This window comes from Kolteria novifilia (genome assembly GCA_007748055.1).
Lineage (GTDB): Bacteria > Planctomycetota > Planctomycetia > Kolteriales > Kolteriaceae > Kolteria > Kolteria novifilia.
In genome coordinates this window covers 7,439,620-7,497,290 of sequence record CP036279.1, presented here as the reverse complement: position 1 = coordinate 7,497,290, position 57,671 = coordinate 7,439,620, and the positions used below count along the sequence as shown (strand labels likewise).

Annotated in this window: 44 protein-coding genes and 2 pseudogenes (1 of these 46 running past the window's edge); 24 read left to right on the top strand and 22 right to left on the bottom strand. The window is 62.7% G+C overall.

Translation table 11 applies throughout. The features are described from left to right. Positions 1–861: an NAD(P)-dependent methylenetetrahydromethanopterin dehydrogenase gene (locus Pan216_RS27485; protein ID WP_145263340.1), complete on the top strand. Its 861-nt coding sequence runs from the start codon at positions 1–3 to the stop codon at positions 859–861. Positions 862–1,051: 190 nt separating this feature from the next. Here Pan216_RS27485 and Pan216_RS28660 read toward each other — a convergent pair whose 3' ends face one another. Beyond that, positions 1,052–1,486: an acyl-CoA thioesterase gene (locus Pan216_RS28660; RefSeq protein WP_419193075.1), complete on the bottom strand. Its 435-nt coding sequence runs from the start codon at positions 1,484–1,486 to the stop codon at positions 1,052–1,054. A gap of 346 nt (positions 1,487–1,832) precedes the next feature. Between Pan216_RS28660 and Pan216_RS27475 the strand changes: the two genes are divergently transcribed. Further along, complete coding sequence (locus Pan216_RS27475) at positions 1,833–2,630, top strand: small multi-drug export protein (protein WP_145263336.1); 798 nt, start codon at positions 1,833–1,835, stop codon at positions 2,628–2,630. A 5-nt stretch (positions 2,631–2,635) separates the two neighbouring features. Here Pan216_RS27475 and Pan216_RS27470 read toward each other — a convergent pair whose 3' ends face one another. Together Pan216_RS27470 and Pan216_RS27465 are read right to left on the bottom strand one after the other, a co-directional pair. Then, positions 2,636–3,820, bottom strand: a complete 1,185-nt coding sequence (locus Pan216_RS27470) for a glycosyltransferase family 4 protein (protein ID WP_145263334.1) — start codon at positions 3,818–3,820, stop codon at positions 2,636–2,638. A 110-nt stretch (positions 3,821–3,930) separates the two neighbouring features. Further along, the gene (locus Pan216_RS27465) at positions 3,931–4,704 is read right to left on the bottom strand and encodes a PilZ domain-containing protein (protein WP_145263332.1); all 774 of its coding nucleotides are present in this window, start codon (positions 4,702–4,704) and stop codon (positions 3,931–3,933) included. 304 nt (positions 4,705–5,008) lie between these two features. Between Pan216_RS27465 and mdh the strand changes: the two genes are divergently transcribed. The 4 genes and pseudogenes from mdh (at position 5,009) to Pan216_RS27445 (ending at position 10,589) form a co-directional block, all read left to right on the top strand. Next, positions 5,009–5,932: a malate dehydrogenase gene (gene mdh, locus Pan216_RS27460; RefSeq protein ID WP_145263330.1), complete on the top strand. Its 924-nt coding sequence runs from the start codon at positions 5,009–5,011 to the stop codon at positions 5,930–5,932. A gap of 337 nt (positions 5,933–6,269) precedes the next feature. After that, positions 6,270–7,388, top strand: a pseudogene (locus Pan216_RS27455) (IS481 family transposase); the annotation flags it as partial. 417 nt (positions 7,389–7,805) lie between these two features. Then, positions 7,806–9,365: a hypothetical protein gene (locus tag Pan216_RS27450; RefSeq protein ID WP_145263328.1), complete on the top strand. Its 1,560-nt coding sequence runs from the start codon at positions 7,806–7,808 to the stop codon at positions 9,363–9,365. A 279-nt stretch (positions 9,366–9,644) separates the two neighbouring features. After that, the gene (locus tag Pan216_RS27445) at positions 9,645–10,589 is read left to right on the top strand and encodes an HDOD domain-containing protein (RefSeq protein WP_145263326.1); all 945 of its coding nucleotides are present in this window, start codon (positions 9,645–9,647) and stop codon (positions 10,587–10,589) included. 89 nt (positions 10,590–10,678) lie between these two features. On the opposite strand, the gene bioA is transcribed toward Pan216_RS27445, so the two are convergent. Both bioA and Pan216_RS27435 read right to left on the bottom strand, forming a co-directional pair. Beyond that, positions 10,679–12,067: an adenosylmethionine--8-amino-7-oxononanoate transaminase gene (gene bioA, locus Pan216_RS27440; protein ID WP_145263324.1), complete on the bottom strand. Its 1,389-nt coding sequence runs from the start codon at positions 12,065–12,067 to the stop codon at positions 10,679–10,681. 441 nt (positions 12,068–12,508) lie between these two features. Then, entirely contained in the window at positions 12,509–13,531 is a 1,023-nt protein-coding gene (locus tag Pan216_RS27435; protein ID WP_145263322.1) for a hypothetical protein, read from the bottom strand. A gap of 141 nt (positions 13,532–13,672) precedes the next feature. Here Pan216_RS27435 and Pan216_RS27430 point away from each other — a divergent pair, with 141 nt between their 5' ends. Then, positions 13,673–13,960 carry a hypothetical protein gene (locus tag Pan216_RS27430; protein WP_145263320.1) on the top strand — a complete coding sequence of 96 codons (288 nt, stop codon included), beginning with the start codon at positions 13,673–13,675 and terminating at the stop codon, positions 13,958–13,960. A 178-nt stretch (positions 13,961–14,138) separates the two neighbouring features. On the opposite strand, the gene Pan216_RS27425 is transcribed toward Pan216_RS27430, so the two are convergent. Beyond that, complete coding sequence (locus Pan216_RS27425) at positions 14,139–15,938, bottom strand: TIGR03960 family B12-binding radical SAM protein (RefSeq protein ID WP_419193074.1); 1,800 nt, start codon at positions 15,936–15,938, stop codon at positions 14,139–14,141. A gap of 350 nt (positions 15,939–16,288) precedes the next feature. Here Pan216_RS27425 and Pan216_RS27420 point away from each other — a divergent pair, with 350 nt between their 5' ends. Then, the gene (locus tag Pan216_RS27420; protein ID WP_419193073.1) at positions 16,289–17,731 is read left to right on the top strand and encodes a sulfatase; all 1,443 of its coding nucleotides are present in this window, start codon (positions 16,289–16,291) and stop codon (positions 17,729–17,731) included. 33 nt (positions 17,732–17,764) lie between these two features. Here Pan216_RS27420 and Pan216_RS27415 read toward each other — a convergent pair whose 3' ends face one another. Next, positions 17,765–19,201: a sigma-54-dependent transcriptional regulator gene (locus Pan216_RS27415; RefSeq protein ID WP_145263318.1), complete on the bottom strand. Its 1,437-nt coding sequence runs from the start codon at positions 19,199–19,201 to the stop codon at positions 17,765–17,767. Between the two features lie 307 nt (positions 19,202–19,508). Between Pan216_RS27415 and dnaE the strand changes: the two genes are divergently transcribed. Continuing rightward, complete coding sequence (dnaE, locus tag Pan216_RS27410; protein ID WP_145263316.1) at positions 19,509–23,045, top strand: DNA polymerase III subunit alpha; 3,537 nt, start codon at positions 19,509–19,511, stop codon at positions 23,043–23,045. A 510-nt stretch (positions 23,046–23,555) separates the two neighbouring features. Here dnaE and Pan216_RS27405 read toward each other — a convergent pair. Together Pan216_RS27405 and bcp are read right to left on the bottom strand one after the other, a co-directional pair. Then, positions 23,556–25,031, bottom strand: a complete 1,476-nt coding sequence (locus tag Pan216_RS27405) for a Gfo/Idh/MocA family protein (RefSeq protein WP_145263314.1) — start codon at positions 25,029–25,031, stop codon at positions 23,556–23,558. 342 nt (positions 25,032–25,373) lie between these two features. Beyond that, positions 25,374–25,853: a thioredoxin-dependent thiol peroxidase gene (gene bcp, locus Pan216_RS27400; RefSeq protein WP_145263312.1), complete on the bottom strand. Its 480-nt coding sequence runs from the start codon at positions 25,851–25,853 to the stop codon at positions 25,374–25,376. A 163-nt stretch (positions 25,854–26,016) separates the two neighbouring features. Here bcp and Pan216_RS27395 point away from each other — a divergent pair, with 163 nt between their 5' ends. Beyond that, positions 26,017–27,312: an SGNH/GDSL hydrolase family protein gene (locus Pan216_RS27395; RefSeq protein WP_145263310.1), complete on the top strand. Its 1,296-nt coding sequence runs from the start codon at positions 26,017–26,019 to the stop codon at positions 27,310–27,312. Between the two features lie 835 nt (positions 27,313–28,147). Here the strand turns inward: Pan216_RS27395 and Pan216_RS27390 are convergent. The 3 genes from Pan216_RS27390 to Pan216_RS27380 form a co-directional block, all read right to left on the bottom strand. Beyond that, a complete protein-coding gene (locus Pan216_RS27390; RefSeq protein ID WP_419193072.1) occupies positions 28,148–28,501 on the bottom strand; it encodes an EscU/YscU/HrcU family type III secretion system export apparatus switch protein in 354 nt (117 codons plus the stop codon). A 4-nt stretch (positions 28,502–28,505) separates the two neighbouring features. Continuing rightward, positions 28,506–30,671, bottom strand: a complete 2,166-nt coding sequence (gene fliK, locus Pan216_RS27385; protein WP_145263308.1) for a flagellar hook-length control protein FliK — start codon at positions 30,669–30,671, stop codon at positions 28,506–28,508. A 216-nt stretch (positions 30,672–30,887) separates the two neighbouring features. Then, entirely contained in the window at positions 30,888–31,544 is a 657-nt protein-coding gene (locus Pan216_RS27380; protein ID WP_145263307.1) for a YdjY domain-containing protein, read from the bottom strand. Positions 31,545–31,688: 144 nt separating this feature from the next. Here Pan216_RS27380 and Pan216_RS27375 point away from each other — a divergent pair, with 144 nt between their 5' ends. Further along, the gene (locus Pan216_RS27375) at positions 31,689–32,129 is read left to right on the top strand and encodes a YkgJ family cysteine cluster protein (protein ID WP_145263305.1); all 441 of its coding nucleotides are present in this window, start codon (positions 31,689–31,691) and stop codon (positions 32,127–32,129) included. Positions 32,130–32,287: 158 nt separating this feature from the next. On the opposite strand, the gene Pan216_RS27370 is transcribed toward Pan216_RS27375, so the two are convergent. Both Pan216_RS27370 and rnc read right to left on the bottom strand, forming a co-directional pair. Then, entirely contained in the window at positions 32,288–33,145 is an 858-nt protein-coding gene (locus Pan216_RS27370; protein WP_145263303.1) for a radical SAM family protein, read from the bottom strand. 304 nt (positions 33,146–33,449) lie between these two features. Continuing rightward, complete coding sequence (gene rnc, locus Pan216_RS27365) at positions 33,450–34,226, bottom strand: ribonuclease III (protein ID WP_145263301.1); 777 nt, start codon at positions 34,224–34,226, stop codon at positions 33,450–33,452. Between the two features lie 558 nt (positions 34,227–34,784). Between rnc and Pan216_RS27360 the strand changes: the two genes are divergently transcribed. After that, the gene (locus Pan216_RS27360) at positions 34,785–37,244 is read left to right on the top strand and encodes a hypothetical protein (RefSeq protein WP_145263299.1); all 2,460 of its coding nucleotides are present in this window, start codon (positions 34,785–34,787) and stop codon (positions 37,242–37,244) included. Positions 37,245–37,508: 264 nt separating this feature from the next. Here the strand turns inward: Pan216_RS27360 and Pan216_RS27355 are convergent, their stop codons facing one another. After that, positions 37,509–38,645, bottom strand: a complete 1,137-nt coding sequence (locus Pan216_RS27355) for a glycerate kinase (protein ID WP_145263296.1) — start codon at positions 38,643–38,645, stop codon at positions 37,509–37,511. A 140-nt stretch (positions 38,646–38,785) separates the two neighbouring features. Here Pan216_RS27355 and Pan216_RS27350 point away from each other — a divergent pair, with 140 nt between their 5' ends. The 9 genes and pseudogenes from Pan216_RS27350 to Pan216_RS27315 all read left to right on the top strand — a co-directional run bounded on the left by Pan216_RS27350 (position 38,786) and on the right by Pan216_RS27315 (position 48,429). Then, positions 38,786–40,042, top strand: coding sequence for an Lpg1974 family pore-forming outer membrane protein (locus Pan216_RS27350; RefSeq protein ID WP_145263294.1), 1,257 nt, complete (start codon positions 38,786–38,788; stop codon positions 40,040–40,042). Positions 40,043–40,109: 67 nt separating this feature from the next. Further along, a complete protein-coding gene (locus Pan216_RS27345; RefSeq protein ID WP_145263292.1) occupies positions 40,110–41,453 on the top strand; it encodes a DUF6666 family protein in 1,344 nt (447 codons plus the stop codon). Between the two features lie 195 nt (positions 41,454–41,648). Further along, positions 41,649–42,110: pseudogene (locus tag Pan216_RS28655) on the top strand (SulP family inorganic anion transporter); the annotation flags it as partial. 192 nt (positions 42,111–42,302) lie between these two features. Continuing rightward, positions 42,303–43,670, top strand: coding sequence for a SulP family inorganic anion transporter (locus tag Pan216_RS27340; protein ID WP_419193701.1), 1,368 nt, complete (start codon positions 42,303–42,305; stop codon positions 43,668–43,670). 25 nt (positions 43,671–43,695) lie between these two features. Continuing rightward, positions 43,696–44,301 carry a hypothetical protein gene (locus Pan216_RS27335; protein ID WP_145263289.1) on the top strand — a complete coding sequence of 202 codons (606 nt, stop codon included), beginning with the start codon at positions 43,696–43,698 and terminating at the stop codon, positions 44,299–44,301. Continuing rightward, complete coding sequence (gene miaA, locus Pan216_RS27330) at positions 44,298–45,260, top strand: tRNA (adenosine(37)-N6)-dimethylallyltransferase MiaA (protein ID WP_145263287.1); 963 nt, start codon at positions 44,298–44,300, stop codon at positions 45,258–45,260. The genes Pan216_RS27335 and miaA overlap by 4 nt, the downstream gene beginning before the upstream one ends. A gap of 39 nt (positions 45,261–45,299) precedes the next feature. Beyond that, on the top strand, positions 45,300–46,097 hold the full coding sequence (locus Pan216_RS27325) for a ComF family protein (protein WP_145263285.1): 798 nt from the start codon (positions 45,300–45,302) through the stop codon (positions 46,095–46,097). Between the two features lie 182 nt (positions 46,098–46,279). Beyond that, complete coding sequence (gene hemC / locus Pan216_RS27320; RefSeq protein WP_419193071.1) at positions 46,280–47,191, top strand: hydroxymethylbilane synthase; 912 nt, start codon at positions 46,280–46,282, stop codon at positions 47,189–47,191. Positions 47,192–47,481: 290 nt separating this feature from the next. Beyond that, positions 47,482–48,429 carry a DUF1559 domain-containing protein gene (locus tag Pan216_RS27315; RefSeq protein ID WP_145263281.1) on the top strand — a complete coding sequence of 316 codons (948 nt, stop codon included), beginning with the start codon at positions 47,482–47,484 and terminating at the stop codon, positions 48,427–48,429. Here Pan216_RS27315 and Pan216_RS27310 read toward each other — a convergent pair. The 3 genes from Pan216_RS27310 to Pan216_RS27300 all read right to left on the bottom strand — a co-directional run bounded on the left by Pan216_RS27310 (position 48,426) and on the right by Pan216_RS27300 (position 50,863). Beyond that, positions 48,426–48,869 (bottom strand): hypothetical protein, encoded by a 444-nt coding sequence (locus Pan216_RS27310; protein ID WP_145263279.1) that lies wholly within the window; start codon positions 48,867–48,869, stop codon positions 48,426–48,428. The two genes, Pan216_RS27315 and Pan216_RS27310, sit on opposite strands and share 4 nt — an antisense overlap. A 36-nt stretch (positions 48,870–48,905) precedes the next feature. Continuing rightward, positions 48,906–49,811, bottom strand: coding sequence for a DUF1559 domain-containing protein (locus tag Pan216_RS27305; RefSeq protein WP_145263277.1), 906 nt, complete (start codon positions 49,809–49,811; stop codon positions 48,906–48,908). Between the two features lie 89 nt (positions 49,812–49,900). After that, the gene (locus Pan216_RS27300; protein ID WP_419193070.1) at positions 49,901–50,863 is read right to left on the bottom strand and encodes a DUF1559 domain-containing protein; all 963 of its coding nucleotides are present in this window, start codon (positions 50,861–50,863) and stop codon (positions 49,901–49,903) included. Between the two features lie 402 nt (positions 50,864–51,265). Here Pan216_RS27300 and Pan216_RS27295 point away from each other — a divergent pair, with 402 nt between their 5' ends. Then, the gene (locus Pan216_RS27295) at positions 51,266–52,684 is read left to right on the top strand and encodes a Gfo/Idh/MocA family protein (protein WP_145263275.1); all 1,419 of its coding nucleotides are present in this window, start codon (positions 51,266–51,268) and stop codon (positions 52,682–52,684) included. A gap of 380 nt (positions 52,685–53,064) precedes the next feature. Here Pan216_RS27295 and Pan216_RS27290 read toward each other — a convergent pair whose 3' ends face one another. Then, entirely contained in the window at positions 53,065–53,898 is an 834-nt protein-coding gene (locus Pan216_RS27290; protein WP_145263273.1) for an ion transporter, read from the bottom strand. 240 nt (positions 53,899–54,138) lie between these two features. Between Pan216_RS27290 and Pan216_RS27285 the strand changes: the two genes are divergently transcribed. Both Pan216_RS27285 and Pan216_RS27280 read left to right on the top strand, forming a co-directional pair. Next, positions 54,139–55,209, top strand: a complete 1,071-nt coding sequence (locus tag Pan216_RS27285; RefSeq protein WP_473092394.1) for a DUF1559 domain-containing protein — start codon at positions 54,139–54,141, stop codon at positions 55,207–55,209. A gap of 118 nt (positions 55,210–55,327) precedes the next feature. Next, complete coding sequence (locus Pan216_RS27280) at positions 55,328–55,780, top strand: DUF6795 domain-containing protein (RefSeq protein ID WP_145263269.1); 453 nt, start codon at positions 55,328–55,330, stop codon at positions 55,778–55,780. Between the two features lie 159 nt (positions 55,781–55,939). Here the strand turns inward: Pan216_RS27280 and Pan216_RS27275 are convergent, their stop codons facing one another. From Pan216_RS27275 to Pan216_RS27265, 3 genes are all read right to left on the bottom strand, one after another. Beyond that, a complete protein-coding gene (locus tag Pan216_RS27275) occupies positions 55,940–56,767 on the bottom strand; it encodes an SIR2 family NAD-dependent protein deacylase (protein WP_419193069.1) in 828 nt (275 codons plus the stop codon). A gap of 13 nt (positions 56,768–56,780) precedes the next feature. Beyond that, a complete protein-coding gene (locus tag Pan216_RS27270) occupies positions 56,781–57,554 on the bottom strand; it encodes an MOSC domain-containing protein (RefSeq protein ID WP_145263267.1) in 774 nt (257 codons plus the stop codon). A gap of 68 nt (positions 57,555–57,622) precedes the next feature. After that, positions 57,623–57,671 carry the final stretch of a hypothetical protein gene (locus Pan216_RS27265; RefSeq protein WP_145263265.1) on the bottom strand. It continues 1,127 nt past the right edge of the window, so the window shows 49 of its 1,176 coding nt (coding positions 1,128–1,176); its start codon lies off the right edge, out of view — the gene reads right to left on this strand; its stop codon occupies positions 57,623–57,625.

Here is a 57,671-nt window from a genome sequence, read left to right as displayed (position 1 = left end):
ATGAAACCCAAAATCCTCCTCCAGCTCGATGCCGACAAACACCCCAGTGCCTTCGACGCCGTCGTCGCGATCGACGCGGGGGTCGATCATCTCCTCTCCCACGGCGCGGTCGAACCCGAAGAGGTCGAGAGCCTCGTACACGGCGCGATCTTCACGCGCGGGCCGTCCGACCTGAAATCGACCGCCATCTTCATCGGCGGCCACAGCGTCGCGCGTGGCGAGGAACTACTTGCCAACGTCACCAAGACCTTCTTCGGCCCAATGCGCACCAGCGTCATGCTCGACTCCAACGGCGCCAACACCACCGCGGCGGCTGCGGTCATCGCGGCAGGCAGGCATCTCGACTTCGAACATACCCGATCCCTCGTGCTGGGTGGCACCGGCCCCGTCGGGCAGCGCGTCGCGTTGCTCCTGGCGCGTCAGGGGGCCAAGGTCGAGCTCGCCTCGCGCAGTGTCGATCGCGCCGCCGACGCGTGTGCCGCGTTGGTCGCGAAACAACAGGGAGCGGCCGTCGAACCGCTCGCCTTCGGTCCCGGGGCGAAGCTCGAGGCGCAGTACGATCTGATCGTCGCGGCCGGCGCCGCGGGAGCCCAACTCATCTCGAAGGAGCAGCTGGGGGCTCAGAACTATCTCCACGTGGTCGTCGATCTCAACGCGGTGCCGCCGGCGGGGATCGAGGGGATCGATCCGATGGATGCCGGACGCGAAGAATCGTCGTTGGTCCACTACGGGGCGATCGGCGTCGGCGGCATCAAGATGAAGATCCACAAAGCCGCGATCGCCCGGCTCTTCGAGTCGAACGACCAAGTCTTCGACGCCGCGGAGATCCACGACTTGGGGCTCCGCCTCGAGGCGGAATAGATCAACATGGGCCACACTCTCAAGGGTGGCTCCGGTTGCTTGCCAACCGGAGTGGCGAAGCCACAAGAGGACCAGGAGAACTCCATCGCTTTCCGCTTGGTAGCCGTCGTTTTGACAGGCCTCTTGCACGCCGCGCGTGCCCAGATTGACGAGCAATCTGGGCCACCCATGAGTTGGCGGATCGCGGCTGCTACTTGTCCTCGATCAGGAGCGCCGACCGGAGCCGTTCGACGAACTCGGGGGGGATTGGCACCGAGGCGAGTTTGCCCTGGGTGACCTTGCAGTAGACCGCGGTCGAGGTCGCGCTGGCCATCAGTTTCCCCTTGAGCTTCACCTTGAAGCAGTAGGTGACCGCCTTTTCTTTCAATTCCTTGACCGCCACTTCGATCTGGACGACGTCGTCGAAATGAATCGGGCGATGGAAGTCGCAGTGAATGTTGACGCGGGGCCAACTCAGCTTCTCCTCGCCCCGCTTTTCCATGATGCCCATGTCGAGCGAACGCAGAAACGCGTGCTCGGCCTCCTCGGCGTAGCGCATAAAGGCCGTGAAGTGGGCGATGCCCGCCATGTCGGTATCCGAGAAGGCCACCCGTCGCTCGTAGACAAACGGGGTCGAATCGGTCATGGCGTCTATCCTCTTGGCTGGGAACGTGTTGCGATTGGCGGAGCGACGAGGCCCACACCGGGCGGGGAGCGGGCGCCCCGACGGTCGCGAGTCTCCCGGAGGAAGGACGATTCGCTCGCAATTCGGGGATCGGCGTTTGAATCGACCGCATCCTGCCGCATGATAGGATGTGGCCGTGGACCCGTGGTGGCAAGCGGCGTCCTGGCACCGCCCCGACATTCGTTGGCGCCGGTGTCGTCTCGTTCGGTGCAAGTCGTCTCGTTCGTGGCGAGTGAATGACACCCTTTCACTGCTCCGTGGGAATGCTCCACAGGCGACGTTTCTTTCGTGACATGGACTTGTCTTGATGACGCAGCATTCCGAAAGGAGACGGAAACGGCCCTCGCCGAGTCAGGAGCGGGCTGTCGGAAACGACGGCTTCGAGGAGAGTTTCCGCCGGGACTATCCCCTACTCTGGTTGATGACCCTGATCGGGCCGTTCGTCCTCACGGTGGTCTTGGTTCTCTTGCTCGCCATGGTTTGGGGGCCGCACCGCGTCGGCCAGCTTCTCGGGACATCGGTCGTCACCTTCTTCTTCCTGGGCAAGTTCGTCATCCTCGCCGGGATTGACCACTCGTCGGAAGTCCCCCAATTCCTCACGCCCTTCGAACTCTTCCTGATGGTCCTCTACATGGACCTGATGGTCGCGCTGGTGCTCGTCTTCCACACCGGATTCCTCTTCAAGATCCCCTACCTCGGTAGTCGCTTGCGCGATCTGGTCGACGATGGGCGATTCATCCTCCAGTCGAATCCCTGGATGCGGCAGGTCACCTTCCTCGGCATTATCGCGTTCGTCATGTTTCCGCTCTCGGCGACGGGGAGCGTCGGAGGGTCGATCTTCGGGCGTTTGCTCGGGATGGGACGATTGGCGACATTCGTCGGGATCAGCATCGGCAGCGTGCTCGGCTGCGCCCTGATGTACTACGGCGCCGGAGCGATCAATCGCTACGTGGGTCAAGACAACCCACTGCTGAAGATCTCGGGCTTCCTGGTCGTGATCGGCTTGGTGGTTCTGCTCAACTTGCGCTATCGGCGACTCAAGGAAGGGCACCAGCGCGCGATGAACGAACGCCTCCCCGAAGGCGCCCTCGACGAGTCGACCTGAGCCGGCTACCTCTTCGCTTGTCGCTCCGCGATGACCTCTTCGTAGACCGCGCGAATCTTGCGCGTCATCGTCTGATGCCGAAACTGATCGGCGAAGAGTTCCCGCCCCGTCCGTCCAAAGCGCTCGCGCTTGGCGGGATCGTCGAGCAATTCCTCGAGTCCCCGCGTCAGCCCCGCCACGTCACGCACCGGAACCAGGATCCCCGTCTGGTCGGCCAGGACGACTTCGCGCGCCCCGCCGACATCGTAGGAGACCACCGGCTTCCCCGCGAGCAGTCCCTGAGGCAGCACCCGCGCCAGCCCTTCTCGATAGCTCGCGTGTAGGACGACATCGACCGCGCCGAGCAAGTTGGGGATCTCCTCGGGAGCGACGAGTCCCGAGAAGTGGATGCGCTTGCCCAGTCCCATCGCCTCGGCGCGGGCCGCGATGCTCTCCCGCAGGATGCCATCGCCGATCAGTAGGAGATGAAGGTTCGGGTAGCGTTCGACGAGCGGCCGGGTCGCGTCGAGCAAGTCGTCGTGCCCTTTGAGTTCGAAGAGCCGCGCCACCTTCGCGACAACGTCCGCGTCCGCGGGAATCCCCAAGGACGCACGGACCTCGTCGCGATCTCGGGAGGGATTCAGGAAGGGGTCGACGTCCATGCCACTGTGGATGGTAACGAACTTCTCCCTCGGGGCGATGCCGACCTTGAGCGCTTCGTCGGTCATCGCGTCGGCGACGCAAATGAAGCGATCGGTTCGCTTGCCCGCCCAGCGCTCGGCCTCGATGTAGAGCCAGTTTTTCAGGGCCGATTGGTAGTCGCCGAAGGAGTGCCCGTGCATGGTGTGGACGATGCCGGCCTTGCCGTGGCAGTCGGCGGCGGCGCGCCCCAGGATACCTCCCTTGGCGCTGTGCGTGTGGACGACGTCGGGACGGATCTCGTCGAGGAGATGCTCGAGCGTACGGCACGCTCTCCAGTCGGTCCACGGACGGATCGGACGGATCAAGGTCGGCACCTGTCGGACGTCGATGCCATCGAGTTGTTCCCGGAATCGCTTGTTCTCGAGCAGGTTCCCCTCGGGGCCTTCGGAAGGGCCGGTGATGAGGGTCACCTCGTCGCCGAAGTCGCGGTGCAGGTCGACGATGTTGTGCAGCGTGTTCTCTTGGGCCCCGCCGACGATCATTCGGGTGATGACGTGCACGACGCGCATGCGAGTGAGTTCCAGGCAAGGATCGGGAGCGTGAAAAGGAGCTTCTTACGGAGATGCCCTGGAGTTGTCAGCGACGGCGACACGACGAGCCGGCCGCGAAACCAACGTCCTTAGAGGCTTTGACGCTGGCGGACGATCTCACGCTGGCAGTCCATCACGTACTTGGCGATCGCGTCGATGCCCTCGTCGGGATCGCTCGACTCGAGGTCGAACTCCAGGCCCACCAGCGTCTCGTTGCCGCGGCAACCGTGGTGGACTTGACGGGTGGTCGCGTTGGTCTCGATCACCTCGCTCTTATTGGGGAGGGTGATTCGCAGCGCGGCGCGGCGACCGGGTTCGAAGCGTTCTCCCAGGTGCTCGGCCAGCCAGATGCTAATGCCCCGCGCACTGATGTCGGAGACCTCGGCGCTCAGGAAGGTCGGCGACGTGTGAGGCATCCAGGTCGGTTGCCATTCGACCAGCGGTCGTTGCTTGAGCAGTGGCTCGATGCGAAAGTGACGACGCCGGTTGGCGCTGAGCAACTGTTCGGGAAGGGTCACCATCAGCACCGGCAACATCGCGCCGGCCCCGGCGCTGATGCGCTCCACGCGCTTCGCTTGCGTTTCGAACTTGAAGTAGGACTCGTTCCAGTTCGCGAACGCGATCATCTGACATGGGACGGTGAGCGGGAGCGTGTGCCCGTCGCGCGAGGGCATGTTGATGATGAGCATCCTGGCGTCGGCATCGATTTCTAGCAGCCTGCTCTCGCCGATCGGAACGAACTTGCCTTCGTCGATGCGCAGGTGCAGACCGAGCCTGACGTTCGCTTCGGCCATCTCGTTGAGTTGCCGTTGGACGCGCACGCGGGCTTTGTTCTGACTGCCGCTCTTCTTCCAAAGGGGCATTCAGAAACCTCGCTCTCGTTCGGGGCGAAGCGCGGCTCCCGGGGAGGTGGTCCTCGGGAGATCGTCGTGAGAGATCATCTGGGCCTCAGGATCCCTATTGGAAGTCGTCATGGACGTGTCAACCGCCAAGAAACTCGAACGCAACCTTGGTTTTCCTCCTCAACGAGCCCCAGTCTAGCATGGTTTCGACCCCGCCGTCATTCCGGAAATTGGCTCGGCTCTTTGCGCTCGAAGTGACGCGATTGCCCCCTACAATACCGATCCTTGGAACACCCGAGCAGTGCGTCAGTCAGGAGAGTCAGCGATGAAACGTCCAAAGATCACGATTGTCGGAGCCGGTAACGTCGGAGCGACGGCCGCTCACATCTGCGCCAGCAAGCAACTCGGCGATGTTGTCCTCATCGACATCGCCGAAGGGGTCCCCCAGGGGAAAGCCCTCGACATCTTCGAGTCGAGCCCGGTCGATCGATTCGACTGCCGCTTGGTCGGCTCGCAGAGCTACGACGAGGCCAAAGGCTCCGACGTCGTCGTCGTCACCGCCGGCATCCCCCGCAAGCCGGGCATGAGCCGCGACGACTTGATCGCGACCAACGCCAAGATCATGCAGTCGGTCATGACCGAAGTCAAAGCCAAGTGCCCCGACTCCTTCCTGATCATTGTCTCCAACCCGCTCGACGCCATGGTCTACTTGGCACACAAACAGAGTGGATTCCCGAAGAACCGCGTCATGGGGATGGCGGGCGTGCTCGATACCGCACGCTACCGTTCCTTCATCGCCGCGGAACTCGATGTCTCGGTCCTCGACGTCCAAGCCTTCGTTCTGGGTGGGCACGGCGACCAGATGGTTCCGCTGCCCCGCTACACGACCGTCGGCGGCATTCCCCTCCCCTCGCTGCTCAGCGCCGAGAAGATCGAGGCCATTGTCGACCGGACGCGCAAGGGCGGCGCCGAGATCACCAAGCTGCTCGGGACCAGCGCCTACTACGCTCCCGCGGCCAGCATCTGCGAGATGGTCGAGGCGATTGTCCGCGACCGCAAGCGGATCCTTCCCGCCGCCGCGCTGTGCGAAGGCGAGTACGGTATCGAGGGCATCTTCGTCGGCGTTCCCGTCAAGCTCGGCGGCAACGGTGTCGAGAAGGTCATGGAGATCGAGCTCAACGACGACGAGAAGGCCGCCTTCGCCACGAGCGTCGATCACGTGAAGTCCCTTTGCGACGGTTTGGGCTGACCCCCCTTCTTCGAAACCTTCCGACGCCAGGTGGCCTCGGTTGCTTGTCAATCGAGGTGGCGCAGCCACAAGAGTCCCATGGACGCGTCGTCGGGTCGACGGCTGCGTTGACTGGGGTCTCTTGTTCGCTCCGCGAACCCAGACTGACGAGCCGTCTGGGCCAGCCTTGAGCAGGCGATCCGCCTTGGGTTCGGTGCCGTCGCGCAGCGATACGAGACCCCCCTCTTTCCCCCCTTGGACAAGGGTGTACGGACTGTGGACATAGGTGGCGCTTGTTCGGAGAGATGGGTAACACCTTTTGGGTATCGTAAGCGACTTCTTCAGAAGGAGTCGAGCGATGCCTTGGAAGGTGGCGAGTGTGGAAACGATTCGTCGGGAGTTTGTGGAGTTGGCGTCGAAGGAGGGGGCGAACAGGTCGGAGCTTTGCCGTCGCTTCGGCATCTCGCGCAAGACTGGCTACAAGTGGCTGGCGAGGTACGAAGCTTCGGGCGGATCGGGGCTGGAGGACCGTTCGCGTCGTCCGGTTTCTTCTCCAGGGCGGACCAGCGAGGAGATGGAATCGGTGGTGCTGGCGGCTCACCGAGAGATGAATAGGTCATGGGGTGGTCGCAAGCTGCGTCAGCTCTTGCTTGACCGGGGAGTCTCGGGGGTACCCGCGGCGAGTACGATCACGGAGATTCTGAGGCGTCACGGGGAGTTGTCGCCTCGTGAGGAATCGACGTTGGGCCCCTATCAGCGGTTCGAGCGGGAGAGGCCCAACGAGCTATGGCAGATGGATTTCAAGGGTCACTTCGGACTTGCTGACGGGACGCGTTGTCATCCTCTGACGATGCTGGATGACCATTCCCGCTTCTCGCTGGTGATCGAAGCCTTCGGCAACGAGCGTGGCGAGACGGTTCGTGGTGCGTTGACGGCCGCGTTTCGCGTCTATGGCCTTCCCGAGGCGATGCTGATGGACAATGGTGCTCCGTGGGGCAACGACCGCGAGAGTCCTTGGACGCCGCTGACGGTGTGGCTATTGCGGTTGGGAGTGCAGGTGCTTCATGGCCGCCCGAGTCATCCTCAGACGCAGGGGAAGCTGGAGCGTTTTCACCAGAGTTTGAAGGCGGAAGTGCTGCAAGGAGGGCCGCTACGGGACCTTCAGCAATCGCAAGAGCGTTTTGATCGCTGGCGGTCGGTGTACAACTTCGAGCGTCCACACGAGTCGTTGGGGATGCGTCCACCGGGGGAGCGTTACGAGGCGAGTGCTCGTCGTTATCCGGAGGAGGTGCCTCCGTTGGAGTTCAGTCCGATCGACGAGATTCGCAAGGTTCAGCGTCGGGGCGAGTTCCATTTTCAGGGTCAGCAGTGGTACGTGAGCCAGGCGTTCTCTGGCGAGCACGTGGGACTCCGTCCGACGCTCGTCGATGGCGTGTGGGAAGTGTGGTTTGGACGAGTTTGGCTCGGTGAGCTGGACCAGTCGATCAGTGGTGAACGCCGACGGGTGGTCCGTCGGCGCCCGAGGGGATTGAACGAGGGATCCGGGGGTGGCACGGACTGCGGTCGCTGCGATCCCTCCGTCCGTTCCACCCCCGAAACCGAAGAAGAGGACGTGTTACCCATGTCCCCGGACACCTGTTACCCTTGACTCCGGCCCGTACAAAGGGGGAGAAGGAGGGGGTCTCTCCCCACTCTCTTCGCAAGGCCCATCAACTCCTTCCCTCTGACGAACTCACTCCGACCACACTCTCCCTTGCGGGCTTGCCTTGACCCATCCGAGACCGCGCGGTAGGGGCTCGTGTTCCATGACGGGACGGCGGCGCCGGGGCCTCATTCCACCCCAACCCCGCATGGCATGACACCCGAATCATTGCCGACGAGAGAGTGATCGACCATGGATGAAGCCGCGACGAAGCCAGTCTCTCGGACCATCCTCCAGGCAAGCGCGGTCGGACTGCTGGCGATCTTGTGCTATCTCCCCTCGCTACGCTGTCCGATCGACTTCGAGGATGACGGCGCACGCCTGCCCAACATGGCGGCCGAGGAGACGTTGGCCCAGCGATGGGAGCGAACCTGGTTCGGGTCGCTTGAGGAGGCTCGCTTCATCGGCCCCTTTCGGCCGGTTTACCATGCCTACTACGAATTCCAAAGTTACCTCTTCGGAACCCGGATCGAGGCCTGGCGACTGACTCGCTTGGCGATCCTCGGTCTCTCCGCGGGACTCTTCTATGTCTTGCTACGCGACCTTGGGATTCCGGGATGGCCCGCCGGCATCATGGTGCTGATCAGCGTGACGGCGCCGTTGCGATCCTCGATCTGGTACCGCCTCGCCTTTGGCGAAGGTCAGGCGATGGTGTTGGTCTTGATCGCCCTGCTCGCCGCTCGTGCGGCCTCTCGCAGTCGTTACGGTTGGTGCTGGGATGGCGTCGGTATCCTTTGTGTGTTGGCCGCGATCCTGACCAAGAACGTCTTCGTGGCCGTGGTCCCGGCGCAGATGCTCCTACGGGTTTGGGCTGACGGCGAATCGCTTTGGGCAGGCATCAAGCGGCGCTGGCCCGTCGCGCTGCTGATCTCCTCGACCGTCGCCCTGCCCATTGGACACGTGATCTACTTCAAGACCCAAGTCGACGGGGCAAGTGACTACGAAGTAATCGCTCCCGGCCTTACCCAATTGCTCGACATGGTTCGTGGGGTTGGGCTCGCAGCCGGTTGGGATTTCCTCGCGGTCAGTTTCGTGATCACTCTTCTGGCGGTGCTCTGTTCGAAGCGAGCGCGATCCTTGCTCTTCGACGAGCATCGCCGGGTCGTCCTGGCGGGAGCGCTGCTGCTGTCGGCTGGAGTGATTGTCTACCTCCCCGCGCTCATGGGACGTTCGCCCGCGGGACGCTACACGATTCCCGCCGTCTGGGGGTGGGACTTGATCGGCGCCGCCCTACTGAGTGCCACCGCGGGCATCGGAGTCGTTTCGCTGCGCCGCTTGGCGGGAGCCACCCTGGGAATCGGACTGGCGGTGATGGTGGGGCTCAACGTCTACCAGCAAGTCGAGTTCACGTGCCGATGCCAAACCCTCTGGGAGACCGCGCGGTGGTTGAGGGATCATGCCCCGACCGAATGCCAGGTCGGACTCGGGGATCGGTCGATGTCCGCGGCGGAGGCCCAGCACCTACAGGGAGCGCTTGAGGGCCTTGGCAGGAGCGACGTCACCATCCTTCCGTCCGAGACGACGTTGGAGACGGCGTTGGATCAACACGTCGACGTGATGCTCCATCGCGTCGGTGCCGAAGTCCCCGAGGGCCCGGTGCTGACCAAGGTGATCGATCACTCGCGGCTCATCAAAGAGGTCTTTCCCGCCCGCATGGCGCGGCGCCGTCGTTGGGGAGGGATCGCGATCGAGAGCCAAGCGGTTTCCTCGCGAACCGCCGCGGCGAACGGCGGCGAAGACGCCCCTCGCTAGCCGAACTCGAACTCCACCCAAGAGTGCCAATCTCCCTTCAGCGGGCACTATCTCCGTCCAACGAATTGGTTCCGGTTGAGTGAATATTGTTCACTTTGCCGTCACGTTCGCGTTTTTCGTTACATACTTCTCGCAGGGACGAAGTGTGTCGATGGGCGATCTGATGCGCGGAATGTGACGAGCGTTTCGAAGTCATTGGAGGCGAAATCGACCAGCGAATCAGGCTCCGACACCCCTTTGGGGGTGCGGGGCCCTTGGGTCGAAAGGGAAAGATTGGCGATGAACTCCGGCGACGTTTCTTACGATCACGTCGAACGGACGCCCTACCAGGTGGGCCAAAAGTCCGTGAACTATCGGTCGAACATTCTGTCTGACCTCGAGATGATCGAAGAACTCCCGTCCCTCCCTCAATCCGTGTTCGTCATTGAAGAAGTTGCGATGGATCCCGACAGCAGCGCCGCCGATCTCGCGGAGGTGGTGGGTCACGATCCCGCGTTCGCGGCGCGACTGCTCAAAGTCGCCAACTCCAGTTACTATCTGGGGGCCTCCGACCAGGAGATTGCCTCCATTCAAGCCGCCGTCGCTCGCCTCGGCTTCGTCGAAGTGCGTCGCATGTGTCTGAGTGTGGGGATCATGCGTTCGTTCATTCGGCCATCAAAGGCCGTCAATCACCGTGCCTTCTGGGAGCACTCCCTCACCGCGGCGGCTGGGGCTCGCGCGATCGCCGCGGAGTGTTCGGCCAAAGCCAGTGTCGACGCCGACACCGCGTTCGTCGCGGGGTTGCTTCACGAGGTGGGCAGCCTCGTCCTCGATCAGTTCTTCCCGCATGAATACGCCGAAGTCCATCAACAACTGAGCGGCAAGCGAACCGGCATTCACCAGCTTGAGCGATCGCTCCTCGAGACGGACCATGCGGAAGTGGGAGCCTACCTGCTGCAGCGCTGGAACCTGCCGATGGAGCTGGTCCAAACGGTCCGCTACCATCACCGCCCGGCGGATGCTCCCGCCGAGTTCCAGTCGCTTGCCCAGGTTGTTCATCTCGCCGACTTTATCGCGACTCGCTTCGGAGTCGCCGGTCCGGGCGAGGGGAACTTGTGGCAGCTCGATACCGACGCATGGGACCGGTTGGGCTTCGATCTCGATAAAATTCGTCGCCTTCGGCAGCAAATCGTCGAGGAAGGCGAACGTTCTCATGCCTTCGTGCGGGCATCGCTCACCGCCTGAGGTGCCTCGCTCAATTCGCCAAGCGCGTCCCCTTCCACTTCGCGGAAGGGGATAGTGATCATGTTCGCCCTATTCATGCTCGAACCGAATCAAGCCTCGCCGAGTCCGACCTCCTTCGTCGCCGCCTCGATCGCTTGGATCGTGACGTCCACCAAGCGGGCGACCAGATCGACTGGCATCGCCAAGGGAGGCATCAAGACGACGACGTTCCCCAAGGGACGAATGATGACGCCCCTTTTTCTCGCCTCGAGCGTCACCCGATGCCCCATCCGGAGGCCGTATGGGAACGGCTCCTTCGTCTCCTTGTCCCGAACCAGTTCGATCCCGACCATGGTCCCCTTCTGACGGATCTCGCCGACGTAGTCGTCGTCATTCAAAGGGGTTAGGTCGCGACGGAGACGCTCCGCGATCGCTCCCACGTTCTCCAGAATCCGTCGGGAATCGTAGAGTCGCAGCGACGCCAGCGCTGCCGCACACCCGAGGGCGTTTCCGGTGTAGGTGTGGCCGTGGAAGAACGTCCGCAATTCCGACGGGTCGCCGAGAAACGCCTCATGAACCTCTTCGGTGGCGACGGTCGTCGCGACAGGTAGGTAGCCGCCGGTGAGGCCCTTCGCCAGGCAAACGAGATCGGGCACCACTTCTTCCTGCTCACAGGCCAAGAACGTTCCGGTCCGGCCACAACCAACCGCGACTTCATCCGCGATGAGCAACGCCCCATACTTGGCGGTCAGCTCGCGGGCCTTCTTCAGGTACCCCTCGGCGTGAACTTGGATCCCCGCCGCCCCTTGAACCAACGGCTCAATGATCATCGCGGCGACGCGGTCGCCCGATTCGCAGAACGTTCGCTCCAGCTCGTCGAAGCAGAACTCGAGGTAGGACTGAGGGTTATGGCCCTCCGGCGTTCGGTAGGCGACGGGCGAGGGGACTTGAAAGGTGGGAAAAAGCAACCTCTTGTACACCCCGTGAAAAAGCTCGACCCCACCGACGCTGACCGATCCGATCGTGTCGCCGTGATAGGCATTTCCGAGCGTGACGAAGCGATCGCGGCTCGTGTCGCCCCCCGGACGTTGCTGCTGGTACTGGTAGGCGATCTTGATCGCGGCCTCGACCGCCGTCGCTCCGCTATCGGAGTAAAAAACCCGGGTCAGGCCTTTCGGGAGCCGGCCGACGAGATCCTTGGCGAGCTCGATGGAGGGAACCCCTCCTAAGCCAAGCAGGGTGGAATGGGAGAACTGGTCAAGCTGGTCGCGGATCGCTTGGTCGATTTCGGGGACTCGGTGCCCGTGGACGTTGCACCAAAGGGAGGAGACGCCGTCGAGGTAGCGATGCCCATCGGTGTCGATGAGCTCGAAGCCCTCCGCGGCGGTGATGATCGGAACCTCTTCCTGGCAATGGGCTTGCATCGGCGTGAAGGGGTGCCAAACGTGATCGTTGTCCCATTGGCGATAGCGTGCGGTCAGCTCGTCGCGGCTCGGCATGAGGCCCAAATCCATCTACTCGAAGGGGTCCTTGGACCACCTTGGTCCGGGAGACACCCTCCATGACTATGGGAGCGATCCGATTGAAGGCACCGTGGGCGGAAGGTCAGACGTAAGTCTTGAATATGTAGTCGGTTATGTGGTAGCAAGAAATGACACAAGCCGACTCCGCAGCCGGCTTGCATCAGGTGGAGCGAGGTCTCGCCGTGCGTTCACATCGTGTTGGGCTCGATAGCGGTGCCGCTCCAACGCGTTTGGCTATCGGATGTTAGGTCACACACGGGCTTCGCGAGAGCCATTCGAGGAAGGAACCAGCGTTCGTCACACGCCGGACCAGTTCGTTCATCAGATTCCGGGACGAAAACCGGTCACGTTTTTGATCAGATTTGATGAAAACGGACGAGTTTTGGTTCAAATCGGCCCGATTCGTGGCCAAATCGGTTAGGAATCGCTCCGATTCGGATCGTTTTCGCCCCCAAAGACCAGCCCCTCGGAGGTCGCCTTCGCGTAGACGGGAATCAGGAAGGTCGCGGCGTGGTCGATCCCCGGGGTCTCGGCGTGGGTCTCGAATACCCAGTAGCGTGGCTCCTTGCCGGAGAGGTTTGTCTCGTAGTCACCCGCCGGGAGTTTGAAGATCACCTCCTTCTCGGTCTCGAGCGTCGACCATTGGTCGCCAAGGTCCTCGGTCTGGGTCTCGGCGTAGAGCTGATAGCAAACCACTTGCGTTTGCGTCTTCCCCTTGCGTCGGGTGGTCTCCTGCTTTTCCTCGATGCAGCGGATCGTGAAGGTGCGTTTGCGGATGTTCGAGATCGGCCGGGTACTGCCGACGACAAGGGGCATCTCCTCGCCGAGAAAGTACGGGAACGTGCGAAAGCTGACATAGCTGGTCCCGTACTTCAGCCATCGCAGCACGTAGTAGACCCCGCCGCCGATCATCGCGACGAGCCCCAGATCGAGCAGGCCGATGCCGATCTTCACCGGCCAGGGGCCATCGTCGGAGAGAAACGCCCACCAGTTGAATGGCGCGAGAAAGATCATCAGAAACAGCGACATGCAGAAGGAGCCGAACGCCTTTTTGAGCGTATCGCCCTTGGCCCCTTGACGGTCCCACGCGAAGTCGGCGAGCCAGTTCTCCTCGGGGTGCAGCAGCAACATCTGCCGATGGCGCCGCTGGGCGATCATCGACCGGATCGATAGGCCGATCACCCACAGCCCCGCCAACGCGAAGACGCCGCCGACGGCACCGATGACCCAATCGGGGGCGTTCTTTTTTCCCTCGACCCCGATCACGTCGCACGCGAGCAGGATAATTCCGGTGCCCGCGCCGGCGAAGACGAGGCCGAAGAGGACGCCGCACCATCCCCCGACGCCGCCGGTCGAGCGGGCGGTGCGCATGACGCGTTGACGCCTCGTGTCGGGGTTGGGGGCCTCGCCCTCTTGGTTGAACAGATCGAAATTGGCCATGAACCTCAGTCTCTTCCCGGGAACGGCAATCCATCGGTCACGAGGAGCCTACCACATCGCCCGCCAGTTGGCACGACCGGCGTGTTGGTGACATGATACTGGCACACATTCCGCAACGACGGGTTCTGGATCTTGGGCGCCATGCCCACGCTTGTCGTGGGCATGCAGAGTGCCTTCACGCTTGTCGTGGGCATGCAGCGTGCCTTCACGCTTGTCGTGGGCATGCAGCGTGCCTTCACGCTCGTCGTGGGCATGCAGCGTGCCTTCACGCTCGTCGTGGGCATGCAGCGTGCCTTCACGCTCGTCGTGGGCATGCAGCGTGCCTTCACGCTCGTCGTGGTCCTCGACACTTCATTCGGTCGCCGCATCTCGATCTTGGGCCGTGGGGTGGGTCTTGACCCACCAGACGAACAGACGAAGAACGTGTAACCACGGAGAACGCGGAGGTCGCGGAGCGGCTATGCTCCCCCTTGCCCAAGGGGGAGAAAGAGGGGGTTCGGCCTTCGCCGCTGGTTGGGGGCTTCTCCCTCCCGGGGATGGTTCCTCTCCCCGGTTCGGGTTTCGCTCGGACATCAAAGAGGAGGGTGGCGCTTCCTCCCGTCGCCCCCTACTCGGCACTCGCGAGGATGTTGAGCTGCACGACGCTGCGGTGGTGGTCCTTCTCGAGCCAGTCACGGCCCTTCTTCACGTTGACGTGATCCCAGGGAAGGATCTCGGTCGTGGGCCGCTCGCGTTGGCTGTAAAACGCCATGTCGACGCCCAGGTCCTCGAAGACCTGCCACCAAAGGGCGGGATTGAAGTGCTCGTCCCAGGCGTCGAGCCGAGCACCCCGGCGCCATGCCTCCTCGAGGACCGGAGCGATTCGGCGATCACCGCGGGTCATGATCCCCTCGAGCAGACTCGTGTCGATCGTGTGGCACTTCACTTTCACGCTGCGGAGCGAGACCCGATCGCGCAGGTAGCGATGGGCCCACTGGAAGTACTCGCGGTCCCGCATGCCGTTCCACTGGTAAGGCGTGTGGGGCTTGGGGACGAAGTTCGAGACGCTCGCGGTGACGGGAATGTAGCGGCCGATCGCCTCCTTGCCGATGGTCGAGATCCGCTCGGCGACGTCGACGATGCCGTCGAGATCGACGGTCCGCTCGCCGGGAAGGCCGCACATGAAGTAGAGCTTGACGCGGCGCCAGCCCTCCTCGAACGCCTTGCGGCAGCCTTCGTAGAGGTTGTCGTTGTTGATCGGTTTGCGGATCTGATCACGCATGTCGTCCCGCGCGACCTCGGGGGCCAGCGTGAGTCCCCCCTTGCGGACGCCGGAGACGAGTTTGGGCAAATTGCGGAACTGGTCGTTCACGCGCAAGCTCGGGACCGAAATGCTCACCCGTTTCGAGCTGAACTCCTCGGCGAGACGGTTGACCAGTTCCTCGAAGTGGGGGTAGTCGCTGGAGCTGAGGCTCAGGATCGAGATCTCTTCGTAGCCGGTCTTCTCGTAAGCTTCCTTGGCGGCCTCGACGATGGCATCGACCGAGCGGACGCGAAGGGGGCGCTTGATCACGGTCGATTGACAGAAGCGACATTGCCAGGGGCAGCCACGCATGATTTCGATCGCGAAGCGGTCGTGGGCGCATTCGACGTTGGGCATGACCGGTTCGGTGGGGATCGGGATGTCGTCGAAGTTCTGGGTGATGACGCAAGCCCGGATGTGCTGGGGGACATCGGGACGCGTCCGATTCATGGCCGCGATCGTCCCATCGGCGTGGTACTCCGGTTGGTAGAACCGCGGCGCGTAGGCCCAGTCGAAGCTCGCGACCAAGCGGGCGATTCGTTCCTCGCGGTCGATTCCCGCGACTCTCTTGAGTTCGCTCCACTTCTCCATGACCTCGAGCAGCGATTCCTCGCCGTCGCCGATGATGAAAAGATCGACGAAGGGGGCGAGGACCTCGGGGTTCTGGGCGCCGGGGCCGCCGGCGATGATCAGCGGGTCCTCGTCGCCGCGATCGACCGAGTGGAGCGGGATCTTGCTTAGATCGAGCATCGTCAGGATGTTGGAGTAGCAGATCTCGTACTGCAGGCTGAAGCCGATCATGTCGAACTCGCCCAGCGGCGTGAAGGTTTCCAAGCCGTAGAGCGGCAGATCGCGTTTGCGCAGCTCCGCCTCGAAGTCGGGATTGGGGCAGAAGGCCCGTTCGCAGGCGAAACGCTCGTCGGAATTGACGAGGTTGTAGAGGATCTGCATCCCGTGATGGCTCATCCCGAGCGTGTAGGTGTCGGGAAAGGCGAGGCAGAAGGTCGCTTCCAGCGTGGCGTGGTCTTTTGCCACGGCGTTGAATTCACCGCCGATGTACTGCCCCGGCGTCTGCACGTTGAGCAGGACATCTCGCATGATGATCTCGCGTAGGGATTCGGCCACGAGTTCGCTCTCCTTCGATCGGCATTGGGACGTGTCGATTGCGGAATGGCTACAGCTTGCGACAACCGACACCGTGGGCGTGACGTGGGTGTCGGGTCTTTGGGCACCTCAAACGATGCCCTATCCACTTATTATGCGGAAGTCGCGGTCGCGGCCCACCCCCCACTTGGGGACCGGCTCCGAGGTGCTCGGAGGTTGGGATGGCTTGGCGCGATCAGTCCTCCCTTCCGGCCCGACTCTCCCGGTTCGCCCAATTTCTGGTTCTGGGAATGAGGGGGCTGGCACGCGACGCGCCGGGGACTTTAGAATCGCCCCTGGGTTGACCAAAGACGCAGTTGATGGGGGCACCAATGGGACGACAACGGATAGTTCGCGGGTTGGGAACGTGGGCGTTGGTCGGGATGGCTCTTCTGCTGGGAGCACACCAGCGGGGGTTCGCGGCGGAGCAAGCGAGTTCGAAGCACCCCAACGTGCTCTTTCTCGCGGTCGACGATCTGAACGACTGGATTTCGGCACTCGGCGGTCACCCCGCGTCGCGAACCCCGAACATCGACCGGCTGATCGCTCGAGGCGTCCTCTTCACCAACGCTCACTGCGCGGCGCCGGCGTGCAACCCTTCCCGCGTGGCGCTGTTGACGGGACTCAAGCCGTCGACGACGGGCGTCTACACCAACAACAGCATCTGGCGCAAGGTCCTTCCAGACGCCGTCACGTTGCCGCAGTACTTCATGGCGCACGGCTACTGGGCCGAGGGGATCGGCAAGATCTTCCACGGCCGCTTCAAGGATCCCGAGAGCTGGAACCGCTACACGAGCGTCGGCTCCTTCCCCAAGCCGGCAACCACACCCGCCAATGGGATCAAGGGGACGGCTCACTTCGACTGGGGACCGGTCAGCGAGTCCGATGCCGAGATGGGCGACACCAAGTCGGTCGAGACGGCGATCACGTTTCTGGAGAGTCAGCCGAAGGAGCCGTACTTCCTCGCGGTGGGGATCTATCGGCCGCACCTGCCCTGGTACGTCCCGCAAGAGTACTTCGACAAGCACCCGGTCGAGGGGATCGTTTTACCCGAGGTGAAGGCGGACGACTTGAAGGATATCCCCGCGGCGGGCGTCAAGATGGCCAGGCCGCAGGGCGATCATCGCAAGGTGACCAAGAGCGAGAACTGGCACAAAGCGGTCCAGGGGTATCTGGCGAGCATCGCCTACACCGACGCGATGGTCGGTCGCCTCGTGGATGCCCTCGACGCGAGCCCGAAGGGTAAGGAGACGATCATCGTCCTGTGGAGCGACCACGGCTGGCATCTTGGGGAGAAGGAGCACTGGCGAAAATTCGCGCTCTGGGAACGGGCGACGCGGGTGCCGCTCGCGTTCGTGGTGCCGGGGGTGACGAAGCCGGGCGAGCGTTGTTCGCGGCCGGTCAATCTCGTCGATGTCTACCCGACGCTCTTGGAGGTTTGCGGGTTGCCGCCAAAGAAGGGGCTCGACGGGCACAGTCTGGTGCCGTTGCTCGAGAACCCGGAGGCGTCGTGGGATCACTATTCGCTGACGACCCATGGGCGCAAGAACCATGCGGTGCGTTCCGAGCGGTATCGCTACATCCGCTATGCCGATGGGAGCGAGGAGTTCTACGACCACCAGTCGGACCCCAACGAGTGGACCAACCGGGCCTCCGAGAAGTCGCTACGGCCGATCATCGAGGAGCATGCTCTTGAGTTGCCCGCGAAGGACGCGAAGGATGCTCCCTCGGTCAAGGGGAGGAAGAAGGCGAAAGAGAAGAAGCAGAAGGCGTAGGACGAGCCGGGAATCGTCGCGGAGCATCGCTCGTCAGTTGACATAGTCGCGGGCGGTGATGGCGTAGCGTTTGAGCTTGCGGTAGACCGTCGCTTGTCCCAGGCCGAGGGTTCGGGCCGCCTCGCTCACGTTGCCGTTGGAGTGGATCAAGGCGTTGATGATCGCTTGCTTCTCGATCTCGTCCATCGAGGCACGAGACGGGAGGGTCCAGGGTCCGCCGGAGGCGTGGTTGGACGTGCTCGCTTGTTCGAGGCTCCGCGAGTTCGCGACACTTGGGCTGGGGCTGGCGGCGATCTCGGGCGGGATCGCTCCGACGCCGATCGTCGGACCCGGCGAGAGAATCACGATTCGCTCGATGAGGTGTTCGAGCTGGCGGACATTCCCGGGCCAGTCATACTCGGTCAGGACTTCGAGGGCCTCGTCGGTGAAGCCGGTCACGGGGCGTTTGTTGCGGGAGGCCGCCCGCGAGAGGAAGACGGTCGCCAGCAGTGGGATGTCGGCGCGTCGATCGCGCAGAGGCGGAACGTGGACCGGGATGACATTGAGGCGGTAGTAAAGGTCCTCCCGCAGGCGTCCTTCGCGGACGAGTTGCTCCGGCTCGCGGTTGGTCGCGGCGAGGATGCGGACGTCGACGGAGATGATCTTGCTCGAACCAACGCGCTGAATGGTCCGTTCTTGAAGGAAACGGAGCAGTTTCGCCTGCAATTCGATGTCTAGTTCGCCGATTTCGTCGAGAAATAGCGTTCCTTTGTGCGCGACTTCGGCACATCCGCGCTGCACCTGGTCGGCGCCGGTGAATGCCCCCTTTTCGTGGCCGAAGATGGTGCTTTCCATCAGTTCACGAGGCATCGCCGCCATGTTGACGGGAACGAACGGGCCCTTCGGGCGACGGCTGCGTTCGTGAATCGCACGGGCGACGAGCTCCTTACCCGTGCCGCTTTCGCCGAGGATCAGGACGGTGGCGTCGGTGGGCGAAACGGTGTCGATGAGCTCGGCCACCCGTTTCATGCCTTCGCTTTCGCCCCACAGGGTCCGTTGTCCCCCGCCCCGCTCGACGAGCTCTGCCTCGAGATCCTTGATGCGACGGCGCATCTCGTGTTTCTCGATCGCGTGATGGATGATGACCTCGAGGCGATGGAAGTCGGGCGGCTTGGTCAGGTACTCGAAGGCCCCTTGCTTGATGGCGGCGACCGCGGTGTCGATCGTCCCATGGGCGGTCAGCATCGCGACTTGCAGCGCCGGGTTTTGGCGCAGCAGCGAGCCGAGCAGTTCCACACCGTCGTGTTCCCCGTAAACCACGTCGAGCAGGAGCAGCGCCGGCGACTCGGTCGCGAGCAGGTCCAAGAGGATCGATTTGTTCTCTGCGCTGAGGACACGAAACCCCATCGACGTGAGTTTCACCTCGAGCAGGCGCGAAATGTTGACGTCGTCGTCGGCGACGATCACCAGTGGTCGATTTCCATCAGGCATGCAAGGCTCGATCAACAAAAGAGATAGGGCACAGCCTCACGAGCCGACCGTCTCGCGGTCCCCGAGGGCGACGGGACAACAGCGACAACGTGGCCCGAGCGGCGTGGCCTCGCTTGGAGCGGTTCGGTACACTAATCGGCTTGGAGGGGTTCAACGAAACGGCACTCCCTCCTCACGCAATCCACGTTTCCTTTTCACGACGAAGCCGGTCACCATCTGCTCGTCGTGCCCGCGTTCCCACGGTCTGACCGCACGGTATCGAAATGGGAACGGGACGGCACGAGGAGACTTTCCCGAGGCGCTTAGGATGAGTTCAGGCTCCTTCGTCCATTTACATTGCCACAGTCACTTCAGCCTGCTTGACGGCGCGGCCAAGGTCAACGACCTGGTCGGACAGGCCAAGTCGCAGGGAATGAACGCCTTGGCCCTGACCGATCACGGCAACCTCTACGGGGCGATCGAGTTCTACGACGCGTGCCGGGAGGCCGAGATCAATCCCATCCTCGGTTACGAAGCCTATGTCTCCCCGGCTCACCGGACCGATCGTCAAGCTCGCGGTGGCCAAGGGGGCGAGGCCAGTTTCCACCTGACGATGCTCGCGACCAATCGCGTCGGCTTCCAAAATCTGATCAAACTCTCCTCGCAGGCTTTCCTCGAGGGCTTCTACTACAAGCCCCGGATCGACAAGGAACTGATCGAAGCGCACCATGAGGGCCTGGTCGTCCTCTCCGGGTGCGCCGCCAGCGAATTCAGCAGCCTGATCCTGGGCGGAAAACGCAACGAAGCCCGCCATTTGGCGGAGTGGTTCGCAAAGCTCTTTGGAGAAGAGCGGTTTTTCATCGAAATTCAGGACAACGGACTCGAAATTCAGCGCGAGTGCGCCGACGGGGCCATCGAAATCGCCAACAAGATGGGCCTGAATCTCGTGGCCACTTGCGATACCCACTACCTCTGCCAGGAGGACTCCTACGCTCACGAGGTACTGCTCTGCATCAATACCGGCAAGACCATGTCGGACCCCAAACGGATGCAGTACGGCAGCAACGAATTCTATCTCAAGTCCGCCGAGGAAATGTACGCCGCCTTTCCGGATCACCCCCAGGCGGTCGACCAGGCCCAAAAGATCGCCGACTCGATCGACATCGATCTCGACTTTAGCAAACGCCACTTTCCGGTCTTTCTCCCACCCGAAAACAAGACCGATAAAGACTACCTCCTCGAGCGGTGCAAAATCGGATTCGAGGAGCGTTTTCCCAACACCGACTACCCCGACGGACCCACCGACGCTCACTGGCAGCGTCTGGACATGGAACTCGGCGTCATCAATAAGCTCGGGTTCGCCAGCTACTTCCTTATCGTTTGGGACTTCGTGCAGTTCTCGCTCGATAACGGAATCCCTTGCGGCGCCCGTGGTTCCGGTTGCGGCGCTCTTGTCGCGTACCTCCTCGGGTTCTCCAATGTCGACCCGCTCAAGTATGACCTGCTCTTCGAGCGCTTTCTGGACCCCAATCGAAAAGAAGCGCCCGATATCGACATCGACTTCTGCCAGGAACGGCGCGAAGAGGTCATCGAGTACGTTCGTCAAAAATACGGCGAACAGAATGTCGCTCAGATCATCACGTTCGGCACGATGGCGGCCCGGGCCGTCGTCCGCGATGTCGGGCGCGCCCTGGAGTATCCCCTCGCGACCGTCGACCAGATCGCCAAGATGATCCCGGCCCTGCCGAAGATGACACTCGAGAAGGCGCTCGATCAATCCCCCGACCTCAAGGCCGCCTACGACAGCGACTCCGAGACCAAACGGCTGATCGATGTCGGCCGTCGCCTCGAGGGCCTCGCGCGCAATCCCGGCACCCACGCCGCGGGCGTCGTCGTCGCCGACGAGGAACTCTCGTCGATCATCCCCCTTCAGAAGAACGGCGAGATCGTCACCACGCAATGGGAAATGACGATTCTCGAGCAAGTTGGGATGCTCAAGTTCGATTTCCTCGGACTGCGCAACCTGACGATTCTGAGCCGAGCCGTCGAGATCATCCAACATGTCCGCGGGATCGAGATGGACGTGCTCACCATCCCGCTGACCGACAAGGAGACCTACGACCTCCTCCAGCGAGGAGAGACCAAGGGCGTGTTCCAGCTCGAAAGCGAAGGCATCCGCGGGCTTCTGATGCGGATGAAGCCCGACCGCTTCGACGATATCATCGCGACCGCCGCCCTCTACCGTCCTGGACCGCTCGGCGGCGGTATGGTCGACCAGTACGTCAACGTCAAGCACGGCCGCGAGCAACCCGAGTACGCCCACGACGTGCTCAAGGGCATCCTGGAAGAGACCTACGGCGTCATGGTCTACCAGGAACAGGTCATGCGAATCCTCAATCGCCTCGGTGGCATCGAACTGGCCGATGCCTACAAGTGCATTAAGGCGATCAGCAAAAAGAAGATGGAGGTCATCGCGAAGTATCGCTCGCAGTTTATCGAAGGCGCGGAAAGCTGCGGGCTCAAGGGCTCGAAAGCGGAAGAGATCTTCAAACTGATCGAGCACTTCGCCGGCTATGGTTTTAACAAGAGCCATTCGACCGCGTACGCCCTGGTGGCGTACCAGACGGCTTACCTCAAGGCGCACTACCCCGCCGAATTCATGGCGGCCCTGCTCTCCAGTGAAATCGACAAGACCGACATGCTCGTCGAGCACATCGACGACTGTCGCCGCATGGGGATCGAGGTCAAGCCGCCCGACGTCAACGAAGGGGAAGTCGGCTTCACGGTGGTCGAAGGAGTCATTCGTTTCGGCCTGGCCGCCATCAAGGGGGCGGGAGAGAAGGCGATCGAGGCGATTGTCGCCGAACGCGACAAGGATGGACGCTACCGGGACTTCTTCGACTTCCTGGAGCGGATCGATACCAAACTCGTCAACAAGTCCTGCATCGAGGCTCTCATCAAGGCGGGAGCCTTTGACAGCATGGGAGTCTTCCGCTCGCAATTGCAGGAGGCGCTCCCCATGGCGCTGCAAGCGGCCGCGTTCGCTAGGGACGCTCGATCCAGCGGGCAGGGGTTCCTGTTTGATGGCGAAGACGAGGTGTCGGCCGAGGAGACGAACCAGTCGTTGCCACAGATCGACGAATGGTCGGACAAGGAGAAACTCGCCCACGAGAAGTCAGTCCTGGGCATCTTTCTCTCGAGTCATCCCCTCGCGGAACATCAGCGAACGCTACGGATCTACCGCACCCACGAGATCGCTCAGCTCGATTCGCTCACCGACCGCACGCCGGTCACCATCGGGGGGATGATCACGGGCGTGCGGACGATGATCCAGCAGCGCGGCCGCAACGCCAACAAGGCCTACGCCCGCTTCATGTTCGAGGACCTTGGCAAGTCGATCGGGTGCGTGATGTTCGCCGACTCCTACGCCGAGTGGAAGGAGAAGATCGTCAACGATTCGATCGGCTTCCTGATCGCCTCGGTCGACAAGAGTCGCGACGAGGTCGGTCTTATCGCCGACGAGTGGATCGACCTAGAGCAGGCTTCCAAACGGCTTTCGGGAACGCTCAGCGTCCGGGTTAACTCGGCGAAGCACGAGTCCGACTCGATCGATCAACTCGCGAACATCCTGAAAGGTCGCCAGGGCAATTCGCCGGTGATGCTCGAGGTGAGTTCTCCCGAGGGGGTCGAAGCGCAACTCCGTGTCGGCGACGGGTTCAAGGTCTGCCTGGACAGCGAACTCATGCAGCAGATCGAAGGGTTGCTGGGAGAAGGGTCGGTTTCCATCGGGCCCGCGATGGCCCCTTCCAATGGCAACGGCAATGGTCACTCCAACGGCAACGGACATCGCCGCCGTCGTGGATAGGTAGGGTACGTTGTTCCAACACGGATATGCATTCCCATCACCTCTCCTTGGGGAGAGGTCGGCGAGCGAAGCGAGACGGGTGCGGGAGACTCCGGCTCGCAAAACGAAGGGTGACTATCAAAGACGAACCCCCTCACCCCTAACCCCTCTCCCACGGGGAGAGGGGAACAAGAGGCTCACTCTCCCACGGGGAGAGGGGAACAAGAGGCTCACTCTCCCACGGGGAGAGGGGAACAAGAGGCTCCCTCTCCCACGGGGAGAGGGGAACAAGAGGCTCACTCTCCCACGGGGAGAGGGGAACAAGCAGGAGCAGGCGAGGCTTGAGACCCACGTCTTCTGCTCCTCCTTGGACAAGAGGGAGATAGAGGGGATCTTCGGCTCTGCCAAGAAGGTGCCTCATTGCTGACGTAGCATGGCACCTAAATCCTTCTGGTGGGCTATCCTCCAAGAAAGGAAACAGGCCCGGATTGCTCCGAGCCTGCGTCGCTTAAGTAATCAGTCGCGGATTGCCTAGGTCGCCTTTGCGGGATCGACACCGTTGACCCACGGGCCGGCGAGCTTCATCCACGGGGGGCTGCGGAGAAGGCTGCCCTTCTCTCCCGCGTGCCAACCGATGACGTGGCTCGGCTTGCCCTTCTCGATCGATCGCTGCTCCCACTTTTTCGCCCACGACGCGTCGGCGTTGACGGCCTTCCTGTTGTCCTTGTCGAAGAAGAGCGCCCGTCCTTCGCGGTAGCTGATCACGCCCATATTGATGATCGTGATCGCCGCGGCCCCGATCTCGGGATCGTTGTTGGTGTGGAAGTTGCGCGAGCGGATGCACTCGACGAAGTTCGTCCAGTGCAGCGTGTCCTCGCTCCCTTCCGGGCGGGGGGCTTGGACTTGCTCGGTCTCGTTCGGCTTCTGGGTCTCGTAGATGACATCCCGCTTGCCGAGGTTTTGGTTTTCGATGTCGTAGCGACCCTTGCCGCGGAAGACGACCGTGGCGGTATGGCCGCGGATGACTTCCTGGATCTTGTAGTCGTTGCACATCGTCGAGGTAACCAGGAGTTGGGCTCCCTCGTCGAAGTCGGCGACGACGGTCGCGACGTCCGGCACGGTGCGATCGTCATACTCGAGGTAGATGCCGCCGGCACCGACCACGCGGGCGGGCTGACGAAGGCCCATCGCGATGATCATGCGCGTCGTGCGGTGAACGAAGAGGTCGGTGAACATGCCCCCGCCGTAATCCCAGTAGCAACGCCACTGCTTAAAGCGCGCCCGGTCGAAGGGCACCTTCGGGGCCAAGCCGAACTTGGTGCCGAGGAACATGTCCCAGTCGATGTTCTTGGGGGTCATGTTCTCGGTCAGTTTGTAGTTCCGCCACATGCCGATGTTGCTGTTGCGGTAGTAGTGGGTCTGGCCTTGAAGGACCTTGCCGATCCGGCCATCGATGATCTTGTCGTTCGCGTGGCGGTATTGCGGGTCCGAGGTCGACTGAACACCGACCTGCATGACGCGATTGTTCTTCTTGACCGCGTCGACGACCGCGTAGGCCTCTTCGATCGTCTTGGTCATCGGCTTTTCGCAGTAGACGTCCTTGCCCGCTTCGCAGGCTTCGATCGTCATCTTGGCGTGCCAATGGTCGGGCGTCGCGATGCAGACGACGTCGATGTCCTTGTCTTCAAGGAGCTTGCGGTAGTCGGTGTACTTCTTGCATTTGGTCTTGATGCCCATCTCGGCGTTGGCATCGTCGATCTTTTTGGCCGAGTTCTCGAGGTACTCGTCGAAGACGTCGCAAACGGCCATGCAGAGGAGGTTCTGGCTCTTGCTGAGCTTCAGAGCCGTGCGGATGTGTGCCTGGCAGCGCCCCCCGACGCCGATGAAACCGATCTTGAGCGTTTCGCTGGCCCCGGCGACTTTGCCGGCCGCGTTGGCGCTGGCGGCGGTCGCGATCACGCCGGCCGCCGAGCCTTGAAGAAACCCTCGTCGGGAAAGATCACCCATGAGTCGCTCCTACCTTCAGACCCCTCGGTCGAAGCCGCCACACAGCGAGCCCGGGCGTGGACGAGCGAGGAACCCTGCGTCGATATTGTCTGTTCGTACTAGTGCACCGTCAAACGTCCAAATTCGGGTTGATGGTTACGCAACTCGTTCTCACTGGCTGACAAGTAGCCAGTGGCACCCGAAAGTCCGGTCTTGACAGTGTACTAGAGTGTAGCCGCGCCGAGCCGGTCGAGACAACTAGGAACACCCGGATTCCTCGACCCGGCGCCGCGCAGGACTGACACTCTTTCCCCCAACCCCCAAGCTTAACGTCGACGACTCGCGACGCCAGTGGGCGGCGAACTAGGCGCCCAGATGTTCCTCGAGGGCTTCGAGGACTTTCGCGGCATGCCCGTCGGCGCGGACGCTCTTCCACAACTTGGCGACCTTGCCGTCGGCGTCGATCAGGTAGGTGGAACGTTGAATGCCCATCTTCTTCTTGCCGTACATGTTCTTTTCCCGCCAGGCGCCGTATTTCTCCGCGACCTTGTGGTCGGGGTCGGCGAGCAGGCGGAAGTTGAGCTCGAACTTGTCGCGGAATTTCTCGTGGGAGGCGACGGTATCGGGACTGACGCCGAGGACGGTCGCGCCGTGCCCCTGGAGCGTCTCCATGCTGTCGCGGAACTGGCAGGCCTCTTTCGTGCAGCCGGGCGTGTCGTCCTTGGGATAAAAGTAGACGATGACGGGGCTTCCCTTCAGCTCGGTGAGCTTGACCTTGCTGCCGTCGTCCGCCGCGAGCGTGAAAGCCGGCGCCTTCTTGCCGACCTCGATCCATTCACCCATCGGACTCTCTTCCTCTCTTGCGACTGGTGGAGATGACTTCTCGGATTACCGCTGCATTGTAGGAGGGATCGTTTCCAACGGGGATACTCTTCGTTAGGATCGAGCCCTTCCGGACGAGGTCCGCGAACGAGAGAGAAACGAATTGGGGAGACCACGCGAACCGATGCACACGCTACGAACACGATTGACCCTACTGGCGGCCCTGGCAACGCTCGCGTTGCTGGCCGAAAACGCCAACGCCCAACGCCCGTTTGCCCTGAAGGATGGTGAGACCATCGTCTTCGTCGGCGACAGCATCACCCAGGGAGGCGACTACATCGGGATGGTCGAGGACTACCTGGTGACGCGTTTCCCCGATCAGAAGTTTCGGGTGATCAACACCGGGCTCAGCAGCGAGACGGTCTCGGGCACCACCGAGCCCGATCACGACCCGCCGCGTCCCTGCTTGCACGACCGCTTCGACCGCGATGTCGCCCCGCTCAAGCCCGATGTCATGATCGCTTGCTACGGGATGAACGACGGCAACTACCACCCCTTCTCCGAGGAACGCTTTCTCAAGTACCAGGCAGGTGTCCGCCGACTGATCGACCGCGCCGAGGAGCTTGGCGCCCGCTTGATCATCTTGACCCCGCCTCCCTACGACCCCTATCGCCGCAAGCTCTCCGACGCGGAAGTCGTCCACTACGGCTACAAGTTCCCCGCCGTCGACTACGACGACGTGCTCGAACGGTATGGGCACTGGCTGATCGGCCTGCGTGGCGAGGGCTACACCGTCGGTGACGTCGGCACGACGATGCGCGATCACCTGGCTCGCCAGCGGGCCAAGAAGGTCAGCTACACGCTGGCCCGCGATGGAGTTCATCCCCAGGCGACGGGCCACTGGCTCATGGCCCAGGCTCTCTTGCAAGCGCTCAACGCGCCCGGCCGTAGTGGCGAGTGTTCGATCAACGCGAAGAGCCTCACCGCCGACAAGGGCGAGGTCAGCGGGCTCAAGAAGCTCGACGGTGGGGGAGTCGCGTTCTCGTGGATGTGCCCGATCCCGATGGGCATCGATCCGCGCGTCGAGGCCGAGGCGGTCCAACTCGAGGAAGTTCACGATCGCTTCAACAAGACGCTATTGCGGGTGCGCGGTCTAGCCGAGGGGAAGTACGACGTCCTGGTCGATGGGAAGCGCGCTCTGCGGACTGACGCCATGGCGCTTGGACGTGGTGTCAATCTGACGACGACCAAGGATTTTCCGCCGATGAAGCGCGCCGCGGAAGTCTACCAACTCATCAGCAAGCGGCGCAAAAAGATCAGCGGCGATTGGCGCAAGAGCAGGGGAATCGACGATCCGAGCGGCGCGGCGAGCGTCGACGCGCTCGAGAAGGCCGAGCAGGAGACGGCGTCCCAACTCGAGGAGGCTCGCTCCCTCGCCCAACCGTTGAAGATCGACGTCGAGGTCGTCCCGGCGAAGTAGTCGACGTGCATGACGTTTGAGTGACAGGTCCTCCTCACCTCTCCTTGGGGAGAGGTCGGCGGGCGACGCGAGCCGGGTGAGGGAACGAAACGCCCTGAATGAGAATGCGGATCGTCGAAGAATAGCCCCCTCACCCCTAACCCCTCTCCCACGGGGAGAGGGGAACAAGAGGCTCACTCTCCCACGGGGAGAGGGGAACAAGAGGCTCACTCTCCCACGGGGAGAGGGGAACAAGAGGCTCACTCTCCCACGGGGAGAGGGGAACAGTGCGTACGGATCGGGCACGTGATGCCCCTATGCCGAAGGCATTGACTAGCGTATCCCAGGGTGCGCGAAGCGCGACCCTGGGTTCGGATGATTCCTTGTCCACGGTCCAGCCAATCGCGTGTAGACAACCCCGCCGGGGTTGCTCTTTCCTATTGTCCGTATCCCAGGGTGCGCGAAGCGCGACCCTGGGCTTCATTAGACAACGACGCTGCCGTTGAAGATGTCATCCCATCCGCTCTTCTTGCTCGGTGACCACGTCGAAGCGCGATCCACCCTACGGTTTGGGGTTGCTTCCCGGCGTGTCCGTATCCCAGGGTGCGCGAAGCGCGACCCTGGGCTTCATTAGACAACGACGCTGCCGTTGAAGATGTCATCCCATCCGCTCTTCCTACTCGGTGACCACGTCGAAGCGCGATCCACCCTACGGTTTGGGGTTGCTTCCCGGCGTGTCCGTATCCCAGGGTGCGCGAAGCGCGACCCTGGGCTTCATTAGACAACGACGCTGCCGTTGAAGATGTCATCCCATCCGCTCTTCTTACTCGGTGACCACGTCGAAGCGCGATCCACCCTACGGTTTGCGGTTGCTTCCCGGCGAGCGGTCCTTGGCCATCATCTCGCGGACCTCGTCGTAGCGGTTGTTCATCCGATAGACGTACGCCATTACCTCGGCGACCGCGAGGAAGAGCTTGGGCGGGACCATCTGATTCACGTCGAGCTGGCAGAGGATCTCGACGAGGTCGGGATCCTCGTAGACATCGACGCCGTGCTCGCGGGCAGCGTCGATGATCCGATCGGCAAGTTCGCCCTGACCGCGCGCGACCATGCGCGGCACCGCATCGTGATCCTGATCGTAGCGCAGCGCCGCGGCCATCTTGCGCCGCGTCGGAGCGCGTTCGGCATCTTCCGGCGGAACTGTCGACACGTCGTCACGCCTCCTGGTTGAGTCGCTGGCCGGGGTCGGATTCGTCGGGAACCAGCGCCAGAAACGCCTGCCAAAGATCGTCGAGATCCTCGGTCGGCGTCGGCTCGGTCACCCTTCCCTTCTGTCTCACTGTCACCGTCGCGCCTTGGTGCCCCGCCTGCTGAAGCAGCTCCCGCAGATCGTCGGCTTGCTCGCCGAGGATGCTCTCGATCTCGGAATTCTCCACCGCGAAGGAGACCGCGATCGCCGGTCCGACCGAGGTGAGTGTCGCGAGCACATCGCCCAGACGCGTCATGTTGAGAAAGAGCGCCACGGTGAAGGGATCGTTTTCCGACGGCGGCTCGGCCTGTCCTCGCTCCCGGTAGAAGACGTGCAGCCTCGCCTCATCAATCCCGCTGCGTGGATCGACGGGAAGCTCCACGAATTGATAGTGAGTCGGGGCTTCCGCGTTACGCACCTGTTGGGAGGTCAACTGATGGACGAGCTGATCGGTCTGCGCGAGGGCCTCGCGAATGGTGTCACCACCCGAGGGAGACGAATGCGCCGCCAACTCCTGCAGCGACGATCGAAGCTCGAGGAGCTGGCCCTTCAAGTCGTTCTGAAAGGCGACCGATTCGGGGCGAGCGGTGCTCGTCTCGGAAGATGTCGCACTCCCGCCTGGCGTCGGCGTGTCGGCCCGATTGGTCGCGAGGGCCGCTTGCTGTTCGGGGCGCGCTTCGGTCGACTCCGGTGGCGGGGCGTGCTGGGCATCGGCGGAAACGATTTGCGGATCGGCCGGTTGAGCGAGGGGACGAGTTTCGGTCGCCGTCGCGTTGGCGAGCGTCAGCGCGTCGATCGCCGCTCGGGAGAGCGGTGCCCCGCTGAGGCCGGCGGCGGTCGTTTGCACCCCAGGGGAACTGGGAAGGGCGGATCCCCGGGCTTCGGTGGTGATTTGGCTCAGTCCCGAGAGGGCGTTACGCGCCAGGGCGACGCGCGCCAAAGTCTGCTGAACGATCGTTGAGGGCTCCTGCTGGTTGCGCGACAGGTCCTGCAATTGTGCCTTCATGTCGAGCAGATTGCGGACCAAGTCGACGCGTTCGAGGGCCTCCTGCATCGGGGCGCTCGTTCCCGGCTCTCGACTGGCGTACGCCGTCAGTTGTTCCCTTACCGTCGCGAGCTGATTGCGGATGTCGGCAATTGCCTCGCGGAGCGTTCCTCGATCGGCCGCCTCGGACGTCCCCTCGGGGATGGGAGGCTGGGCGACGACGGTGCGCGCGGCGTTCGTGGCTCCCTCGGTGGTTTCCGACAACGTCGGTGCCGTGGACGTATTGGAAACCGTCGCCCCGGTCGTGGCGCGGACGACGTTCCCCTCCAGGCCGCGTGCGAGCGGCAAGAGCCGATCGGAGAGAAACCGCGACAGTTCGCTCGGATTCTCAAGCGTTTGCGATTGCAGGAGCTGGCTCGACAGGCGTCCCAGCGATTCCGCCAGGTTTGTTTGCCCCGCCGGATCGTTCGATTGCACGACGCGCGAGATCAGCCCGGTGAGGTCGCGAAGCTGGCCTCCGAGGCCTGGGGGACGGTTCTGAAAGTCGTTGAGCAACTCGGTGATGCGCGGGGCCAGTTCCGGCCTGCGCGCCAGCAGTCGATCGAGGGCTCCGTCCGGTCGGACGAGGGGAGACGTGGACGGTGCCGAGGCGGCCTCGTCGGTAGGCGCGGCCGGCGCCGCCCGCGACGTGTCGTCGATGACGCGCAATTCGAGGATCGGGCCGGTTCGACCCGACGTCGGAAGCCGGAGCTGCTCTCCCTGGACCGCTCGCCGTGCTTGCTGGTCGACGATTCCCTCGTTTTCGAGGCCGGCCCCCTGGGGTCGCGCCTCTGGGGAACCGGCTTCCGCGACCAGTCCGGGCGTCCCGCGACTGGAGCCGTCGCCAACTTGGAGGGTCAAGACCTGCCCGGGAGTGAGCGATTCCCCACTGGAGGTGACGAACTCGTTGCCCCGAATCGATACGCCGAAGAGCCCATTCCCGAGGGTGCGGGTGACGACCGCGCGGACGATGTCGCCTGGCTGCAACCTTCCGAGAGCACCGTTCGAACGCCCCGTCTGGTCGGTCCGCTGGGTAAGTTGAAAGACGGCGTCCTGGTTGACTAGCGTGGCACGCGTCATGGCTTGCTCGGGCAGAAAGTCGGTCAACGAGGCCCTGGTGTTCCCCTGGGGTGGAGGCTCTTGGGGCACGATCCGTACGCGGGGCGATGCGCGAGTCGCCGCCGAACTCCGTAGGCCCGGCGACGTGGGCGCACATCTCCCACGAAAGGTCCATTACAGTTTAGCTGACGAAATGGCCCGGGGATGGGAAACTGTTGAGCCTTTGATGAAGGCTTCTGGCGCCTTTGGAATAGTGTGGATATTTCAGGGAGAAACGGGTTTGAAAATGACGCGAACCGGCGTTCCGACCTCGGGGATCGCCGCCGTGCGGGCGATAAAGAGCAGATCGGCGTTGGACGTCGTGCTCTCCTTGGCGATGTCGATGACCGATCCGGGGAAGTTGGCCACGCAGACCAAGTCGCCTTCGTCGCCGAGCCACGTCGCCCGCTTCGCCCCTGGGGCCCGAACAAACTGGCTTCCCGTGAAGACGAAGGTCGCGTCCATCGGCTTTTTTGTCTTCACGTTTTGAATCCACTCGCGGGCATCGAGGCGCTTCATCTTCCCGTCGCTTCCCTTGACGTCGAGCAGGATCTCAATCTGCTGGCCCGTCGGTGGTTTGTACGGTTCGAAGCGAGCGGGGTGACCTGGTTTGGCGCCCGCCAGAAGGAGGGCCGTCTGAAAGGTGCGCGGTTCAATCGTCGCGGCGAGAATCGACTCGTGTTCCTTGCCCCCCTTGGGACACAACAGCAACTCAAGCGGCCCTTCACGCAACACGATCTGGGCATCGATGCGAACTTCGCCGCTGTCCAAGTCGACTTCCAACTCGGGCGTCAGGCGGCGGACGCGGTCGGCGGCTTGCCCCTTGGCGACGCCGTCGGCGGAGAGAAGCGAGAGCAAGACGATGGCCGCGATAGTGTTCATAGCTACAAGACTAATCGCGCAAGCGCGCTTCGGCAAGGCTCCGTGCCTCTTCCGCGAGTCGGAGGAAGCAAGCATCGACGGGGCCGTCGCGATCGGCTACGATCGTACGATCCAGCAAGACACCGCCCTACGAGGATGGAGACCATGATCACGGTCGCCGAGCACGCCAGGAAGCCGAACCGCGACGAGTTGCCCAAAGGGGCGAATCTCTGCGAGTATTGCACCGGCAAATGTTGCCGTTACATCGCCCTGCCGATCGACACGCCCACCAAGTGGAAGGACTTTGACGAGATGCGTTGGTATCTGTCCCACAAGGACATCAGCATCTTCGTCGAGGACGAGTCGTGGTACCTAATGGTTCATCGCGACTGTGAGCATCTTCTCGAGGACAATCGCTGCGGCATCTACCTCGACCGGCCGCAGATCTGTCGCGATCACACCACCGACGACTGTGAATACGACGACGACTTCACCTACGAGAAGATCTTTGAGAACGATGTCCAATTGTGGGAGTACGCCGAGGTGGTCCTCGGGCCGAAGCGTGTCCGGGAACGCTCCTGGGGCGTTCTTCCGATTGGCGGCTAGCGGAAAAGGGCTGATGGTGGGTCAAGACCCACCCTGCTCGCGAACCTGTCCGGCTAGCGCTCTGTTCCAACTTGACGTTGGTGTTGGTGCAACCCCAACCCTTTGGCACTGGCTGACAAAGAGCCAGTGGCGCCCCAAGACTTAGATGGACCAGTGCCCTAGCTGAATTCGCCCGCGAAGCCCATCTGTCCGACGCCGACGCATCCGGGCATCACCGAGCGTGCGACGGCGACCATCTCGTCGCGATAGGCGAGCGCGGTCGACCCGGGCTCGATCTCTTCCATCACCATCGGCAAGGGAGTTCGCAGTGTGCGGGAACCGTTGCTGCTGCCATCGCCTTCGATGAAGTGATCGATGATGACCGCGTCGGCGCACTCGCGGACACGCTCAAAGAAGATCTTGGGCTCGCGAATCGGGAGGAGCGGGGCGACGGTGATGACGACCATCGCTCCCGTTTCCCGCTGCAACTGCCGGGCGGCGTCGAAGCGGCGTTCGATCGGCGAGGCGTGGCGTGGCAGTCCCTTGATCGCTCGTCGATCGGTTTCGATGCTGATGTGGACGCGCAGTTCGCACTTGCCGGCGAGTTCCTTGATGGCCTCACGGTGATCGAGGACGCGATGGGTGTGCGTTTGCAGGATGAGGCGATCGGGCGGTTGCTCGGCCATCGCGGCCAAGACGCGCCGAGAGACCCGGTGACGTCCCTCCTGCGGGAGGAAGGGATCGGTCGCGCTGCTCATGAAAATGCCGAAGAACCCATCGCGACGATGGGCCCATGCTCGCTCGGAGCTGTACTGGCGGCGGTAGACGTCATCGGCGTTGGTGCGGACTTCCAGGAACGTGCCCCACTCGCGGCCACGCATGATCCAGGGGCTGTGTTGGACGTAGCATCCCACGCCGCACAGCGACTGGCCGAAACTGCATCCGCGATAGGGTTGCAGGGAGTGGGAGACGACGCGCCGAAGATAGCCCGAGGTTCGCGTGAGGATCGAGCTGACCTCGGTCAATTCGATCTCCATGAGGATGCTCCAAGGGACTGGTCGACACCGAGGGTTGCGATTTGTTTCCGCACGCCGTTGGCTTGACAGTGAGTACGGCTTGCCTGGCGATGGACGCTCGATGGAGAGCGGCGACGATGGCGGCGTTCCGCCCCACTCGGGTTGGCAGCCGGTTGATCTATTCGCTGCCGGCTCCGAACGGCCCTCTTGACCAATCTCCGCGTCGGCGAAACTCGACGGATCGACGTATTCGCCCGCGTTCCTTTTCCTCGATCTTGGCGAACAGGGTTCGTTCTCGCCTTGGCCCGCTTAAATCAACGGACTGTTAGTCGTCCGCCGCGTAGGGGACTTCGCGCCCACCGATCTGACAGAGTGCGTTCAGGGCGGCGCGCTGCTCCGCTTCCTTCTTGTTGCGACCCCAGGCCGCGGGATAGCGAAAGTTCCCGATGACCGCGGTGACCCTGAAGAGCTTCGAGTGATCGGGGCCCTGTTCCTCGAGCATCTCGTAGGTCGGCGTGGCGCCAAATTCCTTCTGCGACATTTGCTGGAGGATCGACTTGAAGTTGCCGCCGTGGTGGCCGCTGGCCGCCTTTTCGATCTCCGCTTCGGTGTGGGAGAGGACGAACTCGCGGGCCGGATCGATGCCGCCATCGAGATAGATCGCGGCGATGAGCGACTCGAAGACGTCGGCCATCACGCTCGCCGGGATGACTGACTGGCTCGCCATTCCCTTGCCGAGGATGAGGAACCGCTCCATCCCGAGTTGGCGACTGATGCGAGCGCAGGTGCGTCGACTCACCACGACCGACTTGATCTTGGTCAGTTCCCCTTCGAGGAGTTGGGGGAATCGGTGGTAGAGGACTTCGCAAATGACCAGGCCAAGGACCGAATCGCCGAGAAACTCGAGTCGTTCGTTGGAAACGACGCGCGAATCGGCGCTGGAGGCGTGCGTCAAGGAGCTGATGAGCAGCTCGACGTCCTGGAACTGATACTTCAGAAGCTCCTGGCAGTCGACGAGCAACTGTTCTTGCTCGCTAACGCTCGCGGTGGTCTTCCGAGATGCGGAACTGGATTTCTTCTTGGCGGCCTTAACCGTCGTCATGGCGCAAACGCTCCATGGGCAGGCGGCACCCACACGGTCCAAGCGCACGTGTCTTCTCGTGAAGGAAAGAGAGAAAAGAAGAAATGAAACCGGGATACCAAGGGATCCCCGCTTCATTTGTCCTTTGCTCCGCCGCCCACGTTGCCGTAGGTGACACAGGAAAGACTATTCCAGAGAACGGGACTCTCCTCAAGGCCTGTTTTCCGAAAACGTTGCCGACGGCGTCTCTCGCTGAGCTTGGAGGACCATGCCCGACGGGGTATGGGTTGCCCTAACACCCTGTCGCAAGGGCTGATCGGTGAACCTTGGCATTTCTGGAGGTCGTGAGCTGTTGCTCGAACTTCCTCGGGCGAGTTGGAGCGTCTTGTCCACATTTCGGACCGTTTTGGGACATTCCGCGGCCGATTCTGCGCAAACTGGGGCAAGAACAGCGCCGAACCGGGCTGTTTTTCTTCCCAGACGCCCCTTCGCGGACTGCCGGCGGGCGACCTTCTAGAACCTCAAGGGCTTCGCGACGTCTTGCCCGAGTTCGACCTAACCTCCGCGAGAACGCAAATCATGCCGCTGTCGACGCGAGCGCTCATCAATCTCGAGTATCAGCAAAAAGGAGCGTTCCTCGGGCTCGCGGTCCTCGTGGTCGCCGGTGTCCAAACCATTTCGGAGTCGGCGATGCTCCTCGTCGCGTCGGTGGTGCTGATGCTCGCGACGATGGTCGGGCTGTCTTGGTGGAGCCGTCGCAAGGCGCCCGATGTTCCGAAGTCGATGCAGCAAAATATGTTGGCGTCGTTGGTGCTCGCGATACTCGAGCATCCCGGCAGCATCTACGTCGCGGTCCTCGCCGTCATGCTGGTGGCGGTGCTCTTCTTGGGATGGCCCCTTTGGGCTCCCCTGGTGGCGGTCGTTGTCGGGGGACTCTTCGGCTGGGGACTCCACCTCTTCCTCCGGCTCGACCCGAAGACGCGACGCTGGACCGCGATCGGCTTCGTCGTCGTCGTCGCGGCGGCCGCGGGGTTCCTGGCCTACCTCGGCGGCGAGATGCTCGCGGAGAGGTTCGAGACAAGCATCGCCGGGGGAGTCGCGACCCTCGTGGTGGTGCTGCTCTTTTCCCTGATGGTCTTGGCCGGACGTGGCGAGGAGTCGGAACTCGAGATCGGAATCCTCGCGCTTGGACTCGCACTGGCGCTGGCGAACCTCCAACTTCCGATCGCCGCCCAACGACTCGTCCTTCTGGTTCCACTTGCCCTCTTCGTCATCTACTGCGAGCGAGCGCGGAAGAGCTTCATCGTCCTGAAGCAAGTCATTCGCGGGCTCCACGATGAACAGTCGGGACAACTGGGGCAGGCGCTGATCTGGTACCGTCGGGCCCTCGCGATCGATCCCAAATCGGAAATGGCTCGGAACGGGAGCTGGCGTGTCCATCGCGGTATCGACCTACGCAACGTGACCGAGAACCAGGAACTTCTCGAGATGGTCGATCCGGTCGAGTGCCTCGATCGCGCTCGTTCCCTCCTGGATCGGCGAGACCCCTCGGGGGAAGAGCTCGAGGAAGCGGGGCAACTGCTCGACATTGTCGCACATCGTCGCGACGATGTGCCGCTCACCATTGGCTACGAGCGGCTGCGAGTGCTGCTTGCCCAGCGGCGTGGCGACGAGGCCCTTCGCGTGGCGACCCAGTTGGTCGTCCGGCGGCCAAGCGCCACGTTCGAGATTCCCAACCACGAGGCCGAAGCGCTTTTCCTGGTTTGGGCGGAGTTGACGAAGCATCCGCTTCTGGCGGGGCCCGGCGGTCTCGCCCTGCTCGATTCGGGTCAGCATCTCTTGGCCTTTCTGGCGAGCGTCGAACGGCGTCTCGAACAACGTCCCGACGATGCCGACGCGGCTTCCTTCAAGGCGTTTCTCTATCCGAAGGTGACGCTCGAGCTCTACGAGAAGTTCCTGCACGCCAGCCCCGGCGAGTCGCTCGACTGGTTCGACTTTCGCGCGATGCGTGACCTGGGCCGACGCCGGTTGGAGGAAGAGAACGACCTCGCGGGTGCCGCCGACGCGACGCGCGTGGCCGAGACCGGATTGACGCAAGAGCGGCTTTCGTTGTGGAAGCGGCTCGCGGAGATCGAGGAACGGCGTGGTTCGGACGAAGCGTGGCGTTGGCGGGAGCGGATTCGAGACTTTGGCCGCGAGGTCGGCGTCAGTCGGCTATCGACCGTGGAGCAATCCGCCTTCTACGACGCGGTCCGGCAACTCGCCGAGCGAGCGCACGCCGCGGGGGAGATCGAGGCCGCGATCGAGCACTACGAACTCTACGCCGACGCCCCGACCAGCGGGCAGCGAACCCTCCGTCTGCTCAAGTCACTGCACGAAGAGCGCGGCGATCGGCTCGCGGCGATTCGGCCGGTCGAGCTTGCGCTGGCCTACCAGCTTTCCGACGCCGAGAAGAAGGAATGGCTCGCGGAAAAGCACCGCCTCTATCGAGACATCACGCCGCCCGAAGTCCAGTCCCGGCTCGTCGCGGTCGAACGGTTCTTCGACTTTTGGTACTGCTTCCGGGAAGCGAAACGGCTGCTCGAGCAAGATGCCGACCTCGAGTTGGTCAAGCACTACCTCGAACTGGCGGCGCTCGGCGGATCGCGCCTCGTTCCGCAGGTGAACTACCTGCTTGGGCGGATCAACTACCGACAAGAGGCCTACACCGACGCGGCGGCGTGCTTGGAGCAGGTGGTTCAGGCGCGGCCGGAGCGATTCGCCAGCTCCGAGGACGAAGAGATCTACTTCAGTTCCTGTCGATTGCTCGGCGACCTCTATCTCGATCGTTTGGATGACCCCGACCGAGCGGTCGAGTGCTACCTCATCTACAAGGACTATCTAAAGAGTGGCGCGGAGACGCTCTTTCGCTTGGGATGTGCCTACGAGCGTTCGGGCCGTCCGAAGAACGCCCGCAAGTGGTACGACATGGTGCTCGTCTATCCAGGCCATCCTCGGGCCAGCGACGCCAAGGAAGCGCTCGCGCGTCTCTCGACGTAGGCCTTCGTTCTTCCCGCGAAACAAGTTGGGTGGGCGATATAGGGTGGGTCTTGACCCACCATCGGCGACAGTCGGCAGGCACTGGCCGACAAGCAGCCAGTGGCACCTGAAGTCGTTGCATGCCCACGTCAAACGTGTTCCGCGTGCCCACGACAAGCGTGGGCGGGGAACCCAAGAGAATCGTGGGCACGGAACCAACCAACAAGAGGACATTGGTGCCCAACCTCTCCGGCACCGGGAACCTCGTTGGTGACGATCAACCCGCTATCTCTTCGCCACGACATAGAGCCGCATCACCTGTTCGGCGGTGTTCGCGAGTCGCTCCTTCGCCTCGGCGTAGGCGTCGGCCAAGGTGCCGGGCCGGGGCGTGATGGAAAAGTAGGCATCGATGCCGTGATCGAGGACCGCCTCGACGCCCGGCTTGAGCGCTCCGGCGAGGGCGATGACCGGGACGCTCTTGCGCTTACAGCACGCCGCCACCCCCACCGCCGTCTTGCCGAACTGACTCGAGTGATCGATCGCGCCTTCGCCAGTGAGGCAAAGCTCGGCGCCCTCCGCCTTCCCGGCGAGGTCGACCGCTTCGATCACCAGGTCGATTCCCCGGCGAAGGGTCGCCCCCGTGAACGCCATCAGGCCGCCGCCAAGTCCACCGGCCGCACCGGCTCCGGGTACGTGTTCGACGTCGATTCCGACATCGGCGCGGATGCGTTCGGCGAAGTGCTTGAGGCACCCGTCGAGCGTCGCGACCATTTCCGGGGTGGCGCCCTTTTGCGGGCCGTAGGTGGCCGAGGCGCCGGTCGGTCCGGTGAGCGGATTGGTGACATCGCAGGCGACTTCGATCATGACATCGGCGAGGCCGGGGAAGACCCCCGACGGATCAATGCGCGCCAAGTGCTCGAGTCCCGCCCCGCCGGGGGGGATCTCGTTGCCGTCGGCATCGAGCAGGCTGTAGCCGAGAGCCTGCGCCATCCCGGCACCGCCGTCGTTGGTCGCGCTTCCCCCGATACCGACGATGAGATGAATCGCTCCTCGCTCGACCGCGGCCTGGATCAGTTCCCCCGTGCCGAAAGTGGAAGCGGCGAGCGGATCGCGCTGATCGGGAGGAACGAGCATCAGTCCGGAGGCGGCGGCCATCTCGATGACCGCGGTGCGACCGTTGCCGAGGAGGCCGTAGGTCGCCTCGACCGGATCGCCGAGAGGGCCGCGGACCGTCTTGCGATGAAAGGTGCCGCCGGTCGCTTGGACCAGAGCGTCGACCGTTCCCTCTCCGCCGTCGGCCATCGGGACCTCGAGGATCTCGGCGTCGGGAGCGATGCGCTTGACGCCGTCGGCCATCGAGGAGGCGACATCGGCGGCCGAGAGACACTCCTTGAACGAATCGGGCGCGATCAGGATGCGCATCTTCCCTCACTTGGCGTTATCGCCGTCGTAATCGTCACTCTCGTTAAACTTTCCACTCGTCGGACTTCGATACAAGGATAGGACGAGTCCGGCCAATCGCCGGTCGCGTGGGGATCGTCGAGGCATAAGAGGCAAAGTGGATGAACGTGCGAGCCGGCGCAATTTGCCTCAGCGTGACTCTTGGGCTGATGTTACCACGGCTCGCGTGGGCCGCGGGCCCCTTCGTGACCCAGGGCGGATACTCCAATCAGCCGATCGAAGTCGTCGATGACGCCGATCTCGTGCCGGCACCGATTCGAACGCCGACCAGTCGCGCGCCTCGCGTGACGCACCCCGCTCCGATTCCCTCGAGCACGATGCCGTCCGAATCTCTTCGGGAGCCGAGTCTCCCGTCGAGCATGGAACTCCCGCCGGGGCACGAGCCGATGGAGTGGACGCCGCACACCTGGGAGGAGAGCCTTCCCATGGAGGAGCCGGCGCCGATCGAGTCGGTCATGGCGGCCCCGTGTGGCTGCGTGAAGGGGTGCGGCTGCATTGCCGCCTACGCCGACCTGCTGATCATGCGTCCGACGGTCGGCAACCTCAATTTTGTCATCGATGGCGATCTCGTGGGGACGCCTCCCCAGTCGCCGGTCGGGTCGGTCGAGAGCTTGCAACTCGATTGGGATCTCGGCGTTCGCGGCGGGCTCGCGTTCGAGGCCAAGTCGGGCTGGGATATTGACTTCAACTACACCTACTTGCACACGAATGACTCGCGAACGGTCGCTCCGAGCAATGGACGCGTCATCCTCCCTCGGGATGCGAATCAGTCGCTCACCTTCGCCGAGGCCGATCAAGCTTCCGCGAGCGCCGGCTTCGACTATGACGTCTACGCGCTCTCCTTCGGGAAGTGGTTCGATCCGGCTCCGGGATTGTCGTTGCGGTTCAGCGCCGGTCCACGGTTCGTCTCGGTCGATCTCGGCATGAATGTCGACGCATCGCCGATCTACGTCGACCCCTTCCTGGTCGCTCAGCAGAGTCGCGTTCGAGTGACGAACCAGTTCAGCGGCACCGGGCTCGTCGCCGACGGCGAACTCCACTGGGTGTTGGGACGCGTGGTCAGTGTCTTCGGTCGTTTCGGCGGCGGGGTCTTCTACGGACAGTATCGCAACGACTTCTCCGAGCATTGGGACAACCACACGATCTACGACCTGACCCGGCGGGTCAATCGCTCGATTCCGATGATCGAGGCGGCGATGGGAATCTCCCTCCGTCATGGGCATTGGGAGCTGATCGGCGGCTACGAAGTCGTTAGCTGGATCGACCTCTTCGAGCGGTCGGACGCCGACACGCTCTTGACCTCGACCAGCAATCTCGGGTTGGACGGTGCCTTCTTGCGGCTGATGTTCGTCTACTGATCGTGAGAGTAGAGATTACGTGACAACACGGTTCCGGTGGATGTTGGCTTTCGCGGTGGGTGTTGCCATGATGGTGGCGCTCGGGCCGCAAGCGCGCGCCCAGCGGTCGGTGCACCGCTCGAATCAGGGAGCCTCGATCACCGAGTTCGAACCGATCCCCGTCGAGGAGCTGCCGGGGCCACCCTCGTTCTCCCCTTCGGGCGAGCGCTACGAAGCGACCGAAGCGGTCGACGTCGTTCCCGATCCGGTGCAGTCCGGACCGCTGGGGAATTCGTTTCCGCCCCAAAAAATTCCCGATCGCAATCCGGTGCCGCACATCCTGCCGCACAGCGACCAGAATCCCTACCGGCCGCCGACGCCTCCGTCGGACGCGATCCTGACCTATCCGCCGGCGCCCGGTTCGCCGAGGGTTTCGCTCTTGCCCGAGGACTATGTCGAGTCCGATCCAAATGTTGTCTATCAGACCAACCCCGAGGTCCTGTCGACGCAGATGCCGAGTCCGCGGGATGGGCTGACGGGCAATCGCACGATCGCGCTGAACCCCTTTCCGAACCTCTACCAGGAGAGTGGTCCGCTCGGGGTCGATCAGTTGCCCTGGTACGAGAAGCCGGCGCCGGAAACGCCCGTGTTGCTCCTAACGAACATGGAATTCCAGACGCTGATGGGGTTTCATCGCAACGCCACCCCCAACGGCGTCGACAGTGTCTTTGGCTGGTACAACAGCATGCAGGTCGGTTTCCCCGTCTTGCGCGAATACAAGATCGGCGGCCAGCTCGGCGTTGTCGCGGAGCCGACCACGTTTCCCTCCGTTCTGCTCGGCCTGACGGCGGGGCTCTTCCATCGCAGCGTCTGGCCGCATGAATCGTGGAGCGAGCGACGGTTCTGGAAACGGCTGAGCTACGGGGCGGTCTACGACGGGCTCTACGACTCCGAGCATCGCGTCTTCTTCGGCCAGGTTCGTAGTCAGGTCAGTTTCGCGACCTCGCCCTCGGCCGAGTTGGGGCTCTGGTTCACGACGCCGGTCAACACGGCCCACTCTCCCCAAAACGTCGGGTCGTTCCTGCCGCTGCGTTTCGAGACCGACCGGGGCTACTTCTTCTTCTACCGCCATGTCTATCCGATCTCGCTCGACCACACGATCTTCATCGGCGGGACGACCGATCCTCCGAACTTCGCCTATGGGACGTACCTCTCGTACCGCATTTCGGCGCAGACGAACATCGTCTTCTCCGCGCTCGGTCCGACCCACGGCCAGGCTCCCTGGGAGATTTATGGCGGCTTGCAGTTCTACCTCTGGCCGGTGCCGAACTATCCGGAGCTCTCGGGCAATCCCAACAACATCTACCGCCCCTTCCTCCGCGTCCTCGACCACGTTCAGTTCCTGATCAACAAGACGCCAATCGGCCAGTAGGCGTCCCTCCCCAACTTCACGCTGACGCTTCCTCACGCGGAACCAGCTTCACTCCAAGCGGAAATGAAATCGATAATCAGATACCATGGGCAGAAGCCTGGGATCGTCGTTCGCTGGACTCGAGGAGATTTGATGGCCGAAGTTGGGGACGCCGACCGCAAGTCGGAGAGGGGAACGCCCACGGACCAGCCGACGATGGTGTCGAGTTGGCGCGAGGACTTCGCCGCGTCGATCGTGGTCTTTCTCGTGGCTCTTCCGCTCTGTATGGGCATCGCGATCGCTTCGGGAACGCCGGTCGCGACCGGGCTGATCACCGGCATGGTCGGCGGGATCATCGTCGGGGTCTTCACCGGGGCGCCGATGCAAGTGAGCGGGCCGGCGGCCGGCCTGACGGTGATTGTTTACGGCATCGTCGAGGAGTACGGCGTTCCGGTCCTCGGAATCGTGGTGCTCATCGGTGGCCTCCTGCAGATCGTCGCGGGGCTCTTCCGGTTCGGTCAATGGTTCCGGGCCGTCTCTCCGGCGGTGATCAAGGGAATGCTTTCGGGCATCGGCTTCCTGATCTTCGCAAGTCAGTTCCACGTCATGGTCGACGACACGCCGAAGAAGTCCGGGATCATGAACCTGCTGACGATTCCCCAGGCGATCGCCAAGGGATTTCCCTGGCCGGAGATCCACAGTTCGGCCGAACGGCAGCAACGGACCGAGATCCTGCACGAGGTCGGGACGTTGCACGCCGACCAAGTCGAACTTCTCGAGAACGTCGAGGAACGCGTTTCGCGACACCTCGATGGCGATGCCACGCCCAGTGATGAGGAACTGGCCGCGGAAGCGGAGCAATTGGCGCCGGTGGCCGAGATCCAGCAGTCGGTGACCAAGGACCTCCGCGGGCTCTACAAGAAGGCGCAAGAACAGGGTTTCACCGCGGGGGATGACCCCGATGCCAAATCGCTCCAGGTCGCGTTTCAAACGGCGATCAAGAAGAGTGAGGAGGCGCTCAAAGACTTGAACAACAAGGCGGTCCTCGAGGTTCGCTTTTCCCAGCGGGAAGCAGACGACTCGCTCGCAGGGGTGGTCGCGGAGTTGAAGAACCACGATTGGGCCGCGAAGATCGGGCTATTGACGATCGTCACCATCATTCTCTGGCAGACCTGCACCCCGAAGAGCTTCCGGTTCCTGCCGGCGCCGTTGATCGCGGTGGTCGTCGCGACGGTGCTATCGGCGGGCTTTTATCTGCCGGTGGTCTATGTCGAGGTGCCCGATCGCTTGCTGTCGGAAGTGCATCTGCCGTCGTGGACGATCTTCAAGGACGTGCCGCTTTCGGTGTTGATCGAGAGTGGGCTGGTGATCGCCGCGGTGGCCAGCGCCGAGACGCTCCTGTGCGCGACCGCGGTCGATCAGATGCATTCCGGAAAGCGGACGCAGTACGACAAGGAACTGATGGCGCAAGGGTTCGGCAACACGATCTGTGGTGTGCTGGGAGCCCTGCCGATGACCGGGGTCATCGTCCGCAGCGCCGCCAACGTTGAAGCTGGGGCGAAGACCCAACTCTCGACGATTCTGCACGGCATCTGGCTCTTGCTCTTCGTCGTCTTCCTCGGTTTCGTCTTGCGGCTGATCCCGACCGCGGCGCTCGCCGGCATTCTCGTCTACACCGGTTACAAGCTGATCAACCCGAAGACGATCTTCGAGCTGCGCCGCTTCGGGTGGAGCGAGGTGGCGATTTATGTCATCACCGTCGTCTGCATCGTCGTCGAGGACTTGCTCTTCGGCGTGATCGTCGGCATTCTGCTTTCCGGTGGCAAGCTCCTCTACGTCTTCTCCCATCTCGACACCGAACTGCACACCGATCCCGAAACGGAGAAAACGACGCTTCACTTGCGTGGATCGGCGACTTTCGTGCGGCTGCCCCTCCTGGCGAACGATCTCGACCGGGTGCCGCGGGGGAGTGAATTGCACGTCGATCTGAGCGAGCTTCACTACATCGACCACGCGTGCCTAGAGCTGTTGATGAACTGGGCGGCGCAGCACGAATCGACCGGGGGGAGTTTGGTGATCGACTGGGAAGAACTCCACGCGAAGTTCCGAACCGACGGGTCTCGGATGCAACGAGTGGCCTCCTCGATTCCCGACCCTCCTGCGAGCCAATCCGACGCGAAGAGCGATCTTGAGAAAGCGGTGGAATCCGACGGCGACGGGAAGGACGCGCAAGCGTGAGCGAGGCGCGAAGGGGAGTCAGCCCATGACCAATCCCGAGGAAATGGACGTGATGCCCGGTTCGGATGGCTGGGCCCAAGGCGCGAAGCAGATGCTTGGGCTGTGCGACGCGCCCGCGTACCTTCGGCGAGCCCGTCGCGTCGAGGAAAGTATCGAACGGGTCGCCCGGCGCTGCGAGTCGAAGCGGTACGAGTTGCTCGATGGGGTCCGCTTTCGTCTACGTGGCTGGAACCGGCTCTGCCAGGATGACGGAACGAATTGGGAGCGGCTGCCGGAAGAGATGCGTCGCTTGCTGGAGATCGTCTCCTCGACGGCGTTCTCCGAAGGTGATCGTCGCATCGCGTTTGGCGTAACGGGAACCGTTCGCGATTTACTTGAAGCGATCAACGAAAGCGTCGAGCGGTTCAATCGGCGCTGGCTGACGTTCGTCGAGTCGCTCGACACGACCGCCGCGAATCGGCTCATCGACGGCTACAACCAGTACTACCTCTTCGAGAAGGAGTGCGCCGTCGGTTCGCCGTGGCTCGCGGCGCGGGGCTACCAGCCGAAGGAAGTCCTCAATCGCGACTGGATCCTGAAACGCTATCCCCCGCTACCGACCTTGGGATCGTTGGCGTCGCCACTGGCATGAACGAGGCGTTTCGCGACTGTTGGTTTCTCACCGGGCCCACGGCGTCGGGCAAGTCGGCGATCGGACTGCTCCTCGCGGAGAGGGCCGGGGCGGAGATCATCGGGCTCGACTCGATGACGATCTACCGCGGCATGGACATTGGCACCGCCAAACCGTCGCCCCGGGAACTCGCGCGCGTCCCGCATCATCTGATCGACGTCTTGGAGCCGGACGCTCCCGCGAGCATCGACTGGTTCTTGCGCGAGGCGGAGAAAGCTTGCGCCGCGATTCGTGAGCGTGGCAACCGGCCCCTGTTTGTCGGAGGAACGCCCCTCTATTTGAAGGCCTGCCTGCGTGGCCTCTTCGAAGGACCTCCCGCGGACCCCAATCGGCGCGAAGAACTCGAACGAGAGGCCGAACGGGTTGGCGTGCCGAAGCTGCACGAGCGTCTCGCCAAGGTCGACCCCGTTGCCGCGAGGAAGATCCAGCCCGGCGATCTCCGACGGATCGTGCGAGCGATCGAGGTCTTCGAGGCGACGGGGAAGCCAATCAGCATTTGGCAGCGGCAGTTCGACAAGCCCGCCGATCCCGCGCCGCCGGTGGCTTGTCTGCGATGGCCCCGTCCGCGGATGCGCGAGCGGATCAATCGTCGCGTCGACCAGATGCTCGAGGCGGGGTGGGTCGACGAAGTGGCGCGATTGAGGGCCGAGTCGGGGTTGGGAAAGCAAGCTTCCCAGGCGGCGGGCTACCAACTCCTCGGAGAGCACCTCGGGGGGCGACTGTCGTTGGAGGAGGTTGTCCCCATGATCAAGGCTCGCACTCGTCAACTCGCCAAGCGGCAAGAGACGTGGTTTCGGCACTTGGAGGAGATTCGATTCTTCGATCTCGACGACGATTCTTCCGTTGAGCAGGTAGCGGATCGGATCCACGACTACTTTGAGTCATTCGACGCTTTGAATTCATTCGGATCGACAACGTGAGTGGTCGCGCAATGTTCGGGTAACGAGAGACCTCCCGTCATGGCTTGTCCCGCCCGTTTTCGGCGCGCGTTTCAGGGAGGTCGCACGGTCCTCGCCTCCTTCGCCGGCGGCGTGGTCGAGCTTCTCTACCCGTCGGCATGCGCGCTTTGCGGTGTCGAGATTCCCACAAAGTCGCTGGCGATCTGCGACAATTGTCACGAGCGTCTCCGTGCCGCCTCGGCGGCGAAGGCGTGCCAACGATGTGGCATGCCGGTCGGGCCGGGAGCGAACATCAACCCCTGCGGCGCTTGCTTGCGAGAGCGCTTCCGTTTCGACGAGGTGGTGAGGCTTGGTGTCTACACCGATCTTCTGAGACAGGGCTGTCTCGCGATCAAACAGCCTTCCGGGTATCGGCTCGCCTCCTCGCTCATGCGGCTACTGCACGAAGAGCAGAAGGATCGGTGGGAGAAGATCGACGCCCAAGTCGTTCTTCCGATTCCGCTGCACTGGTCGCGCCGGATTCTTCGTGGGTACGACCAATCGAGCTATCTCGCCACCTGTTTGGCGCGGCGGTTGGGGCTACGGGTGGTGAAGAACGTCTTGAAACGTCGCCGGGTGACCGCGCCGCAAGCAGCGCTCTCCTCCACGGCTCGACGGGAGAATGTCCGGGGAGCGTTTTCCATCAAGTCCAAGGCCGCCAACCGATGGGAACACGTTCTTCTGGTCGACGACATTCTCACGACCGGGGCGACCGCCGACGAGGCGGCGCGGACGCTCAAGCGGTCCGGGGTGCGAAAGGTGACGCTCGTGGTGCTCGCGCGCGCCGGGCTGGCTCCGGAGTCACGTCTTGGGCCGTAGACGGACTGTTCGGGATGCTTGATGGATGCCTTTGGGATGCGGAGTTCGCATCATGGCTGTTGTAGGCTTTCGTTGTTCCGTCGAATGGAGAGCCATGGCCGGCGACCGCTTCCGTTTCGTCCCGGCTTGTTGTCGATGGATGCCTCCTGGAGGCACTCGCACTAGGTGAGGACTCGGAGATCTTGGCTAGACGCACGTTGAGGATCGCGACCAGAAAGAGCCGCTTGGCCCTTTGGCAAGCCGAGCACGTCCTACGGATGTTGGCCGATCGCCATCCGGAGATCGAGGTCGAACTCGTCAAGATTGTCTCGACGGGCGATGTGGTGACCGATCGTCCGCTGGTCGAGATTGGAAGTGTCGGCCTCTTCACCAAGGAGGTTCAAGACGCGGTCCTCGATGGAAGGGCCGATCTCGCGGTCCATAGTCTCAAGGATCTCCCGACCCAGACCCATCCGGAACTCGCGTTGGCGGCGGTGCCGGAGCGAGGAACCGTCGAGGATGCCTTTCTCTCTCCCAAACATGAAACGCTCGACGCTCTTCCCCCGGAAGCGAAGGTCGCGACGAGCAGTCTGCGGCGAAGAGCCCAGCTCCTTCATCGACGGCCCGATCTGCGGATCGTCGACATCCGCGGCAATGTCGAGACGCGGATTCGCAAGTTGCACGAAGAGGAACTCGACGGACTGATCCTCGCGTGCGCGGGGCTCGAGCGATTGGGGCTGACCGGCGAGATCACGCAGCGGCTTCCCGAAGAGACGATGATGTCGGCTGTTGGCCAAGGGGCGCTCGGCATCGAGTGCCGAGCGGACGATCCCGAGATCTTGGAGCTTCTGTCGACTCTCGAGGACCAACCGACCCGGCAGGCGGTCGACGCCGAGCGCCGGTTCATGTTCGTGCTCGAAGGGGGCTGTCATGTCCCGCTGGCGGCGCGGGCACGAGTTGCCCAGGGGCGACTCACGCTACGAGCGCGTGTGCTCGATGCCGACGGTACCCAGCAACTCGAGCATGCCGGCGAGGGCGATGCCGAGCAAGCCGTCCAGGTTGGGTCCGAGCTCGCGGAGTGGTTCCTGGAACGGGGCGTCCAAGATCTCCTGTGACGCGATTCACTCTCTGTCGCGTGCCACCGCGAAGGTGAGGTCTCGGTTTCTGACTGAGTACTCTCCGGGAGTGACTCCGTGAAATTGTTTGCGAAGCGATCCGCGCGTTAAGTAGAGTACCATCACGGGGTTCAAGGGAGCACGGTGGTTCGCCATCGTGGACCGGGGGGGACTTCCATTGACCAGGTAACGTCGCCGTTCGAGCATTTCTTGACGAAGAACCTGGTCCTGAGCCGCGTCGCGTTCTTTGGCACTTCACATGAGTCGAATGAACTGGGGGGAATCCACCCATGCGTGCGCGTACGAGGCGAGCGTTTACGCTTGTCGAGCTCTTAGTGGTCATTGCCATCATCGGCGTCTTGGTCGCGTTGCTACTTCCAGCCATTCAGCAGGCGCGCGAAGCGGCCCGTCGCGCTCAATGCACCAATCACCTCAAACAGCTCGGGACGGCGCTGCACAACTACCACGACGTCTTCGATGTCCTACCCGCGGCGTCCTATTGCGGCGTTCCCGGATCGACGGCGATCGCCCATTGCCACACGTGGATGGAGTCCGTGTTCCCCTACCTCGACCAGACGCGGGTCTTCGAGCGGATCAACTTCAACGTGGCCAACCATCAAGACGTGAACCCCGATGTGCTCAACGACTTGATGATCGCGACCCTGATTTGCCCGTCCGATCCCGATGGCGGGCTCTTTCCCAACTCGCGCGAGTCGAGCTACACGCCCGGCAGTGGCGAATCGATGGGAGCCAGCTACGTACCGAGTGCCGGGCCGATTCACATGAATACCTGCCCGATCGCGGAACTCAGTCCCAACATCAACTGCAAGAGTACCGGTGGAGCCCGCGAGGCCGTCGAGGCGCCAGGAATGTTCAACGGCGGCTATCGCTCCTACCGCTTCAAGGATGCCACCGATGGCTTGACCAAGACCTTCATGGTGGGCGAAACGTTGCCGATCTACAGTTCCTTCCACATGTACTTCGCGTCGCACATGCACATCGGGACGACCAACCCCCCACCCAACTACCACAAGATCTACAAGACGTGTCCGAAGTCGCGCGACTCACGAGTCAGTAACTGCTACGCCCACATGGGGGGCTTCAAGAGCGAACACCCCGGCGGAGTGAACATGGCGATGGGCGATGGTTCGGTTCGCTTCATCAACGAGGCGATCGACTACCGAACCTGGGTCTTCCTCGGCGATCGCGAGGACGGTGAGTTGCTTGAGAATTTCTAGCGGACTTGCGAGTGTCGGGCGACGCTCGAGTTTCTCGTCTCGATCAAATCGAAGGAGAAACGTCGGTCGCCATTGGGATGAATGTCGGCGATGAGGGTGCTCTCGCGATTGAACTGCTCGGGGATGACTTGGCGCACGATGGGAACCTCCTCGCCGGGGTTCAGCTCGGTCATCATCCCTGGGACCTTACGATAGGAGACGATCTCGACCCGTTTGGGGCCGAGGGCCGCCTCCATCGTGAAGATGCCGTTCTCAATCACGCCGGCCGTGCTGAGGGAATGGGGTTCGATCGCCCGAAGGACGATACGCCCATCTCGGAGAGGATCGCCGTTGAAGGTCACCCTCCCCACGATCTTCGTCGTGATCGCGCGTTGGTCGCGAGCGCACCCTGTCCCCAGGAAAAGGAAGAGAGCTAGCAAGACTGGGAACGTTCGCCGCATGGTGGTCATCTCTCGAGTGCCACGTCGCATTGACCATCAGAACTCGGTGATTTCGCCGCCGGCCCGCGTGCCGAGCGCCCGGAAAAGTTCCGCATCGATCGAGTTGTTGATGAAGTTGACGGTACCGTCGCCCATGGCCGCGTTGACTCCACCGGGGTGCAGGCTGCGCGCGTAGATTTCGGGGTTGGCGTAGCTGCCGGTGGCGGTGCAAGGCGAGTTGGGAAAGGTGGTGCTCTTACATCCGTAGAGAACATCGGGAAGCAGGGGATTCGGCGACTCTTTCGTCGAGAAGCCGTAGCCGCCGCCCGCTCCGCCGCCCCAGTAACCACCTCCCGCCCCCCAGGCATTCGAGACCGGCTGAGAACCGCGAATGATGACTTCACTAAGGAGGATGGTCTTGGACGTGCCATCGAGGAGGTCACGCAGTCCGGTGCTCGAGTTATGCCAAAAGATGCCTTTGGCGGAGGCGCTATTGTTGATGATGTCATTGCCGTTGAGTCCGACGTAGTTGCCTTGAAAACCGGGCTGGGCCGAAGCGCCGCCACGCGCGGGACCGGATGGGTCCGAGGGGCACATCAAGACGGGGACGGTCGCTCCCTGAATCGCCGCGTCGTTGTAGAAGACGTGGTCGACGTCCGCCGTCACGTAGCGTTCGTAGAGTGGTGTTTGATCCAACTGGGGGAGGATTCGTTGCATCCACGTATCCCGGTTGAGTGTCGCCCCGCCACGCATTCCGTAGGGAAAAACACCGTGCGCTTCTTCGTAAGTCATCAACGCCAGCGCCACTTGTTTGAGGTGGTTCGTGCACATCGAGCGGCGCGCCGACTCACGTGCTTGCTGGACGGCGGGCAAGAGCAGGGCCACCAATACGCCGATGATGGCAATGACGACCAAGAGCTCCACAAGGGTGAAGCCGAGCACTCGTCTAGATCTGGTAGTCAATGGGGACTCCTCTGGATGATGGTCGGTCTGACAGTGATGGCGGCATCGTTCCAAACGCGAGCGATGCGCGTCGGCTTGCCACTTGGCGTCTAGAGCTCGGTGATTTCGCCGCCGGCTCTCGTGCCGAGTGCCCGGAAGAGATCCGCATCGATCGAGTTGCCAACGAAGATCACCGTACCGTCGACCAACGCCGCGTTCACCCCGCCGGGGTGCAGGCTGCGCGCGTAGATTTCGGGGTTGGTGTAACTGCCGGTGCTGCGACAGGGTGCGCTCGCAAGGTTTTCATCCTTGCAGCCATAGAGCACGTCGGGAATCAAGGGATTGGGGGGTTCCAAGGTCGTGAAGGCGTAGCTGCCGCCGCTCGATCCACCCCAATAGCCGCCGCCGGCCCCCCAGGCTCCGCTGACTGGCTGGGTTCCACGGACGATGACTTCACTTGCCAAGATCGTTTTGGAGGTCCCGTCGAGTACGTTGCCCAACGACACGCTGGAGTAGCTCCAGAACATTCCCTTCGCGCTGGAACCGTGGGTGATGATTCCGTTGCCGTTGAGCCCGACGTAGTTGCCTTGAAAGCCCATCCTGGTGGAAGCGCCACCGAAACCTGGGCTGGAGGGATCCGAGGGACACGACAGCATGGGGACGACCGTCGAGATGACATCGTCGGAGGTGTGCCAGCAGTAGGTTTCGTTTTGCTCTTCGTACTTGTCGAAGATGGCGGTCTGATCCATGTACGGAAGCAGGCGATGAAACCAGGTCTCGCGGTCAAGCGTGGCCCCGCCCCGTCGGCCGTAGGGGAAGACCGAGTGGGCGTCGTGATAGTTGTGCAGCGACGTGGCCAACTGCTTGAGGTTGTTGGTGCACATCGAGCGGCGAGCCGACTCGCGCGCCTGCTGGACGGCGGGAAGGAGCAGGCTGACGAGGACGCCGATGATGGCGATGACCACCAGGAGTTCCACCAGCGTAAAGCCGACCATCGAGGGCTTGTTTCGGATCACGATGTTCTGTTCCTCCGGGGCATTGGAAGCATGCGTGTAGCGCGTCGGTTCACCCATTTGCGACTCGCGTGCCGATTGAGTCAAAAGTCGTCGCCGCGAAGCGAAAACGTTCCCATTGCGGCGGGAATCGCGGGAAAACCACACGAAAGCGAAGATGAGGAGCCAACCTTGAGGGTGCCGCATTCTTGGGCAGCAGCGACCGGCGATTGACGTGGAAGGCAACTTCGTCGCGCGTGCCGCGAGCGGACCCCTGGCCCCGTCAGGTTGGTAAACGGGGCAAACTGGATCGAGGTAGGTCTCTTCGGGGTCGGAGTGAGGCAACCGGGAAGATTGTGTTGGCCAAGCGGCCCCGTTTAGGGTATGTTCAGACGATGATGGCTCGTGACATCATGGGGCGGCGCCCGCGAGGATGGGTGGACGAGCCCATGATGATCTTCAACGTGACAGGGAGTGCCCTACATGCGACTTACTCGTCGAAACTTTCTCGCCTCGGCCGCGTCGGCGGCGGTGCTGGCACCGACGGCTCGTGTCCTCGGGGCCAACGACGACATTCGCGTCGGCGTCGTCGGACTCCGCGGTCGCGGGGCGGCCCACGTCCGCGCCTTCGGCAAGATGGACGGCGTCCGCGTCGCCGCCTTGTGCGAGGTCGACGAGGCGATCCTCGATCAACGCGCCAAGGAGTTCGAAGAACCCTTCGGCAAGATGACCAAGTACCAAGACATTCGCAAGTTGCTCGAGGACCCGTCGATCGACGCCCTTTGCATCGCGACCCCCAATCACTGGCACGCCCTCGCGACTATCTGGGGATGCCAAGCGGGTAAGGACGTCTACGTCGAGAAACCGGTCGCCTTTGATCTCTGGGAAGGTCGCCAGATGATCAACGCCGCCCGCAAGCACGATCGCATCGTCCAAGTCGGCACCCAACGTCGCAGTGACGAGCAACTCCGCGAGTGGCTCCCTCGGCTCCGCGACGGCGAACTCGGAAAGGTCAAGCGCGTCCGCGTCATTCATTTCAGCAATCGCAAGTCGATCGGCCCCCCCGTCGCCTCGGGCAAGCCGCCCGCCTCGGTCAATCACGATCTCTGGTCGGGGCCCGCTCCCCTCGGACCGATCACCAGGCAGAACTACCACTACGACTGGCACTGGTTCTGGGACACGGGCAACGGCGAACTCGGAAACAACGGCCCGCACTCGCTCGACCTAGCGCGATGGGTCATCGGAGCCGACGCGTTCCCCAAGGGAGTCGTCAGCATCGGCGGCCGCTACGGTTGGAACGACTCGGGTGAGACACCCAATACCCATGTGGTCTACTACGACTACGAACCGGCCCCCATTCTCATCGAGGTGAGGAATCTGCCGACGCCGAAGGAGCAACTGCCGTCGGGTGTGAAAGTCGGCATGGTCGTCGAGTGCGAGCATGGATCCTACGCCGGCATGCACAAGGGAACGATCTTCGACGAGAAGGGCAAGGTGGTTCAGAAGATCAACGGCGATGGTGGCCGTGGTCACCAGGCGAATTTCATCAACGCGATGCGTTCGCGAAAGAGCGGCGATCTGAACTGCGACATCGAGCAGGGGCACCTCTCGACCGGGCTTTGTCATCTCGGCAACATCTCGCACCGAGTCGGAGCGGCCGCGTCGCCCGAGCAGATCAAGGAGCATGTCCAGGGCGGTTCCTTCACCGCCGAAGCCTACGAGCGGATGCTCGGCCATCTCCAAGAGAACAAGGCGCTCCCGCAAGGAACGACCATCACGCAAGGGCTCCAGCTTTCGTTCGATCCGGCGACCGAGCGTTTTGTCGGCTCCGACGCGGAAACGGCCAACCGGCTGTTGCGGCGCGAGTACCGCAAACCCTATGTCGTTCCCGAACAGGTCTAGCAGTCCGTTGACTTAGGCGGGCCAAGGCGAGAACGAGCCCCGTTGGCCAAAATCAAGGAGGAAAAGCTCAGGCGACTCCGTAGATTCGTCGCGGTTTTTGAACGCAGAGATTGGTCAATAGAGCCGTTCGCAGCCGGCAGGGAATAGATCAACGGTCTGCTGGTTCTCTGTCAAGGCCTGACTCTCGGGTGCCACTGGCTGCTTGTCAGCCAGTGAGAACCAGTTGCGGCGTCTTCAACCCGAACGAGGACCGTGGATACTGCGTTAGTTCCTAGTGTCCTGATTGGCAAATTCATTGCCGAGAGATCTCTTGGACGCCATGCCCATGTTCGCCGTGGGCACGCGGGAAACACGCCTACCACGCTCTTGCCAACGACCGACTAAAGCCGCGAACCGCAGAACTTGCAGTGGTTCGCGTCGTGATCATGACCTTCCCCGCCGCAGGTGGCGCAGCTACGCGTGGTGATATCCTTTTGTCGTGCGGTCAGGATCTCGGCCGAGAAGATGCCGGTCGGGACGATGATGATGCTATAGCCGAGGATCATCGCCAGGGCGGCGAGTATCTGGCCCACCGCCGTCTTCGGATGAATGTCGCCGTACCCGACGGTCGTCAGGGTCACGATCGCCCAATAGACGCCGACGGGGATGTTGGTGAAACCATTCTCTGGTCCCTCGACCAGATACATCATCGCCCCGAGGATCAAGACCGCGGAGAGAATCGCGACCAGAAAGACGGTGATCTTCTCCCGCGTCGATTTGAGGGCGATCAGCAGCGTTCTGGCTTCCTTGAGATAGCGCCCGAGCTTGAAGACGCGGAAGATTCGCAGCAGCCGCAGCGTGCGAATCACGATCAGCGAGTGGGTGCCACCGACGAAAAGACTCAGGTACATCGGCAACACCGCGAGCAGATCGACCCAGCCGAAGAAACTGCACGCGTAGCGCCAAGGACTGCGAACGCAGGCGAGACGCATCCCGTACTCGATGGTGAAGAGGATGGTGAAGAGCCATTCGGCGGCCAGCAAGTAGACGCCGAAACGTACGCGCACCTCTTCGACGCTTTCGGCGACCACCACCGCGACACTGCACAAGATGGCGATGAGAAGGCCGACGTCGAACGCCTTGCCTTCGGGCGTGTCGGCTTCGAAGATGATTTCGTGGACCCGTTCGCGCCAGGGGGTGGTGGGCCTGTTCTCGTCCTCGGAGTCCTCGCTCATACCTCGTCCTCTACGGTAGGGTCACGCGTTCTACTGTATCGCGAATCGCTCGGGCGATCCTGTCGACTTCGAAAGGAGCGCGCGATCGCGACGCGCGCACGTCGGCAAATACGGCAACTCTGGTGTCGAATTGGTTGATTCCCGCGCCGATTTCCGCGACACTGACGCTGGGTCCAATCGCACGGAATGTTGGTAAAGCGATCGTTCTGTGCAATCTCACATCCAACCAGGGGAATCGCCATGCTGGGCCGTCCCGCGCCTATCGAGAAGGATTGCGCGAATGTTGCAAGTGTTCGCCAACGTTCGTCACGCCTAGGTTTCACTCTCGTCGAGCTTCTGGTGGTGATCGCCATCATCGGTATTCTCGTGGGGCTGCTTCTACCCGCGGTCCAGCGGGTGAGGGCTTCGGCTCGCTCGATGCAGTGTAAGAGCAACTTGCGACAGATCGGTTTGGCACTGGCGAACTATGCCGAGTCGCATGGCGTCCTGCCGGCGCGGCGCAGTGGTACGTTCTGTTCGGGAAGCACGATGTGTGATCCGGGGACCGTGCCGCGGCTGAGTGGCTATGTGCCGTTGTTGCCCTTCGCCGACCAGCAGCGACTCTACGACGATATCGTCGAGGCCGACACCTATGTTTGGCACGGTGGACGCGACTATTGGAAGGTGAGTGTGCCGATCTTCAATTGTCCCTCCGATCCGGTGCCGGCGTACTCGTCCAACGCCGGGACCTCGAGCTACGGATTCAATGGCGGAGATCATTGGTATCATGCCACCCATGGCGGTGGAGTCGCGATCCCGAGCAACATGCGCGGCGTCTTCGGCATTCAAACCAGCACGCGCCTCGGCGACATCACCGACGGGCTCAGCAAGACGATCGCGATGTCCGAGTTCGCCCGCAGCCGCGGTACGGTGGGCCAGTTTCCGATTCACGTCTCCTCGCACACGACCAATCCCGCGAATTGTTTGGCGCTCGCCGGCAGCGTGGCGACGGTCTTCATTCAGGACCGGACCCTGGGGCAACGCTGGTCGGACGGCCGCAGCCAGTACACCGGCTTCAACACCATCCTCTCTCCCAACAAGCCGGCGTGCTACGGGTTTGGTGGCGGCGAAGGGGTCTATACCGCGAGCAGCAACCACGACGGTGGTGTGCACGTGCTCTTTTGCGATGGCACGGTCCAGTTCGTGAGCGAGAACATCGACGCCGGCGATCCGGCGGCGTCTCATCCCGGACTAAGTGGGCCCAGCCCCTACGGCGTGTGGGGAGCGCTCGGCACCAGAGCGAGCGAAGAGATTCTTTCGAATGGGCTGTGAGCGACCCCGTCCTGGGGAGGCGGCGTAGGTGTGGGACCGATCCGCGCGACGAGCCGATGGCGAAACGGCAAGCGCTGTTGGACACGCTTGCCAGTGACTGACTGGGAGTCCAATCTCTATGAAACCGTGGTATGTCGCCGTCAGCACCCTGGTGATCGTCGGGTGTGGGTCGTCGGGGCCGATGGACAAGTGGGAGAAAAGTCGGCCACCGGTCTACCCCGTCTCCGGCGTGGTCACGCTCGCCGGTGAGCCGGTCGAAGGGGCGGTGGTTCTCTTCCAATCGCAAGAGAAGTCACGCTCCGCCTACGGGACGACCGACGCGGCGGGACGATTTCAGCTCACGACGTTCGAGGCCAGCGACGGTGCTGTCGCCGGACCGCAACGCGTCTCGATCAACAAGAGCATCGAAACGGCGGCCGAAGCCTCGGAAGAGGATCGCCGGGGCGCCTCGTCCAAGCCGAAGATCACTTGGCTCACTCCCGAGCGTTACGCCTCCTTCGACACGTCGGAACTCACGGTCAATGTGCTTGAGGATCAGTCGAACGAGTTCGCTTTCGATCTCAAGAAGTGAACGAGTCACTCCTGTCCTGATTGGTTAACTCATTGGCAAGAAAACTCTTGAGTGCCACGCCCACACTCGCCGTGGCATGCCGGAAACGCCTGTTATTGGACGATCTCACGCACGATCTGAGGGCCGAGATTTCCCGTAGCGAACTTGCCAATCAGGACGCTACATTCGTTTTGCCATCTCTTCCAGCGCGAACAGCGCTCCCAGGGGAACGGAGAGTTGCCCTCTCGGCACCTCGGCTTCGCGCGGATTGATTCGAATGAGTCTCCCACCGGTGATCCGAGCGATCTGCTCGGAAGCATGACGAACAGTGGGCACCGCCATTCCCGCCCCGCATTCGACAATGACGGCCTTCCTACTCCCCAGCCCGCTGATCCAGTCCTCGAGCCGTCGCTGTTGATCATCCGTGCGCTCCCCCACCCAGCGACCATCGCCGAACATCAAGACATTCGGCCGCGCCGTCGAATCACACGTGGGGCACCGAGGGAGCGGTTCTCCTGCGCGCATCGTCGCCTCGGCTACGCTAATGCTTGTTGCGTTCGCTGACCAGATGGCGTCACCGCAGGGATTCGAGCACTGAAGGTGGTTCAGCGAGCCGTGACACTCGACGACCCGGCTGTCTTCGAAGCCGGCACGCTGAAAGTGGCCGTCGACGTTGGAGGTGAAGACGAAGTAGCCCGCGGGGCGCTGCCGACACCACTCGAGCAAGAGGCCGAACCCGGCATGAGGCTCGGTTTGCCGGTAGAGTTCGAGCCGGTGCCCATAGAACCCCCACGCCAGTGTCGGGTCGCGATCGAACCAGCTCGGGTTGGCCATCTCGACGAAGCGAATGCCGAGCTTCTGGAGGGGCGGGTACGCCTTCCAAAACCCCGTGTCCCCGCGAAAGTCGGGAAGGCCCGAATCGACACCCATGCCGGCACCGGCGGCGACGACGAGGGCGTCGGCTTCGGCGATCGTCCGCGCCGCGAGTTCGAGGCTGGCATCGGTCACGTCTCGACTCTCCTCACAAGAGTTCCAAGCGGTCGCCGACCGTTAGCGTCTTGTCCCATTCCGATTCAGGGACCTTCGTATTGACCGCGAGCCGATAGGTATGGTCGAACCGTTCGGGCGGTGCCCACGCGGGAAGGGAGGCTTGGCGGCGCTGGAGGAACTCCTTCTGGAAACCGGGCCACGGTTCTCCCGTGTGGGAATCGCGGCTCGGGACGACGCAGCGCTTGCTGCAGGTTGTCCCAAGGAGCGTCACTCCGCCGATCGAGAATCGACAGGGCTCCTCGCCTCGGCTCAGCAAGCGGTCCTCCCAGAAGGGCTCGTCGGCGTCAATCTCGAGGTTGGCGCGAAAGCGCCGGCGAACTTCATCGACCGGGAGCCCAGGAAACCAACGGGCCACCGCCTTGAGCGTGGCGGTGCTGATCAACGTCGGCCCGGGACTTTCGGTATCGTCCGGAAAGCCGCCGTCTGGGCTGACGCGAAGGGTGAGCGGTTGCGCGAAGAAGTCGGAACACCAACTCTGTAGTTCCGCACGTTCCGTCTCCAGATCGAACGTCCGCGACGTCTCGCCCGTACGGAGATGGATCGTTCGCAAGTCGTCCGAAAAGGTGCTGCGGAGGAGATGAACCGCCGCGGTCCTCTTGCCATTGATGTAGCGTCCGTCGGCATCGACGAGCGCGTACGTCCGGTCACCGCTCAGGGCACCCTGGGACCTAAGCGGTCGTCGCTCGACCCGCACGCCGGCGAGCGACTTGAAGGGGAAGATGGTGATGCCCGCGAGTCGCGGCATGAGCCTGTTCCTGGGCCGGGGACGATGATGCGTTCACGAGGAAGGAGGGGGCTCGAGGGACGCGAGGTTCACGCTTTCGAATCGGTCGTCTCGCGTTGCAACAGCGCGGCGGCGTAA

Coding starts and splice junctions, on each gene's coding strand:
- Pan216_RS27360 (WP_145263299.1), top strand. CDS start 34,785: ATGCCGCTGTCGACGCGAGCGCTCATCAATCTCGAGTATCAGCAAAAA.
- Pan216_RS27450 (WP_145263328.1), top strand. CDS start 7,806: ATGGATGAAGCCGCGACGAAGCCAGTCTCTCGGACCATCCTCCAGGCA.
- Pan216_RS27380 (WP_145263307.1), bottom strand. CDS start 31,544: ATGAACACTATCGCGGCCATCGTCTTGCTCTCGCTTCTCTCCGCCGAC.
- Pan216_RS28660 (WP_419193075.1), bottom strand. CDS start 1,486: ATGACCGATTCGACCCCGTTTGTCTACGAGCGACGGGTGGCCTTCTCG.
- Pan216_RS27370 (WP_145263303.1), bottom strand. CDS start 33,145: ATGGAGATCGAATTGACCGAGGTCAGCTCGATCCTCACGCGAACCTCG.
- Pan216_RS27470 (WP_145263334.1), bottom strand. CDS start 3,820: ATGCGCGTCGTGCACGTCATCACCCGAATGATCGTCGGCGGGGCCCAA.
- rnc (WP_145263301.1), bottom strand. CDS start 34,226: ATGACGACGGTTAAGGCCGCCAAGAAGAAATCCAGTTCCGCATCTCGG.
- Pan216_RS27280 (WP_145263269.1), top strand. CDS start 55,328: ATGAAACCGTGGTATGTCGCCGTCAGCACCCTGGTGATCGTCGGGTGT.
- Pan216_RS27325 (WP_145263285.1), top strand. CDS start 45,300: ATGGCTTGTCCCGCCCGTTTTCGGCGCGCGTTTCAGGGAGGTCGCACG.
- Pan216_RS27475 (WP_145263336.1), top strand. CDS start 1,833: ATGACGCAGCATTCCGAAAGGAGACGGAAACGGCCCTCGCCGAGTCAG.
- Pan216_RS27300 (WP_419193070.1), bottom strand. CDS start 50,863: ATGGGTGAACCGACGCGCTACACGCATGCTTCCAATGCCCCGGAGGAA.
- Pan216_RS27465 (WP_145263332.1), bottom strand. CDS start 4,704: ATGCCCCTTTGGAAGAAGAGCGGCAGTCAGAACAAAGCCCGCGTGCGC.
- Pan216_RS27315 (WP_145263281.1), top strand. CDS start 47,482: ATGCGTGCGCGTACGAGGCGAGCGTTTACGCTTGTCGAGCTCTTAGTG.
- miaA (WP_145263287.1), top strand. CDS start 44,298: ATGAACGAGGCGTTTCGCGACTGTTGGTTTCTCACCGGGCCCACGGCG.
- Pan216_RS27335 (WP_145263289.1), top strand. CDS start 43,696: ATGACCAATCCCGAGGAAATGGACGTGATGCCCGGTTCGGATGGCTGG.
- Pan216_RS27345 (WP_145263292.1), top strand. CDS start 40,110: ATGATGGTGGCGCTCGGGCCGCAAGCGCGCGCCCAGCGGTCGGTGCAC.
- Pan216_RS27420 (WP_419193073.1), top strand. CDS start 16,289: ATGGGACGACAACGGATAGTTCGCGGGTTGGGAACGTGGGCGTTGGTC.
- bioA (WP_145263324.1), bottom strand. CDS start 12,067: ATGCCGAGCCGCGACGAGCTGACCGCACGCTATCGCCAATGGGACAAC.
- Pan216_RS27405 (WP_145263314.1), bottom strand. CDS start 25,031: ATGGGTGATCTTTCCCGACGAGGGTTTCTTCAAGGCTCGGCGGCCGGC.
- Pan216_RS27445 (WP_145263326.1), top strand. CDS start 9,645: ATGAACTCCGGCGACGTTTCTTACGATCACGTCGAACGGACGCCCTAC.
- Pan216_RS27270 (WP_145263267.1), bottom strand. CDS start 57,554: ATGCCGCGACTCGCGGGCATCACCATCTTCCCCTTCAAGTCGCTCGCC.
- Pan216_RS27355 (WP_145263296.1), bottom strand. CDS start 38,645: ATGCGCATCCTGATCGCGCCCGATTCGTTCAAGGAGTGTCTCTCGGCC.
- Pan216_RS27285 (WP_473092394.1), top strand. CDS start 54,139: ATGCTGGGCCGTCCCGCGCCTATCGAGAAGGATTGCGCGAATGTTGCA.
- Pan216_RS27430 (WP_145263320.1), top strand. CDS start 13,673: ATGCCCACGCTTGTCGTGGGCATGCAGAGTGCCTTCACGCTTGTCGTG.
- Pan216_RS27310 (WP_145263279.1), bottom strand. CDS start 48,869: ATGCGGCGAACGTTCCCAGTCTTGCTAGCTCTCTTCCTTTTCCTGGGG.
- mdh (WP_145263330.1), top strand. CDS start 5,009: ATGAAACGTCCAAAGATCACGATTGTCGGAGCCGGTAACGTCGGAGCG.
- bcp (WP_145263312.1), bottom strand. CDS start 25,853: ATGGGTGAATGGATCGAGGTCGGCAAGAAGGCGCCGGCTTTCACGCTC.
- Pan216_RS27375 (WP_145263305.1), top strand. CDS start 31,689: ATGATCACGGTCGCCGAGCACGCCAGGAAGCCGAACCGCGACGAGTTG.
- Pan216_RS27290 (WP_145263273.1), bottom strand. CDS start 53,898: ATGAGCGAGGACTCCGAGGACGAGAACAGGCCCACCACCCCCTGGCGC.
- Pan216_RS27485 (WP_145263340.1), top strand. CDS start 1: ATGAAACCCAAAATCCTCCTCCAGCTCGATGCCGACAAACACCCCAGT.
- Pan216_RS27395 (WP_145263310.1), top strand. CDS start 26,017: ATGCACACGCTACGAACACGATTGACCCTACTGGCGGCCCTGGCAACG.
- Pan216_RS27435 (WP_145263322.1), bottom strand. CDS start 13,531: ATGGCCAATTTCGATCTGTTCAACCAAGAGGGCGAGGCCCCCAACCCC.
- Pan216_RS27295 (WP_145263275.1), top strand. CDS start 51,266: ATGCGACTTACTCGTCGAAACTTTCTCGCCTCGGCCGCGTCGGCGGCG.
- Pan216_RS27415 (WP_145263318.1), bottom strand. CDS start 19,201: ATGCCTGATGGAAATCGACCACTGGTGATCGTCGCCGACGACGACGTC.
- dnaE (WP_145263316.1), top strand. CDS start 19,509: ATGAGTTCAGGCTCCTTCGTCCATTTACATTGCCACAGTCACTTCAGC.
- Pan216_RS27350 (WP_145263294.1), top strand. CDS start 38,786: ATGAACGTGCGAGCCGGCGCAATTTGCCTCAGCGTGACTCTTGGGCTG.